57 protein-coding genes and 2 pseudogenes (1 of these 59 running past the window's edge) are annotated in these 54,769 nt (G+C 62.6%); 31 read left to right on the plus strand and 28 right to left on the minus strand.

Annotated features, from left to right (window positions below; all coding sequences use genetic code 11):
- The first annotated feature begins 161 nt into the window (after positions 1-161).
- The 3 genes from ACZ2GY_RS07870 (at position 162) to ACZ2GY_RS07880 (ending at position 2,324) form a co-directional block, all read left to right on the plus strand.
- Positions 162-569, plus strand: a complete 408-nt coding sequence (locus ACZ2GY_RS07870) for a hypothetical protein (protein WP_471673442.1) — start codon at positions 162-164, stop codon at positions 567-569.
- Entirely contained in the window at positions 562-1,098 is a 537-nt protein-coding gene (locus tag ACZ2GY_RS07875) for a GIY-YIG nuclease family protein (protein ID WP_471673443.1), read from the plus strand. The genes ACZ2GY_RS07870 and ACZ2GY_RS07875 overlap by 8 nt, the downstream gene beginning before the upstream one ends.
- A gap of 458 nt (positions 1,099-1,556) precedes the next feature.
- The gene (locus tag ACZ2GY_RS07880) at positions 1,557-2,324 is read left to right on the plus strand and encodes a PDDEXK family nuclease (protein WP_471673444.1); all 768 of its coding nucleotides are present in this window, start codon (positions 1,557-1,559) and stop codon (positions 2,322-2,324) included.
- A gap of 431 nt (positions 2,325-2,755) precedes the next feature.
- On the opposite strand, the gene ACZ2GY_RS07885 is transcribed toward ACZ2GY_RS07880, so the two are convergent.
- From ACZ2GY_RS07885 to ACZ2GY_RS07895, 3 genes are all read right to left on the minus strand, one after another.
- Positions 2,756-3,277, minus strand: a complete 522-nt coding sequence (locus ACZ2GY_RS07885; protein WP_471673445.1) for a hypothetical protein — start codon at positions 3,275-3,277, stop codon at positions 2,756-2,758.
- A gap of 39 nt (positions 3,278-3,316) precedes the next feature.
- Positions 3,317-3,733, minus strand: coding sequence for a GNAT family acetyltransferase (locus ACZ2GY_RS07890; protein ID WP_471673446.1), 417 nt, complete (start codon positions 3,731-3,733; stop codon positions 3,317-3,319).
- Positions 3,734-3,832: 99 nt separating this feature from the next.
- Positions 3,833-4,426, minus strand: a complete 594-nt coding sequence (locus ACZ2GY_RS07895) for a recombinase family protein (protein WP_471673447.1) — start codon at positions 4,424-4,426, stop codon at positions 3,833-3,835.
- Between the two features lie 258 nt (positions 4,427-4,684).
- Between ACZ2GY_RS07895 and ACZ2GY_RS07900 the strand changes: the two genes are divergently transcribed.
- Positions 4,685-5,110 carry a VOC family protein gene (locus tag ACZ2GY_RS07900; protein WP_471673448.1) on the plus strand — a complete coding sequence of 142 codons (426 nt, stop codon included), beginning with the start codon at positions 4,685-4,687 and terminating at the stop codon, positions 5,108-5,110.
- 88 nt (positions 5,111-5,198) lie between these two features.
- Here the strand turns inward: ACZ2GY_RS07900 and ACZ2GY_RS07905 are convergent, their stop codons facing one another.
- Complete coding sequence (locus tag ACZ2GY_RS07905; RefSeq protein WP_471673449.1) at positions 5,199-5,606, minus strand: SRPBCC domain-containing protein; 408 nt, start codon at positions 5,604-5,606, stop codon at positions 5,199-5,201.
- 267 nt (positions 5,607-5,873) lie between these two features.
- Here ACZ2GY_RS07905 and ACZ2GY_RS07910 point away from each other — a divergent pair, with 267 nt between their 5' ends.
- Positions 5,874-6,848 (plus strand): NAD-dependent epimerase/dehydratase family protein, encoded by a 975-nt coding sequence (locus ACZ2GY_RS07910; protein ID WP_471673450.1) that lies wholly within the window; start codon positions 5,874-5,876, stop codon positions 6,846-6,848.
- Positions 6,849-6,876: 28 nt separating this feature from the next.
- Here the strand turns inward: ACZ2GY_RS07910 and ACZ2GY_RS07915 are convergent, their stop codons facing one another.
- From ACZ2GY_RS07915 to ACZ2GY_RS07930, 4 genes and pseudogenes are all read right to left on the minus strand, one after another.
- Positions 6,877-7,260: a DUF6262 family protein gene (locus ACZ2GY_RS07915; protein ID WP_277359620.1), complete on the minus strand. Its 384-nt coding sequence runs from the start codon at positions 7,258-7,260 to the stop codon at positions 6,877-6,879.
- Positions 7,247-8,746, minus strand: coding sequence for a tyrosine-type recombinase/integrase (locus tag ACZ2GY_RS07920; protein WP_471673451.1), 1,500 nt, complete (start codon positions 8,744-8,746; stop codon positions 7,247-7,249). Before ACZ2GY_RS07920 ends, ACZ2GY_RS07915 begins: the two co-directional genes overlap by 14 nt.
- Positions 8,743-9,846, minus strand: a complete 1,104-nt coding sequence (locus ACZ2GY_RS07925; protein WP_471673452.1) for a tyrosine-type recombinase/integrase — start codon at positions 9,844-9,846, stop codon at positions 8,743-8,745. The genes ACZ2GY_RS07920 and ACZ2GY_RS07925 overlap by 4 nt, the downstream gene beginning before the upstream one ends.
- 206 nt (positions 9,847-10,052) lie before the next feature.
- Positions 10,053-10,442: pseudogene (locus ACZ2GY_RS07930) on the minus strand (TniB family NTP-binding protein); the annotation flags it as partial.
- 82 nt (positions 10,443-10,524) lie between these two features.
- Here ACZ2GY_RS07930 and ACZ2GY_RS07935 point away from each other — a divergent pair.
- Positions 10,525-10,823, plus strand: a pseudogene (locus ACZ2GY_RS07935) (transposase); the annotation flags it as partial.
- Between the two features lie 111 nt (positions 10,824-10,934).
- On the opposite strand, the gene ACZ2GY_RS07940 reads toward ACZ2GY_RS07935, so the two are convergent.
- On the minus strand, positions 10,935-11,864 hold the full coding sequence (locus tag ACZ2GY_RS07940; RefSeq protein ID WP_471673453.1) for a 5'-3' exonuclease: 930 nt from the start codon (positions 11,862-11,864) through the stop codon (positions 10,935-10,937).
- A 381-nt stretch (positions 11,865-12,245) separates the two neighbouring features.
- Here ACZ2GY_RS07940 and ACZ2GY_RS07945 point away from each other — a divergent pair, with 381 nt between their 5' ends.
- Positions 12,246-13,376: an App1 family protein gene (locus ACZ2GY_RS07945; protein ID WP_404800733.1), complete on the plus strand. Its 1,131-nt coding sequence runs from the start codon at positions 12,246-12,248 to the stop codon at positions 13,374-13,376.
- Here the strand turns inward: ACZ2GY_RS07945 and ACZ2GY_RS07950 are convergent.
- Positions 13,373-14,488, minus strand: a complete 1,116-nt coding sequence (locus ACZ2GY_RS07950; RefSeq protein ID WP_471673454.1) for an FUSC family protein — start codon at positions 14,486-14,488, stop codon at positions 13,373-13,375. The two genes, ACZ2GY_RS07945 and ACZ2GY_RS07950, sit on opposite strands and share 4 nt — an antisense overlap.
- 337 nt (positions 14,489-14,825) lie before the next feature.
- On the opposite strand from ACZ2GY_RS07950, the gene ACZ2GY_RS07955 reads away from it, so the two are divergent.
- Both ACZ2GY_RS07955 and metE read left to right on the plus strand, forming a co-directional pair.
- A complete protein-coding gene (locus ACZ2GY_RS07955; protein WP_277358880.1) occupies positions 14,826-15,770 on the plus strand; it encodes a methylenetetrahydrofolate reductase in 945 nt (314 codons plus the stop codon).
- A gap of 35 nt (positions 15,771-15,805) precedes the next feature.
- Positions 15,806-18,133 carry a 5-methyltetrahydropteroyltriglutamate--homocysteine S-methyltransferase gene (gene metE / locus ACZ2GY_RS07960; RefSeq protein ID WP_471673455.1) on the plus strand — a complete coding sequence of 776 codons (2,328 nt, stop codon included), beginning with the start codon at positions 15,806-15,808 and terminating at the stop codon, positions 18,131-18,133.
- Positions 18,134-18,232: 99 nt separating this feature from the next.
- Here the strand turns inward: metE and ACZ2GY_RS07965 are convergent, their stop codons facing one another.
- Complete coding sequence (locus ACZ2GY_RS07965) at positions 18,233-19,168, minus strand: LysR family transcriptional regulator (protein ID WP_471673456.1); 936 nt, start codon at positions 19,166-19,168, stop codon at positions 18,233-18,235.
- A 357-nt stretch (positions 19,169-19,525) separates the two neighbouring features.
- On the opposite strand from ACZ2GY_RS07965, the gene nrdH reads away from it, so the two are divergent.
- From nrdH to ACZ2GY_RS07990, 5 genes are all read left to right on the plus strand, one after another.
- Positions 19,526-19,771 (plus strand): glutaredoxin-like protein NrdH, encoded by a 246-nt coding sequence (nrdH, locus tag ACZ2GY_RS07970; RefSeq protein WP_056547337.1) that lies wholly within the window; start codon positions 19,526-19,528, stop codon positions 19,769-19,771.
- 42 nt (positions 19,772-19,813) lie between these two features.
- On the plus strand, positions 19,814-20,272 hold the full coding sequence (nrdI, locus tag ACZ2GY_RS07975; RefSeq protein WP_277358878.1) for a class Ib ribonucleoside-diphosphate reductase assembly flavoprotein NrdI: 459 nt from the start codon (positions 19,814-19,816) through the stop codon (positions 20,270-20,272).
- Positions 20,269-22,419, plus strand: a complete 2,151-nt coding sequence (nrdE, locus tag ACZ2GY_RS07980) for a class 1b ribonucleoside-diphosphate reductase subunit alpha (RefSeq protein ID WP_471673457.1) — start codon at positions 20,269-20,271, stop codon at positions 22,417-22,419. The genes nrdI and nrdE overlap by 4 nt, the downstream gene beginning before the upstream one ends.
- A gap of 134 nt (positions 22,420-22,553) precedes the next feature.
- Positions 22,554-23,528: a class 1b ribonucleoside-diphosphate reductase subunit beta gene (nrdF, locus tag ACZ2GY_RS07985; protein WP_056547799.1), complete on the plus strand. Its 975-nt coding sequence runs from the start codon at positions 22,554-22,556 to the stop codon at positions 23,526-23,528.
- 118 nt (positions 23,529-23,646) lie between these two features.
- Positions 23,647-23,901, plus strand: a complete 255-nt coding sequence (locus ACZ2GY_RS07990) for a hypothetical protein (RefSeq protein ID WP_471673458.1) — start codon at positions 23,647-23,649, stop codon at positions 23,899-23,901.
- 242 nt (positions 23,902-24,143) lie between these two features.
- On the opposite strand, the gene ACZ2GY_RS07995 is transcribed toward ACZ2GY_RS07990, so the two are convergent.
- Positions 24,144-25,892, minus strand: a complete 1,749-nt coding sequence (locus ACZ2GY_RS07995; RefSeq protein ID WP_471673459.1) for an FAD-binding protein — start codon at positions 25,890-25,892, stop codon at positions 24,144-24,146.
- 71 nt (positions 25,893-25,963) lie between these two features.
- On the opposite strand from ACZ2GY_RS07995, the gene ACZ2GY_RS08000 reads away from it, so the two are divergent.
- Positions 25,964-26,914: a LysR family transcriptional regulator gene (locus ACZ2GY_RS08000; RefSeq protein ID WP_471673571.1), complete on the plus strand. Its 951-nt coding sequence runs from the start codon at positions 25,964-25,966 to the stop codon at positions 26,912-26,914.
- Between the two features lie 147 nt (positions 26,915-27,061).
- On the opposite strand, the gene ACZ2GY_RS08005 is transcribed toward ACZ2GY_RS08000, so the two are convergent.
- The 6 genes from ACZ2GY_RS08005 to ACZ2GY_RS08030 form a co-directional block, all read right to left on the minus strand.
- Positions 27,062-27,403: a hypothetical protein gene (locus tag ACZ2GY_RS08005; RefSeq protein ID WP_471673460.1), complete on the minus strand. Its 342-nt coding sequence runs from the start codon at positions 27,401-27,403 to the stop codon at positions 27,062-27,064.
- 110 nt (positions 27,404-27,513) lie between these two features.
- A complete protein-coding gene (locus ACZ2GY_RS08010) occupies positions 27,514-28,245 on the minus strand; it encodes a DinB family protein (RefSeq protein WP_471673461.1) in 732 nt (243 codons plus the stop codon).
- A 76-nt stretch (positions 28,246-28,321) separates the two neighbouring features.
- Entirely contained in the window at positions 28,322-29,089 is a 768-nt protein-coding gene (locus tag ACZ2GY_RS08015; RefSeq protein WP_471673462.1) for an SCO1664 family protein, read from the minus strand.
- Positions 29,089-29,640 carry a DUF3090 domain-containing protein gene (locus ACZ2GY_RS08020; RefSeq protein ID WP_277358406.1) on the minus strand — a complete coding sequence of 184 codons (552 nt, stop codon included), beginning with the start codon at positions 29,638-29,640 and terminating at the stop codon, positions 29,089-29,091. The genes ACZ2GY_RS08015 and ACZ2GY_RS08020 overlap by 1 nt, the downstream gene beginning before the upstream one ends.
- A gap of 15 nt (positions 29,641-29,655) precedes the next feature.
- Positions 29,656-30,369, minus strand: coding sequence for a histidine phosphatase family protein (locus tag ACZ2GY_RS08025; protein ID WP_471673463.1), 714 nt, complete (start codon positions 30,367-30,369; stop codon positions 29,656-29,658).
- 79 nt (positions 30,370-30,448) lie between these two features.
- On the minus strand, positions 30,449-30,658 hold the full coding sequence (locus tag ACZ2GY_RS08030; protein WP_277358404.1) for a hypothetical protein: 210 nt from the start codon (positions 30,656-30,658) through the stop codon (positions 30,449-30,451).
- A gap of 106 nt (positions 30,659-30,764) precedes the next feature.
- On the opposite strand from ACZ2GY_RS08030, the gene ACZ2GY_RS08035 reads away from it, so the two are divergent.
- Positions 30,765-31,028, plus strand: a complete 264-nt coding sequence (locus tag ACZ2GY_RS08035) for a hypothetical protein (RefSeq protein WP_471673464.1) — start codon at positions 30,765-30,767, stop codon at positions 31,026-31,028.
- 18 nt (positions 31,029-31,046) lie between these two features.
- Here the strand turns inward: ACZ2GY_RS08035 and ACZ2GY_RS08040 are convergent, their stop codons facing one another.
- Entirely contained in the window at positions 31,047-31,247 is a 201-nt protein-coding gene (locus ACZ2GY_RS08040) for a hypothetical protein (RefSeq protein WP_277358402.1), read from the minus strand.
- A gap of 154 nt (positions 31,248-31,401) precedes the next feature.
- On the opposite strand from ACZ2GY_RS08040, the gene ACZ2GY_RS08045 reads away from it, so the two are divergent.
- Positions 31,402-32,856, plus strand: a complete 1,455-nt coding sequence (locus ACZ2GY_RS08045; RefSeq protein WP_471673465.1) for a protein adenylyltransferase SelO — start codon at positions 31,402-31,404, stop codon at positions 32,854-32,856.
- 9 nt (positions 32,857-32,865) lie between these two features.
- On the opposite strand, the gene ypfJ is transcribed toward ACZ2GY_RS08045, so the two are convergent.
- The 3 genes from ypfJ to ACZ2GY_RS08060 all read right to left on the minus strand — a co-directional run bounded on the left by ypfJ (position 32,866) and on the right by ACZ2GY_RS08060 (position 35,437).
- Positions 32,866-33,771: a KPN_02809 family neutral zinc metallopeptidase gene (gene ypfJ / locus ACZ2GY_RS08050; protein WP_056547372.1), complete on the minus strand. Its 906-nt coding sequence runs from the start codon at positions 33,769-33,771 to the stop codon at positions 32,866-32,868.
- 66 nt (positions 33,772-33,837) lie between these two features.
- A complete protein-coding gene (locus ACZ2GY_RS08055) occupies positions 33,838-34,227 on the minus strand; it encodes an ArsR/SmtB family transcription factor (RefSeq protein ID WP_056547375.1) in 390 nt (129 codons plus the stop codon).
- A complete protein-coding gene (locus ACZ2GY_RS08060; protein WP_471673572.1) occupies positions 34,142-35,437 on the minus strand; it encodes an MFS transporter in 1,296 nt (431 codons plus the stop codon). The genes ACZ2GY_RS08055 and ACZ2GY_RS08060 overlap by 86 nt, the downstream gene beginning before the upstream one ends.
- Positions 35,438-35,585: 148 nt before the next feature.
- On the opposite strand from ACZ2GY_RS08060, the gene ACZ2GY_RS08065 reads away from it, so the two are divergent.
- The 6 genes from ACZ2GY_RS08065 to ACZ2GY_RS08090 all read left to right on the plus strand — a co-directional run bounded on the left by ACZ2GY_RS08065 (position 35,586) and on the right by ACZ2GY_RS08090 (position 41,873).
- Positions 35,586-36,971, plus strand: coding sequence for an FAD-dependent oxidoreductase (locus ACZ2GY_RS08065; RefSeq protein WP_471673466.1), 1,386 nt, complete (start codon positions 35,586-35,588; stop codon positions 36,969-36,971).
- Positions 36,972-36,979: 8 nt separating this feature from the next.
- Entirely contained in the window at positions 36,980-38,881 is a 1,902-nt protein-coding gene (locus ACZ2GY_RS08070; protein ID WP_471673467.1) for a glycoside hydrolase family 15 protein, read from the plus strand.
- Positions 38,882-38,914: 33 nt separating this feature from the next.
- Positions 38,915-39,691, plus strand: a complete 777-nt coding sequence (locus tag ACZ2GY_RS08075; protein WP_471673468.1) for a thioesterase family protein — start codon at positions 38,915-38,917, stop codon at positions 39,689-39,691.
- Between the two features lie 102 nt (positions 39,692-39,793).
- Complete coding sequence (locus ACZ2GY_RS08080; protein ID WP_471673469.1) at positions 39,794-40,078, plus strand: DUF427 domain-containing protein; 285 nt, start codon at positions 39,794-39,796, stop codon at positions 40,076-40,078.
- Positions 40,079-40,116: 38 nt separating this feature from the next.
- Positions 40,117-41,145: an aldo/keto reductase gene (locus tag ACZ2GY_RS08085; RefSeq protein WP_471673470.1), complete on the plus strand. Its 1,029-nt coding sequence runs from the start codon at positions 40,117-40,119 to the stop codon at positions 41,143-41,145.
- A gap of 14 nt (positions 41,146-41,159) precedes the next feature.
- Positions 41,160-41,873 carry a lipoate--protein ligase family protein gene (locus ACZ2GY_RS08090; RefSeq protein WP_471673471.1) on the plus strand — a complete coding sequence of 238 codons (714 nt, stop codon included), beginning with the start codon at positions 41,160-41,162 and terminating at the stop codon, positions 41,871-41,873.
- A 73-nt stretch (positions 41,874-41,946) separates the two neighbouring features.
- On the opposite strand, the gene ACZ2GY_RS08095 is transcribed toward ACZ2GY_RS08090, so the two are convergent.
- From ACZ2GY_RS08095 to ACZ2GY_RS08105, 3 genes are all read right to left on the minus strand, one after another.
- Positions 41,947-42,576, minus strand: coding sequence for an MBL fold metallo-hydrolase (locus ACZ2GY_RS08095; RefSeq protein ID WP_277358393.1), 630 nt, complete (start codon positions 42,574-42,576; stop codon positions 41,947-41,949).
- Positions 42,576-43,661 (minus strand): S-(hydroxymethyl)mycothiol dehydrogenase, encoded by a 1,086-nt coding sequence (locus ACZ2GY_RS08100; RefSeq protein WP_471673472.1) that lies wholly within the window; start codon positions 43,659-43,661, stop codon positions 42,576-42,578. The genes ACZ2GY_RS08095 and ACZ2GY_RS08100 overlap by 1 nt, the downstream gene beginning before the upstream one ends.
- Before the next feature lie 118 nt (positions 43,662-43,779).
- A complete protein-coding gene (locus ACZ2GY_RS08105) occupies positions 43,780-44,037 on the minus strand; it encodes a mycoredoxin (RefSeq protein ID WP_056547398.1) in 258 nt (85 codons plus the stop codon).
- 149 nt (positions 44,038-44,186) lie between these two features.
- On the opposite strand from ACZ2GY_RS08105, the gene ACZ2GY_RS08110 reads away from it, so the two are divergent.
- From ACZ2GY_RS08110 to ACZ2GY_RS08140, 7 genes are all read left to right on the plus strand, one after another.
- The gene (locus ACZ2GY_RS08110) at positions 44,187-44,510 is read left to right on the plus strand and encodes a chorismate mutase (protein ID WP_082565998.1); all 324 of its coding nucleotides are present in this window, start codon (positions 44,187-44,189) and stop codon (positions 44,508-44,510) included.
- 183 nt (positions 44,511-44,693) lie between these two features.
- Positions 44,694-46,709 (plus strand): threonine--tRNA ligase, encoded by a 2,016-nt coding sequence (thrS, locus tag ACZ2GY_RS08115; protein ID WP_277358391.1) that lies wholly within the window; start codon positions 44,694-44,696, stop codon positions 46,707-46,709.
- A 6-nt stretch (positions 46,710-46,715) separates the two neighbouring features.
- Complete coding sequence (locus ACZ2GY_RS08120; RefSeq protein WP_277358390.1) at positions 46,716-47,336, plus strand: HIT family protein; 621 nt, start codon at positions 46,716-46,718, stop codon at positions 47,334-47,336.
- Entirely contained in the window at positions 47,326-47,934 is a 609-nt protein-coding gene (gene pgsA, locus ACZ2GY_RS08125) for a phosphatidylinositol phosphate synthase (RefSeq protein ID WP_471673473.1), read from the plus strand. Before ACZ2GY_RS08120 ends, pgsA begins: the two co-directional genes overlap by 11 nt.
- Positions 47,935-48,070: 136 nt before the next feature.
- The gene (locus ACZ2GY_RS08130) at positions 48,071-48,916 is read left to right on the plus strand and encodes a hypothetical protein (protein ID WP_471673474.1); all 846 of its coding nucleotides are present in this window, start codon (positions 48,071-48,073) and stop codon (positions 48,914-48,916) included.
- Between the two features lie 254 nt (positions 48,917-49,170).
- Positions 49,171-50,019 (plus strand): pyridoxal 5'-phosphate synthase lyase subunit PdxS, encoded by an 849-nt coding sequence (gene pdxS, locus ACZ2GY_RS08135; protein WP_471673573.1) that lies wholly within the window; start codon positions 49,171-49,173, stop codon positions 50,017-50,019.
- A gap of 189 nt (positions 50,020-50,208) precedes the next feature.
- Positions 50,209-51,384: a CapA family protein gene (locus ACZ2GY_RS08140; protein ID WP_471673475.1), complete on the plus strand. Its 1,176-nt coding sequence runs from the start codon at positions 50,209-50,211 to the stop codon at positions 51,382-51,384.
- A 12-nt stretch (positions 51,385-51,396) separates the two neighbouring features.
- On the opposite strand, the gene ACZ2GY_RS08145 is transcribed toward ACZ2GY_RS08140, so the two are convergent.
- The 3 genes from ACZ2GY_RS08145 to ACZ2GY_RS08155 form a co-directional block, all read right to left on the minus strand.
- Entirely contained in the window at positions 51,397-52,110 is a 714-nt protein-coding gene (locus tag ACZ2GY_RS08145) for a GNAT family N-acetyltransferase (protein WP_471673476.1), read from the minus strand.
- Positions 52,107-54,125, minus strand: coding sequence for a M3 family metallopeptidase (locus ACZ2GY_RS08150; protein WP_471673477.1), 2,019 nt, complete (start codon positions 54,123-54,125; stop codon positions 52,107-52,109). Before ACZ2GY_RS08150 ends, ACZ2GY_RS08145 begins: the two co-directional genes overlap by 4 nt.
- A gap of 109 nt (positions 54,126-54,234) precedes the next feature.
- Positions 54,235-54,528 (minus strand): hypothetical protein, encoded by a 294-nt coding sequence (locus ACZ2GY_RS08155; protein WP_346028314.1) that lies wholly within the window; start codon positions 54,526-54,528, stop codon positions 54,235-54,237.
- On the opposite strand from ACZ2GY_RS08155, the gene ACZ2GY_RS08160 reads away from it, so the two are divergent.
- Positions 54,527-54,769, plus strand: the start of a protein-coding gene (locus ACZ2GY_RS08160) for a CapA family protein (RefSeq protein WP_471673478.1). 771 nt of this gene lie beyond the right edge of the window; 243 of the gene's 1,014 nt are visible here — the first part of the coding sequence; it begins with the start codon at positions 54,527-54,529; its stop codon lies off the right edge, out of view. The two genes, ACZ2GY_RS08155 and ACZ2GY_RS08160, sit on opposite strands and share 2 nt — an antisense overlap.

Here is a 54,769-nt window from a genome sequence, read left to right on the forward strand (position 1 = left end):
TGACCGATGCAGCCACAGAAATAACGTATCCGACGGGCCACTCGACGCCGGCGTCAGAACCTACGTCAGGTTCTGACGCTTGGCGGCACCGAAGGTAGGTAGAGTCATCCAGACGGTCGGAGCCGATAGCTAGAGCAGCGGAGCAATAAGGGGGAACTGCGATGGAAAGCTCTCAGTCAATCGATTCTGTGCTTGCTGAAGCGGTCTACACCTTCGGCGAAGTATGTAAAGTCCGAAACTATATTCGCGAGCCTGTCCTCTTCGTTGATCTTGCCGAACTTCCCGGCCTATACAAAGGCATGGCGGGGCTGGGCTGGGACTTTCGCCTCCAAGCCACCAACAAACTGATGGCAGTCACGGAGGACGGCCGTTTGTACTGGGCTACTCGGACGTGGCGACTGCGCGGTCAACCCTACTGGCTGTCCCAGGTGGTTGGCGATTACTACCTGGTGGCGCAGAGGGAAGTCGACTCCGACGAGAGCCGACTTCTTGGCGAAGACATCATGAAAGCACTCCTACAGGCGCTGTCGCTCAGAGAAGACAGTGCAGGAAGACGACCTCATGGATAGCACGTCACTTCCTGCTCGGTGGTCCCGCCCGACCGACTGCGAAGATGCGTGGGCAGCGACCCCCAACAGGCCTGGTCTGTACAAATGGTTTCTCGATGGCCCGCTTCCTGAACCGTTCGACTGGCCCGAGCACCTTCGGCCCCTCAGAGTGGGGGACCTTGTCTATGCGGGGAAGGCGACCAACCTTCGCAAGCGAGCCAAACACCATAAGCTGCAAACCCCCAACTCTGCCCTGCGTCGTACGCGGGCGTCGTTGATGGGCCTTCCCGGTATTTGGAAGAGTTCATCAGCCCATCCGGGTATTCCGGCGGAACACCACGCGTTACTGAAGGAATGGATGACGAACAACCTTCTGATGAGCTTCAGAGAGCTCAACGAGGGCGAGGATCTGAGCAAGGCTGAGATACGTCTGCGTGATGAAGAAAAACCACCGCTGAATAAAGACTTCAATTCTCCGGAGCAAGAGCATGTGTCAGCTGTAGGCGAGCTATGGCGGGCACGTGCTGCCGATGGCCGGGAGATCGGTTAGTGCAGCAGGAGTACAGCCTCACAGCAACGACACGCAAAGCATCGCATCGTGTGCCGAAGTTCGACTTTGACTCGGAGCGACCGGATATGAACCGGTTGCAAAAATCGTTTCACCAACGAGTATTTCTGCCCTCGCTACTCGCCGGGTAACCAGTGGACGTGCATGGGCAGTCCGGATACGGGGAGGTGTTGCTGCGCGAGCTCCTAAATGAGCGACGGGGGAATCCGATCTATGCCAAACAAACGCTAGAGGCTCTGGTGAGCGCCTATTCCAAGGGCGACTGTCCCACTCACGCAAAGCAAACGCTGGCCGACTTCTACTTCCTGGAAGGAGACTTCGCTTCTGGATACTCTGCGCTGGGGTGGAGGATCACTCCGTCACACCACTTGACCCTAGCGGAGTATCTTGATCATCCTCGGCTGTCCGCGATGGACATACTTAGGTGGTCCATCGGAGGAATGACTAAGCAAGGTATACGCCACCACCTCACCGCGAGCATGGATGCACTCCAGGATCGGCTCGATGACTTCCACACGCTTCATGGCGTGAGTATCGTGGAGGACCTTTGGCAGAGAGTTACTGCCGACCGATCAGTCAAGGAAGTCGCCGCCAGCATCGAAAGTGAAGTTGCGCTGCGGTTCACACAAGCGGATGTGCTTGTACTCATCGAAGATGCGCGAACGAATCCGCAACCGGCTGAGTTGAATTCGGCGTTCTTTGTCTGGCCGGGTTACGAGGAGCCGATTGACTGGCCCAGTCCGTGGATCTCGTGGCATGGCCACGGGGCACTCCTGTTTGCACTATTCCGAACTCTCATGCGGGAGGCTGAGAACGCCGCTCGAGACTTAGCCGCAACGCCCCGAGTGGGCGAAGGGTGGGTATCTGAGATGACGCTCCTGCGGCAGGTGCGGGAATCCTTTCCCGAGGAAAGGGTTTTGCATCAGGCACGTCCCAGTTGGCTCGCTCCGCAGAGCGTCGATATTTATTTTCCAAATCGGAACGTGGCAATCGAGTATCAAGGTATTCAACATTCGGCTCCGGTCGAGCACTTCGGTGGGAATCAAGCGTTTGAGCTCCAGCAGGAACGGGACGCACGAAAAGCAGCGCTTTGTAAGCAAAACGGGTGTGTACTGATCGAAGTTCATCCGGGATACCAGTCGGCACAAGTTATGTCGCAAGTGCGGATGGCTATCGAGCAAAGTCAGATGAAGTCGAGGGGTTCCTAATCGCGGCCTAGGAGCGGATCTCGGCGTCTGAGCGTCGTGGGTCTGGCTTTCAGCTATCGGGACCCCTCCTTCATACTGCTTTCGGCGAAAGCTTGAGTGCCATCCATCGCTTCGTCTTGTTTCACGCCGTTCTCGAGTCCGAGCTTCTTCAGTTCCTCGGCGGCGCGCGAGCTCGTTCATACGTCGCACGCACCGCTTCTCAGGTACCTGGATGCACTATTCGAAGGTCCTGAGGCATGGGTCAAAAACGGTCGATATCTTTAGTCCGTCTCCCTATCTGCCTTCACGGCGCGGCGTATCCGAGGTGGAAAGTGTCCACGACGCATCTTTGGTCGGCTCATGTCTCCAGAAGATCAGACTAAAATCGTGATGCATTCGAGATGCGCATGAACAAGCTACCTAAGGTCGAATCCCTACCATCTGGTTGTGCTTCAAGCGGGCGGCGGAAGCTGAAAGATGAATTGGTCATTGGGTGACCAGGTGTGCTCGTTGTCGCATCGGTAGCCACGTAGCCACGCTTGACCGTTCACTACGCGAAGGTAGAAGCCCTTTGGATATTCGTCGTCGTGGTTCGGCGGCTCGGCGGCCACTGTGAGGGCACCGTCGGGTGCGCGCCCTGAAGACATTGCTGCGTCGCGAGATGTCATCTGCTCGTTCAAAGCCATGCGTAAATAGGGTCCAGTATCCGCCGGGCACATTAATAACCCATGTGACTGGGCAGCCTCGAAAATCTGAGGAAGTGTCGCCCCACTGGTTAGCCCTAGTTCGGCAACCGTACGCTCGGTGACCACCACTCGATGAGAGGCGAGGTCGTCAAGCACGACGTCCTTGAGTAGGGTTTCCGCGTGGTCGTTGAGAAGGATTCCGCGCGACCTCAGGATGCTCATCAGTTGGCTCCGGGTGAGCCCTCCAACGCGTATTTCAAGTCGTTCGACGCAAGGTGTGTCTGGCATGTATCTCCTTGAGGCGAGTGAGTCTGCTGCATGCGGGACTCAGTCGTTGAATCGGCGGCCCAGAACCGTTACGTCCGAGGCCTCGTACCCCAATGCGTTGTAGAAGTCGATGACTGCTTGGTTGTCGGTGCGCACCATCAGTTGGATCTTGGGTATGTGCCGCTCGAGCACCCATTGCTCGCACGCCTGCATAATCTGCCGGGCGTACCCCTCTCGCTGTCGGTGTGGTGCGACGGCGAGGTAGTAGACCCATCCTCGGTGGCCGTCATGGCCCACCATGGCTGTGGCAATGAGCCCTCCTCGTGAGTCATACCCTCCCAGGACTGTCGACTCGGGCCCTTGCATGGCTCGTACCAGGTCGGCTCGCGCGTCATTCCACGGCCGAGTTAGGCCTACGGCTTCCCAGAGCGCGACGGCCGGTTCGTAGTCGGGAGTGCCGAGAGAACTGATGTGCATCTGTCCCACTTTAGGAGAGTCGCTCGCGGTCGATCGACCACGACGTCCGACAACGACAGAAGTATCAACCTGGTTGGTGTGCCCCTGAGCAAAGCGAATTCAGGTCGTGAGGTCGCTGATCGATAGGGTTTGTTGGTGCCGATAGAGCGTCGCGCGGCTCCAGCCGACGAGGCGAGCCGCCTCTCCGGCTGTCCGTCCTTTGGCCCGGGCATCGGCTACAACAGCCAGTTTGTCGGCAATCACCTGCGGGTCCGAGAGTGGGCGACCGAAGCGTGTCCCGTTTTTCCTAGCGGCTGTGATGCCGGCATTGACGCGTTCGACAATGAGTTCCCGCTCATACTCGGCCAGGGTTGCCAGCATGTTCAGCATCAACCGGCCCGTGGACGTAGCCGGGTCGATCCCATCCGAGAGAGACCGAACCAGGACGCCTCGCTCGCGGAGCAGGTTCACCGTGTTAAGGACGTCGATCAGGGAGCGGCCGAGCCGGTCCACTCGCCACACAACGACAGTGTCGCCCTCGGAGGCGTAGTCGAGGAGCTTCTTCATTCCGGGACGCTCGACCGCGGCCCTACTGCCGGAGGTGACGTCAGCGAAGATGTCGCGTTTCTGCACTCCAGCCGCGATGAGTGCGTCGAGCTGCAACTGCGCGTCCTGAGTGGATGTGCTGACGCGGGTGTATCCGAGATGCCTCATTTGCTCAGTTTGCCCCATAAAGTCCTAGCGGCAGTGCTGCTGAGACATTTTACGGCGAGACGAATTTTCGAGACACTCAACTTAGCGGTATTCCGGTGGACTGCTGGAGTTCAGAGCAGGATGATCTGGTGTCTTGGAAAACTGTTGTTTTTCGAGACGCGCGAGAGGCGAGTAGGCGCAAGGTTCTCCAGAGACTGGAGATAGGGTCACGGTGAATGTTCGGACTTTCGGAACATTTGGCACACGTAAACTGTCCGGATGTCGAGCCCCGCGTTCTTCCTCTACACCCGCAGTAACAATATCGCCGCATCCCGCCGGTTCTACTCGGACCTGTTGGGGCTTGACCAGATCTGGGACGAGGAAGGTGACATCGCCTACCTGGTCGGAGACGCTGTTCAGTTCTCCGTCGGTTACGACCCCGACGCGACGGGTGACGACGAGTGGGCTTTCCAGCCCGGCTGGGTGTTCGGGTTAGGCATCGACCCCAATCCAAGGCATGCCCGCGCGTCGTGGAGCATTCCGCTATCACCCCCGTCGTTTCGGGGCACTGTTGCTCGGCTGCAGGAAGCAGGAATCGCCGCCCTTCGCCCTGAACCCTTCTGGGTCGGTTACTGGAGCTACGTGGTCAAGGACCCAATGGGCCAGACCGTCGAGCTGACGGATCCCGTTAGCCCTGGCCACTAAGCGCGGCGTTCCCGCCTTGCCTCAAGAGACCAATATGGCGATTCAGCCTTACGCGACCGTTGCTGAGATGGCTCTCGGTGCGGAAGGCTCACGACTGGGCCAATGACTCATACGTGGACCAGAACTCGTCCATCGGACGGGGCTGCTCGAGGAGCAGCGCTTCTAGGTATAGAAGGTGCGTGTGCCAACCGGGCAGGTAATTGACCGCCTCGTGCCCCAGCCCTCCGTGCTCCAGCTGCAAGGAGGTCGCATCGCCAGTTGGAGTGAGCACAATTCGTAGGTGTGAGCCCGCTTCGTCCGGGAACTTCCACGTCATGCTCAAGAGCTGCCCTGGGATGCACTCCTGAATGCGGCTAGTGCAGGAGTAGTTTTCGGCGTGCTCAATGGTTACGACGTTGCCGGCGGCGAGCCGGCCGGAGGTCAATCTCCCCAACCAGTGGGGCAAAGCGTCAGGATCAGTGAGACCCCACCACAGGCGCGCTGCGGGCACGGCCATAGACCAGCTGTGCAACACCCGTCCGGCAGCAGTATCGATGGAAGAACTTACGAGGGGCATAACCGGAGCCTAACGCGCTTCTGGGTCTTCCAATGCGACGTCGGGTGGCACATCAACTGAACGCTTCTCGATGGAAAAGCCTCTCTTGATCAAGCAAAGGTTGAAGTACCGGCCCATAGTTGGGCGAAGAGTTTCCGAGAGCACCTGACTTCTAAGCTGGCAGATGAACTGCTTGATCCTTTATTGCCTTCTGGTTTGACTGGCCAGATGCGGAACGTACTGGTGCTAGGGGGAACTGCTTGGCTTGGGTTCGAGATTGCCAAGCAATTGGTAGCGAGCGGCGACGCGGTGACCTGCTTGGCGCGTGGCGAGTCCGGCCAAGCACCTACGGGTGCAATCTTCGTCGAGGCCGATCGGCAATCTGCTGATGGTTACGCTGCAGTAGCCAGTCAGTCGTGGGATGAAGTTATCGAGGTTTCCTATGAGCCTGCACTGGTGCATGGCGCTCTCGATGCGCTTGCTGACAGTGCCAAGCACTGGACCTTGGTTTCGTCAGTCTCCGTATATGCCACGAACACCGATGCCGGTGCTGATGAGTCCGCACCTCTGCTCGAGGCGGTAGACCTAGGAGATTACGCGCAGGCGAAAGTCGCTGCTGAGCAGGTGTCAGAGGAGGCACTGGGTGATCGGCTTCTCATAGTTCGGCCAGGATTGATTGCTGGGCCGGGAGATGGCAGCGACAGATTCAGCTACTGGGTCGGGCGCTTCGCTTTGGCAGGTGACGGGCTCGTGCTATCACCTGAAAGCGACGGGCGGGTGGTGCAGGTGATCGATGTCGAGGATCTCGCTGTCTTCATTGCGAATGTCGGCAAGAAGGGCATCGCTGGTGTCATTAACGCCACCGGTGATCAGCGTTCTCTCGCGGATGTGCTCGCGATTAGCGCTGACGTAGCTGGCTTCGCTGGCGACATAGTGAAAGCTCCCGATGAATGGCTCATTGAACACGATGTGCGATTTTGGGCTGGTCCTCGATCACTGCCCCTGTGGCTACCAGAAGCCGATGTCGCCTTTGCGCAGCGGGACAACACCTCTTTCCATGCTGCGGGCGGCGAATTGAAGGATCTCCGTCAAACCGTGCAACGGATCTTGGACGACGAGCGGAACCTCGGTCTTGACCGTGAACGTAGATCCGGTCTGAGCCGATCAGAAGAACTTGAATTGTTGAACCGACTTCCCCGGTAACCGTTCCCTCATTTGGTCTAGCGTTCGTCTATGGGCCGGCGGTGTTCCGTCGCCGTGAGTGTCCCAAGGCGAGGGCCAGCTGGTGTCTGAGGTGTTCTATTTCTTTGGAGAGCTCGCGGTTCCGTTCCAAAGATGCCTTGAGCCGGATACGCAGAGACTCGGTGCTGGCGCTGCTTCGGTTTGCTCTGCGTTGTTGTGGGCGGTCTCCGCGCAGCCCGACGATGTCTGCGCGTAGATCGGTCTGGGTGTAGAGCCAGGACCTCGATACCCCGGCGGCCGCGGCTACCGCTTCGAAGGTGACGGCACAGCCCTGGTTCTGTAGCTCACGCAGTGCGGCCACAGCTTTGGAGCGAGTAAGTTCGTGCCGACGCTCCGCGGCCTGCCGAATGTGGTGGCTGTTATCTGCCCGCACGGTCGTCCTCCTTCTGGTTGCGGTTCGGGGCTGCAGACGCTTCGTTGTCGAGTGTCTCAATGATCCGGTCCAGGTTGTCGAGCACACGGGTGTTCATTTCAGCGAGCCGCTGCTGGCCACGGGCTTCAGCGGCGGAGATGATCTGTACGACTTGGACCCGATGTTCGCGGTGTTGCGGGAGGAAATCGGCCGTGGTGATGAACATCGGACAGGTCAAGCAGGCATTGGCATGCGGGCAGGTTTTCTGCACGGGCAGACCGCAGTACCCGTTGGGGAGCGCTTGGGTTGCCCTGCCGAGCCGCTGTTTCGCCCAGGCAGCTTCGGCCAGTGGTCCGTCTGGATCAAGTTCAACGACACTGCCGGATGCGTTGACTTTCCGTGCGGCTTCCCAATGCCTACGGATAGTGGTGTCGCTGAGTCTGGCGTAGTGGGCTGTCATCTGGTGGGAGTCGTGGTCCAGGATCCGGCGTACGACCTCCTGCGGGACATCGAGGTTGATCAGCCTGGTTCCCAGAGTGTGGCGAAACCGGTGCGGGCTCACCATGGCTGGAGCGCCATTCTCGTCGGTGACGTTACAGCTCCGGACCCATCGCCGGAGAGCGGCGCTGTAGGAGCTTCCGCTGATGTGCCCGGCACCGTAAACGTCCACGCGGTCATGGGCGAAGAGCAGTCGTTTTCCGGTGTTGCCGGTGCTGTTGACGTAGCTGATTTGCTCTGCGATGGCCCGTTCGAGTTCCTCGTCGATAGGAACGAGGGCTTCGCGTTTCATCTTGTGGTTTAGATACCGCAGGTATGCGGCACCGTCTTTGTCCCGGGTGATGCAGTCCTGGGTCAAGGCGACAGTGTCGCTGATCCGTAGCCCGCACCGGATCAGAATCAGTGTGATCAGCCGGTGATGAGGACTGGGCATCTTGGCGAGATTTTCCGGGTTTTCCAGCTGCGCCATGACGTGTTCGCTCAGTGCCCGGGGCTGCCGGGCGGTCTCTTTGGGATAGTCCTCGGTGTAGATCTGGGCGGTACTGGGCAGATTTGTCACCCAGCCGTGGCGGCGCATCGTGAGCAGGAAGGTGTTGAACTGGCCGATGCGGGTACGGTGCGATGTTGCTCCGGCGCTGTGGGTGTGCAGGTATGCCAGGAACCCTTCGATTACCTCCCGATCTATATCGGCGGTGCCATGGACCGGCATCTTCGTTGAGTCCAAAAACGCGTTGAAGCTTTCCACGGCTTTGGTCCCCAGTACCGCGGATTCAACGGTCAGCCCGGTCGTCAGACGCCAGCGGGCCCATCGTTTGGCTAACTGTTTCAACCAGGGCCGGGTGATGTTCTCGAAATGTACGGTGACCTGGCTGCGGGCAGCGATACCGAGTGCCCTCGCGTGCCAGACATCTTTCGGAAACTCGGCCTCCCACGGCGTCGTATTCCGTCCGACTTTTCCGGTGGGAGCCGTCCAGTCGTCTCGTACAGGCACTGAATTCAGGGTGGTCATATCGTCACCGTTCTGGAGGCAAACCAGCCCGCATCGGCCAGCGCGCGGCGGGCATCATCGCTGGAGACATGGGCGTAGGTCTTGATCGTCGTGGTCAGGCTCGCATGGCCCAACAGTTTGGAGACCACCTCAACCGGCACGTTTTCCCGCAGCAGCCGGGTGGCATAAGTGTGCCGGAGCCAGTGCGGGTCGAACGCGATGCCCGTCGACCGCCGGAGCCGCTGCACCAAGTCATGGACGGCGGCATATGTCATAGCCTTCCCATAGGGGCGTCCCCACAGGTTGACGAAGACGTAGTCAGAATCGAGGTCACCGTATTCGACATCCAGGTAATCGGCGTACAGCCGGATCAATTCGGCAGTGACCGGGATCGTGCGGGAATGTGGCGATTTCGCACGTGCGCCGTTGGTGTTGTCGCGCCGGCAGACGGTGATTTCCCGTTCGGCGACGGCGATGTCCTCATGCCGGAGACCCAACGCTTCACCGATCCGGATACCGGAGTCATGGAGCAGCGCGAAGAGCAGCCGATCCCTGAGGCGCCCGCACGAATCCAAAATGCTCTGGACCTCAACGGGGGTCAGCAGACGCGGAATCTTCGTCGTGGACGGTAGCTTCACCATCTTCCGCTGTTTGGCGGTTCCCTTGCTGATGTGGTGCAGGAAGGGCTTCCATCCTCTTTGGCGGGCGGACGGGTCCCAGCAGGTGATCAGCTCTCCCAAGTCAAGGCCATGGCGGGCGGCATGCTGATAGAAAATCGACACCGTGGAAAGCTTGCGGTTCACCGTTGCCTCGCCGCAATGATGCCCGATCGTCGGAAGCACCGAAAGAACCTCTCCCCGCACGTCCGGCGGACGCCGCAGCCACCGTATGAATGCCCCCACGTCCTCCAGCTTCACTGACTGCCAGTCGAGTCCGTAACCGTTCAGGAAAACAAACCAGTCCTTCAAATCGTGAGCATGTGCCTTGATCGTGTTCGGTGACCGCTCGGTCTCGGCCAGATAGCGTAGGTAACGCTCCGCTGGTCCCACTACACCTGTCTCGCCTATCAGCGTGAACGACACCGCGTTGCTAGCCGGATCCAGCACCTTCGATACCCGCATCGCGCTCCTGTCGCCTGCCTCATGGACGGACAAGACGCTAACCCATCCACGACGAAGCGCCCACAATCCTAAACCTTCGTGAGCTACATGACAGACGGCATGGGGAGGACTAGAGATATCGACCCTTTCTGACTTCGTTCCCTTCCTAACCCAACCGTGTGATTGTTAGTCAGAAATGGCGGTTAATTGCTGTCTGGTATGGCGGATCAGCTGACCCCGATGACGAGGGTGGAGCGTGCGGCTTCGACGACGTCGTCGGTGATGGTGTTTAGGTCGTTAATTTTCATGATGCGTTCGATTTGGGTGAAGAGCCGGTCGACCAGTCGGAAGTTGCCGCGGGTGATGCGGGCGATTGCCGCAATGGCTTGGGCGTCGGTGAAATCGTCTGGGTCCAGTGTGTGGCCGAGGTTGCGCCAGCGTCTTTGGAGCACGAAGCGTAGTTCTTCGTGTGCGAGTGGGCGGTATTCGTGGGCGAAGCCGACTCTGCTGTAGAGCTGGGGGTAGCGGCTGAATTGTTTTTCGATGCCTGGCATGCCGATCAGGATGAGCGCGATGTTGGTTCTGTCGTAGCGGTCGCGCAGGAGTTCTATGGCGGTAGTGGTTGGGTCCCCGGGTAGGAGTCCGGTGACTGTGTGAGTTTCGCATCCGATAATGGGTGCAGGAGGAAATTCACAGATTATGGCACGTAGGCATACCCCGGATCAGGTCGTCGCGAAGGTCCGGCAGGGGCAGAAGATGCTCAATGACGGCAAGCCGATGATCGAGGTCATCAAGGAGCTGCAGGTCACCGAGGCAACCTGGTATCGGTGGCTGCAGCAGTACGGTTCCGAGCAGAACGCAGCCCAAACCAAAGCGGTCAAGGACTTGGAGAAGGAAAACGCCCGGCTGAAGCGGTTGCTGGCCGAGAAGGAACTGGCCATCGACATCCTGAACGAGGTGGCTAAGGGAAAATTCTGAGCCCCGAACTCAGGGCACGTCTTCGGAAGCGGCGGAGCGGGTCACGCGCGCATCAACTACGCCACCCACCCGGACATCCTCACCGAAGCCGTCCAGCGCATGGGCCGCGCGCTCCGGGAACGGCCGGCCAACTAGCCGCGGGCGGCGTACGCCTTCAGCACGCGGTCCGCCGCTCCGCCGAGATTCCACTGTTCGGCCAGTTTCTTCAACTTTTGTTCGTGATCGGTATCGAGCGGTCTGATCCGTGACTCGAATGTTCCGAGGCCGAGGTCCCTGACCACATTCACCACGGTTGGGGCGACAGCGAGGTAATCTGCTGCAGCTGTGAGCTTCCGGCGTATCGACGCAGACATCGAGCTGGAGGGGTTCGAGGCCGCTTCCATGATGCCGTCCAGGTCAACAAACTCCTTGAGCAGGCTGGCCGCTGTCTTATCTCCGATGCCGGAAACTCCGGGCAGCCCGTCCGAAGCATCGCCCCGCAAGGCAGCGAAGTCGGCGTACTGGCCGGGGAGCACTGCGTACTTGCTTACCACCGTCACATCGGTCACTGCTTCAAGTTTGCTCATGCCGCGAGCGGTGTACAGGACGCGGACGCCGGTGGCGTCGTCGATAAGCTGGAAAAGATCGCGGTCACCGGTGACGATATCCACCGGCGCGGCTGCCTGGCTGGCAAGGCTGCCGATGACATCGTCTGCTTCGTGGTCAGCCGCGCCGATGATCGGGAGGTCGAGCGAAGCCAGGACTTCGCGGATCAGGGGCAGCTGGGCAACCAGTCCCTCCGGCGTCTCCTCGACATCAGGACCGTCGGACACATTCCTGGCGACCCGGTGCTCCTTATAACTCGGGATCAGCTCCACGCGCCATTTCGGCCGCCAGTCATCATCCCAGCACGCGACGAGGTGCGTGGGTTCGTAATCGGTCACCAGCCGGGAAATCATGTCGAGCAGCCCGCGCACGGCGTTGACGGGCATCCCGTCGGCTGCTTTGAGACTGTCCGGCAGCCCGTAGAAGGCGCGGAAGTATAGGGACGGAGTATCCAGGAGCATCAGTCGTTCGGCCACACATCGATACTGCCACGGTCAGGCAGAAGATTGACGACGCCGGTGCGCCGTCCGGCTATGAACGACAGCTGGCCAGATAAATCCATTTGGTTGACGAAACCTCTTGAAGGTTGGAGTGATGAAGTTCACACTGGAAACGGCAACTCAAAGCACGAACGAAGCATGGGGCGATCATGAGCGGACTAATGCGATGCCGCCAGTGTCAGAGGACCTGGCTTGTCGAAAGCAAGACTGCTGAAACAGTCACTTCCCAGAATCACGCCTTCCTCAATCCGGGGCATAGAACGGTCACGGTCTGGAAACGGGTGGAGCAGCATGCCGAAGTGAGCGCCTGAGGGATTCCTCCTGTAGGGACGCCTCTGACCGTGCAAGACTGGTCGCATGGCATCCGACAAGGCATCACCCGAGCCTCCCGCGCCCGCGCTCCCTCCGCATGAGGACGAGGTGCGGGAGCGAACCCACCTCGGTTTGATGATCGGCGACACCTGGCATGCGCTGCAGACCCGCATCGCGGAGCAACGGGGCCGCGTGGAGACGATCATCCCGTACACCGGTTACGGCACCACAAGCTGGGTCCGCATTCTGGCACGCGTTGTGCTCTCCAATCCCCGCGATCTCCAGCCGCTCGAAGGCAAGGAGATGATGAAACCCATCAAGGAGGGGCTGCGGGGGTGGCGCAACTTCGTCAGTGCCCCGGTGCGCTACGCCGAAGTGACACTCGAAATCGACGGAACCAGCGCCGTCGTGCATGCGGACCGCGGCGGAGTCATCGACGTTCACGTAGAAGCCTCACTGACACCGGGGTGGCATACCGTCCGGATCAAGTCGGGTGACTCAGTTGTCGCAGACGCTCCAGTCCGTGTTGTTGAAGACGACGTGACGTTCGGCGTTGTCTCCGATATCGACGACACCGTGATGGTGACTGCGCTGCCACGGCCGTTCCTGGCGGCCTGGAACACATTTGTTCTCGACGAGCATGCCCGCACGCCGACTCCCGGAATGTCGGTGCTCATGGAAAGGATCGTGCGGCAGAATCCCGCAGCGCCGGTCCTGTACCTCTCCACGGGCGCCTGGAACGTGGCTCCGGCGCTGACCCGTTTTCTGTCGAGAAACCTCTATCCGGCCGGGCCCAAACTGCTGACGGACTGGGGCCCCACCCGGGATCGCTGGTTCCGGAGCGGCCAGGAACACAAGCGATCCTCGCTCGAGCGGCTCGCGGAGGAGTTTCCGTCAGTGAAGTGGCTCCTGGTCGGCGATGACGGTCAACACGACGAGGCGATCTACGCCGAATTTGCCCGGAATCATCCGGGGAACGTCCGGGCGATTGCCATCCGCCAACTCTCACCAAGCGAGGCGGTACTGGCCGGCGGCCGGTCGAAGAAGAGCCCGGCCGGATCCACCCCCGGGATTCCGTGGGTTTACGCCAGGGACGGCGCGGGCATGTCCGAGCAGCTGAGCAAGCTGGGGATTGTCGAAGGCGCTGTGCGCATTGATCCCGAGGACGAAGCCTAGCTCTGGCTCTGCTCGGAATCCGGCACGGCTTCCTCATACGGCGACGTTGATTCTGCACGCACTGTCAGCAGAATGCGCCGCAAATCCATGCCTAGCGCAGCCGTTGCCTGGATTCGCTGTTCCGCTGCTGCGCCGGAGGCGATCTCCTGCATCAAGCGTTCTACAGCGGCCTCCGCCTCTGTCATGGTGGGTCCATCCGGATCCCAGGCATTCAACGCCTCCGCCGTGCGCACAATTGCATCACGAAGGGGGTCGACAAGCGCCGGCGGCAGGGGAGTGGATTCCGGGGTGTGCCAGATAACCCCCGCCAGCACCTCCGTCATGTCCTGGACGTGGAACGCGATCCGTTCCATCGCCTGCAGGCGCTGGTAATCAGCACTCAGATCCCGCTTGTGGCGCAACCGCCGCGGGTTTCCGCGCCGGCTGCTATCCGCCAGCTGGACCGCGGAACGCACCTCCTGGCCCAGGTTCGACATGCTGCTCTCGCGCTCCGCCCACTCCTCGTGCTCAGGCGGCCAGGACTCGCCCAGGGCCGCAGCCATGTCCGAGAGCTGCTGCGCAAGCAGTTCCCGGAAATTCCGGAGCCCACGGAGCGCGCCTTCCAGGTGAAGCGGCGGAAACACCAGCATGTTCACCGACAAGCCCACGACCACGCCTACCAGCATCTGAATGAGGTATCCGAAGGAATACTCCTCCGGGCTATCGCCACCGACGAGGAGGACAAACAGCGAGGCGATCGGAATCCAGTCACGCCCTGCGCCCAATTTCGGCAGCCCGGCGGCAAGGACGCCCACGCCGACGACGATGGCGACGGATACCACCGAGACGTCACCGATGAGGATGATCGGAAACGCCAGAGCAAAGCCGACGGTCAAACCGATGAGGGTCTGTAAGCCCTGACGGGCCGAGCCGGCGACCGTCGGGTACATGCAGGCCACCGCGCCGAGCGGGGCGTAGTACGGGTATTGGGCAGCTACACCGGGCACCCGCAGCGCGATCCACCAGGCGATGGCGGCAGCGAGGGCTGTCTTGATTGCCAGAAGCACCCTCTCATGGGTGATCAGCTTTCTCGCGCGGGTTCCGGCCGGCGAACCGGTAAGTGAGCTTAGCATTTCTCAAGTATGACAACCGATTATGAGAGTCCAATGAGCGCACGCTTACCGCGGCCGGAAAGAAATGTTTCGCGGGTCTGCAACATTCTTGAAGGCGTGCCTGCCGGTGCCGTAACGTTCAGGTCAAGTTACTTCCGTAACGGGTCAGCGACTCCCCATCGAGGGAGTGTGGGTGCCCCCATGTGGGCCTGACATTTGTTTCGCAGGAGTTCCCTTCAGCGCGGCCGCGCTGTTGTGTGGACTTTCTCCTGCTTCCTTTCCCTTATTTCATTTCGGTCTCATCCGCGCTCAAGCTTTGAGCAGCGGTAACCGGATGTCCTAACGACCGAGGATACGAATGTCACCACCGTCCAAGTCCGCCTATTCCGTAGGTCCCCCGGCTTCGCAGCCTTACCCCGCCCTGTCCTATGAGCTTTATCCTCCCCGCAGTACCGCTGCGGCTGAAACCCTCTGGCGCACCATCCGTGAACTGGAGCAGACCAGTCCGGATTACGTGTCGGTGACCTACGGCGCCTCCGGTTCAAACCGGGATACGGCCGTCGAGTTGCTCTCCCGACTCCTGTCGGATTCATCACTTCGCCCACTGGCCCACCTGACCTGCGTAGGCAATTCCCGAGAGTATCTGCTGGACCTCGTGGATGAACTCATCACCCTGGGCGTCCGGGGTATCCTCGCCCTCCGCGGCGACACCCCGAAAGACCCCAGTGTGGGCGCGGGGGACCTGCCCTATGCCAGCGACCTGGTGAAACTCGTCCGCGAGGCCGAGCGACGCCGAACCGCCCACCTCTGCGCGGGCAGACTGGCCGTCGGCGTAGCGGCGTACGCCACCAGACATCCGGAGTCGCCCAGTTTCGGCCACGACATTGAGGCCTTGCTTGCCAAGCAGACGGCAGGCGCCGATTTCGCAATTACTCAGGTGTTTTTCTTCCCCGACCACTATCAGCGGCTGGTGTCCGCTGCCCGTCGTGCCGGCGTCGACATCCCGATCATCCCCGGCGTCATGCCCCTCACGAGCGTGCGCCGGCTTGATCGACTGGCCGAGCTCGCGGGCATTGAGATGGATCACCAACTGCGGAACCGGCTGGCGGCAGCCACCGACGACGCCGCCCGACGCCGCATCGGCGTTCAGGCAACGGTGAACCTCGCCAATGCTGCTCTCGACGCCGGCGCACCGGGAATTCACCTCTACACCTTCAACGAGCACGCCGCAGCGCTGGACGTGCTCGAAAACCTTCAGCTTCGCCGTCCTCCCGTTCCGGGTGGACTCAGCCGATCCGCTTAGCAAACGTCAAGAAACGTTAGACAAAGGACATATCCATGAGCACCGCATTTCCGAAAGCCACCATCATTGGTTACCCGCGCATTGGCCGCCGCCGCGAGCTGAAGAAGGCGGTTGAAGCCTATTGGGCCGGCCGCACCTCAGCGGCTGAGCTCGAGACAACCGCGGCCGAGTTGCGGGTTGCGTCCTACGCCCGCCTGACCGAGCTGGGCCTGGAGACAGGCAATTACTCCATTCCGGCGTCGTTCTCCCTGTATGACCAGGTGCTGGACACCGCGGTCACCTTTGGTGCCGTGTCAAACCGTTTCAAGGACCTGTACGACGCCGACGGTTCGCTTGGTCTCGACGCTTACTTCACGCTTGCCCGCGGTGACAAGGAGCGCCAGCCGCTCGAAATGACCAAGTGGTTCGACACCAACTATCACTACCTGGTCCCCGAGATCGGTCCCGACACTGTTTTCTCCCTGGCGAATGACTGGATCCTGCGGGACGTCGCGGAAGCCGCTGCGGCAGGGTATTCGGTACGGCCGACGCTTATCGGCCCTGTCACGTTCCTGTTGCTCAGCAAGGCCGCGGACGAGGCTCCCGCAGGGTTCAATCCGCTGAGCCGCCTGGATGACCTGCTTCCGCTGTACGTGGAGCTGCTCGGCAAGCTTGCGGATGCCGGCGTTGAGTGGGTCCAGCTCGAGGAGCCGTCCCTGGTGGCGGACCAGGCAATTCCCGAGCGTGAGGTGGCGGCCGCCGTGGAGCGTGCCTACGCAGCGTTGGCCACAAACGCGGCGAAGCGCCCGGCCATCCTGGTTACCAGCCAGTACGGGTCGCTCGGTTCGTTGCTTCCGGTAATTGCCGGAACCGACATCGACGCGCTGCACATCGACGTCTTCAAGGGCGCCGTGCCCGCGGGGGAGGATCTTGCCAAGTTCGTATCGACCACGCTTGTCGCCGGCCTGGTGGACGGACACAACATCTGGAAGGCCGACCTCGGCGCCGCTGCCTACAAGCTGGCCGAGCTGGAAGCCTCAGTGCCCGCGCTGGCCGTGTCCACCTCCACGTCGCTGCAGCACGTACCGCACGACGTCGGCGATGAGCAGCAGCTTGACGCCCAGTTGCGGAGCTGGCTGGCTTTCGCGGACCAGAAGGTCACCGAAGTTGTCACCCTCGCGCGGGCGATCGGTAACCCGGGAGCCATTGACGCTGAAATCGCTGCAACGGACGAGGTTCTGGCATCCCGTGCCGGAGCCGCCGGCGTGAACCGCGCCGAAGTGCGGAACCGCGCTGCCGCCCTGACGCCGTCGGACTTCTCCCGTGGGGACTATGCGGTGAGGCTCGCCGCCCAGGAGGACGCGCTGAACCTGCCCGCCCTCCCGACCACCACCATTGGATCCTTCCCGCAGACCTCGGAGGTCCGGTCCGCCCGCGCACGTGCCAACAAGGGCGACCTGACTGCGGAGCAGTACGAGCAGCTCATGAAGGACGAGATCAACCGCGTCATCGACCTGCAGGAAGAGCTCGGCTTCGATGTCCTGGTGCATGGCGAGCCGGAGCGCAACGACATGGTGCAATACTTCGCTGAGAACCTCGACGGCTTCGACGTGACGGTCCATGGCTGGGTTCAGTCGTATGGTTCGCGCTGCACCCGGCCGTCGATCCTGTGGGGCGACGTCAGCCGGCCGGCGCCGATCACCGTTCCCTGGACGGAGTACGCCCAGTCGCTGACCGACAAGCCGGTCAAGGGCATGCTGACCGGTCCCGTGACGATCCTCGCGTGGTCCTTCGTCCGCGACGACCAGCCGCTGGGCGACACCGCAAACCAGGTGGCGCTGGCGCTCCGTGATGAGGTGACTGATCTGGAGGCCGCCGGCATCAAGGTGATCCAGGTGGATGAACCGGCGCTGCGCGAACTCCTGCCGCTGCGCACGGAGGATCAGTCCGGCTATCTCGAATGGTCGGTCAACTCCTTCAAGCTCTCTACGGCGTCCGCTGCTCCCGCAACGCAGATCCACACGCATCTGTGCTACTCCGAGTTCGGAGCGATCATTGACGCGATTGACGGGTTGGATGCCGACGTCACCTCGATCGAGGCGGCGCGGTCCCGCATGGAGGTGGTGCATGACCTGGAGGCGCACGGCTTCCAGCGCGGCGTCGGGCCCGGTGTCTACGACATCCACTCCCCGCGCGTGCCGGGTCAGGAGGAGGTCGCCGAGTTGCTGGAAAAGGCTGTGCAGCACGTGCCGGCGCGCCAGCTCTGGGTCAACCCGGACTGCGGTTTGAAGACCCGCGGCTACACCGAGACCGAGGAATCCCTGCGGAACCTCGTCAACGCCACGGTTGCCGTTCGTTCCCAGCTTGAGGCTTCGGTCTCCTAGACGCCCTCACACACGCTGAGTGCGCGGATGACCACGTTGTGCCGCAAGGTATTCGTGTTCATCCGCGCACTCAGCGGCGTTTAACGCCTGAATCCATACCTAAGCCGGGCGGCTGCTCGTCCGCGGGGCGATCCGCCGGTCCTTCAGGACGTCGGCGAGCTGGTCCATGAAGAGACGTACCTGCGTGGTCTGCTTCCCGGCGATCTGGAGCGCGAAGATGCTGCGGGCGAGGCGAATCTCGGGAACATCGAGAGCGACGATACCTTCCGGGGCGCGCAGCATTGCCAGCTCAGGAACCAGTGCAGCACCCATACCCGCCGCGGCCATGGCGAGGCTGGCATTGAAGTCGTCGCAGTAGGCCGCGATATGCGGGTGCAGGTTGCAGCTGGCGAACAACCTTTCAATGACCGTGGCGTCCGAGGTTCCGGGGTGGTGCATGATCCATGGCATGTCCGCCAGCTGCCCTGCGGACACGGCAGACCCTTCCGCGATTCCCCACGCCGCCGGCAGGACCACGCGGAAATTATCATCTCCGATCCACTGCCTGCTCACCGAGGACGGCCAGGCCAACCCGCCCTGCCCCACCTGGAAGACCAGTGCGAGATCCAGTTCGCCACCGTTCCGCAGACCGTGGATGGTCTGCGATGGCTCGCCCACGAAAACCTTCAAATTGATGCCCAGCTGTTTCCACTGCGGTGTGTGGACGAGGCGGGGGAGTGCAAAGGTGGCAAGACTGGGAAAGATCCCGAGCCGCAGTTCCTGCGTCACCGCAGCTCCGGCCTTTGCAGTGGACGCCATGAGGGTGTCGATGTCGGTCAGCACTTTGGTAGCGTGGCGCGCCATGACGACGGCGGCTTCCGTGGGAACCGCGCTCCGCGCGGACCGAGTGAACAGGGTGACGCCGGTATCCCGTTCAAGGGCGGACATCTGCTGCGACACTGCCGAGGCGGTGTAACCGAGGCGGGTTGCGGCGGACGCAAAGGAACCATGCCGGATGACCTCCAGCAGCGTCCGCAGGTGAACTGGGTTGACCACGTCGTCATCTTCTCACGGTCGGCCGACACGCCGAGCCGACACGACACGCACATGACTTTGCCTGTGTGGACAGCAGTCCACAGGCTGTGGACCGACGGAGGAGAAACCGTGCGTTTGAGCCGTTTCCTGGACCCTCCGCATGTGGATTCCCTGTGGACTAATCGGACAGCAAATGACATACTTGTAATACATCATCTTGGGGTCGGCGCCACTGCGTTGCACTAGATGTAGTATCTAGATATCGAATTACCTGCTGGCGTGGCACGTTCCGTATCAACCGTTTGGGCGGTCTGAAGAGCGGCATGAAGCCCACCAACATTGGCCGAATAACAGCACTTCACAAGGGGAGTCAGGGACATGACCGTCACGGTTTACACCAAGCCAGCATGCGTACAGTGCAACGCCACGTATCGGGCCCTGGACAAGAAGGGCATCGCTTACCAGAGCGTTGACATCTCTCAGGATCCGGCGGCGCTGGAGCGGGTTCGTTCGCTCGGTTACATGCAGGCGCCTGTTGTCATCACCGAGAAGGACCACTGGTCCGGGTTCCGTCCGGACAAGATCAATGAACTCGCCCTGGGATCGGTCACTTCCGTAGCCTAGGCCTTTCGTTTCACCCACTCGCGAGGGGCGGATGTAGTCGGGATGACAACACCAACCATCAGTCGAAGTGCCCGTGGACGGGCAGTTGGGGAACCGTTGGAAACTGACGCGCCGCTCATCTACTTTTCGTCGGCGTCGGATAATACCCACCGGTTCGTCACCAAGTTGCCAGTTCGTTCGGCGCGGATTCCGCTCCTCACCAAAGACGACACGCTGCACGCGCTGAGTCCGTTCGTGCTGGTCCTTCCGACCTACGGCGGAATCAGCGGTCAAGGGGCAGTGCCCCGGCAGGTGATCAAGTTCCTCAATGTCGAGGACAACCGCCTGCTGCTTCGCGGCGTGATCGGCGCGGGCAATACCAACTTCGGGGACACGTACTGCCTGGCGGCGGATATTGTCGCGGCCAAGTGCAGCGTTCCCGTTTTATATCGATTTGAACTAATGGGCACGTCCGAGGACGTTGACCGGGTAACCCAAGGATTGGATGAGTTTTGGACATGACAGTCGCTGAAACAGAAGCACCCGCACTTCCGGAGCGCTTCAAGGGCCTGGGCTATCACGAGCTCAACGCCATGCTGAACCTTTACGGCCCGAACGGCGAGATCCAGTTCGAGGCTGACCGGGAGGCCGCGCACCAGTATTTCCTTCAGCACGTCAACAACAACACCGTCTTCTTTCATGACCTCGAGGAGAAGCTCGACTACCTCGTGAAGAATGAGTACTACGAGCGGGAAACCCTCGATCAGTACACAATGAACTTCATCCGTGACCTGTACAAGCGGGCCTACGAGAAGAAGTTCCGGTTCGAAACCTTCCTTGGCGCGTTCAAGTTCTACACCTCGTACACACTGAAGACTTTCGACGGCAAGCGCTACCTGGAGCGGTACGAGGATCGGGTCTGCATGGTTGCCATGCACCTCGCGCGGGGCAATGAAGACCTCGCTAACCGCATGGTTGATGAAATCATCGAGGGCAGGTTCCAGCCGGCAACACCGACCTTCCTCAACGCCGGCAAGCGGCAGCGCGGTGAGCTGGTGTCCTGCTTCCTGCTGCGCATCGAAGACAACATGGAATCAATCGGCCGCTCGATCAACTCGGCACTCCAGCTGTCCAAGCGCGGCGGCGGCGTCGCTTTCGCGCTCACCAACATCCGCGAGGTCGGCGCGCCGATCAAGCAGATCGAGAACCAGTCCTCCGGTGTCATCCCCGTGATGAAGCTTCTCGAAGACAGCTTCTCCTACGCCAACCAGCTGGGCGCACGTCAGGGCGCCGGCGCCGTGTACCTGCATGCGCACCACCCGGACATCAACCGCTTCCTCGACACCAAGCGTGAGAACGCCGATGAGAAGATCCGCATCAAGACTCTCTCGCTGGGTGTTGTCGTTCCGGACATCACTTTCGAGCTGGCGAAGAAGGACGAGGACATGTACCTGTTCTCGCCCTATGATGTCGAGCGCGTCTACGGCATGCCGTTCTCCGATATCTCGGTCACCGAGAAGTACTACGAGATGGTTGATGACTCGCGGATCAAGAAGACCAAGATCAAGGCCCGCGAGTTCTTCCAGACCCTCGCGGAAATCCAGTTCGAGTCCGGCTACCCGTACATCATGTTCGAGGACACCGTGAACCGGGCCAACCCGATCGACGGCAAGATCATCATGTCCAACCTGTGCTCGGAAATCCTGCAGGTTTCACAGCCCACCACGTACAACGACGACCTCTCCTACGCTGACACCGGCAAGGACATCTCGTGCAACCTGGGTTCGCTGAACATCGCAAAGACGATGGATTCCCCTGACTTCGGCAGCACCATCGAGACGTCCATCCGTGCACTCTCGGCTGTCTCGGACATGTCTAACATCACCTCCGTTCCATCGATTGCTCGCGGTAACGATTCCTCGCATGCCATTGGGCTCGGGCAGATGAACCTCCATGGCTACCTGGCACGCGAGCGGGTGCACTACGGCTCTGAAGAGGGCCTCGACTTCACCAATATCTACTTCTACTCGGTTGTCTACCACGCTGTGCGGGCTTCGAACCTGCTGGCGATTGAGACCGGGCAGACCTTCGGCGACTTCGAGAAGTCCAAGTACGCGTCCGGAGAGTTTTTTGACAAGTACACCGATCAGGAATGGGCCCCACAGACCGCGCGGGTCAAGGAACTGTTCGCCAGGGTGCATATCCCCACGCAGGAGGATTGGCGTGCGCTTAAGGCCTCGGTCATGGAGCACGGCATCTACAACCAGAACCTGCAGGCCGTGCCGCCGACCGGCTCGATCAGCTACATCAACAACTCAACCTCCTCCATCCACCCTGTGGCGTCGAAGGTCGAGATCCGCAAAGAGGGCAAGCTGGGACGCGTGTACTACCCGGCGCCGTACCTGACCAACGACAACCTGGAGTACTACCAGGACGCGTATGAGATCGGCTACGAAAAGGTCATCGACACGTACGCCGCTGCCACGCAGCACGTGGACCAGGGCCTGTCGCTGACGCTGTTTTTCAAGGACACCGCGACCACGCGTGACATCAACAAGGCGCAGATTTATGCCTGGAAAAAGGGCATCAAGACGGTCTACTACATCCGTCTCCGCCAGCTGGCGCTGGAGGGCACTGAGGTGGAGGGTTGCGTCAGCTGCATGCTGTAGTCGACAAGGGCAACTAAAGCAAACGACGACGCCGGTGGGCCGGCAGCAGAAGCCGGCCCGCCGCCGTCGTACATTTATTAGAGGAAATTCACCGCCCTAGCGGGCAGTTCAAGCGAATGGGACAAGGGGTCACGATGACCGAAAAGGTTAAGTTGCTGTCGCACGTTGAAGCGATCAACTGGAACCGTATCCAGGACGACAAAGACGTCGATGTCTGGAACCGCCTGGTCAACAACTTTTGGCTGCCCGAGAAGGTACCCCTGTCCAACGACGTCCAGTCGTGGAACACGTTGACGCCGGCGGAGCAACAGCTCACCATGCGGGTGTTTACCGGCCTGACGCTCCTGGATACCATCCAGGGCACCGTTGGCGCCGTCTCGCTGATCCCCGATGCGATCACTCCGCATGAGGAAGCCGTGTACACGAACATCGCGTTCATGGAATCGGTGCATGCCAAGAGCTACTCCTCCATCTTCTCCACGCTGGCTTCCACGAAGGAGATTGACGAGGCATTCCGGTGGTCCACCGAGAACGTCAACCTTCAGAAGAAGGCCAGCATCGTCATGGATTACTACCAGGGTGACGATCCGCTGAAGCGCAAGGTGGCCTCCACGCTGCTGGAGAGCTTCCTGTTCTACTCGGGCTTCTACCTGCCCATGTACTGGTCTTCGCGCGCCAAGCTGACGAACACTGCCGACCTGATCCGCCTGATCATCCGCGATGAGGCCGTTCACGGGTACTACATCGGGTACAAATTCCAGAAGGGCCTGGAGAAGGTTTCCGAGGAGAAGCGCCAGGAGATCAAGGACTACACGTTCGAGCTGCTTTTCGAGCTGTACGAGAATGAGGTTCAGTACACGCATGATCTGTACGACGGCGTTGGCCTCGCTGAGGACGTCAAGAAGTTCCTGCACTACAACGCCAACAAAGCTCTGATGAACCTGGGCTACGAGGCGATGTTCCCGTCCTCGGTCACGGATGTGAATCCGGCGATCCTGTCGGCGCTGTCACCGAATGCGGATGAGAACCACGACTTTTTCTCCGGGTCGGGTTCGTCTTACGTGATCGGCAAGGCGGTCAACACCGAAGACGAGGACTGGGACTTCTAGCGTCGTCTGCGGCCACACGGCGTTGCTCGCTGCCGTCTGAATCTGGTTTTTCGACCATGTCTTCGGAGCTGAGGGTGGTGCTACACGTATTGTCAGCCCATAGACGAAATGAGAAACGATGCTTAAGGGGCGGCTAGTCGTTGGAATAACGGCGCTCTTGTTCACCATGACAGGTTGTAGCAGTGAATCGCTCATCGGCGCGCAGCCGGACGCACCTCTAACCCACGCGGACCTCGATGTCCTACAGACAACGGCCGGTCAAGAGGACACGATTTCGGCGGAAGCGGACGTTTCCTACCTCGATGAGAACTCTTCACGTTTCCTCGCCGAGCAGGACGGTTTGCTTTTCTACGCGGGGGGTGGAGACGTCTAACGCGGGTTCCAACACCTGTCTCGTCGTCGTGTCGCAGGGTCCCGGCCAAACGACCGGTGGGTGCGATCTAAACATTGGCGAGGAAGTCGGCGCATCGTATATCGCCTTTGGCGTTGAGGCTCGGCTCGTAACCGACGACGCAAACCTTCAGGACTATGTGGACAACGGATGGAGCACTCCTCATCCGAACCTGATCACGAGAAACAGCTGGAGCTGAATGTCCGCAGCTGGAGATTCAGTATTCACTCCAAAAGCTTGCCGGCGACGGAATCGTCCGCGGTGGATTCAGCGAGAGCCCGGAATGAACCGGGAGCCGGGGGCAGCGCTTCGAAGCTGACTCCCTCTGCCGGCGACCAGATGAAGTTCCCTTTAAAGGAGGAATCCATCGCAGGGAAGTCCGCACGGTTATGGGCCCCACGAGTTTCGCGCCGCTCGCGCGCGCACTCCAGGGTGGCCCGAGCGGACAGCAGCGAGCCAAGCAGGTCGTAGGCATGGGCCAGGTCATCGAAGCCGGCGATGTCCGGATGGGCGGTGACGTTCTGAGCATGCTCCTCCAGCACCGCTAGCTTGTCCAGCCCTTCCTGGAGCCCCTGCTCGGTACGCACCACACCGGCATGCGCGGTCATCAGGTTGCGCAACTCGCGCTGTAGGCGCCGTACTGACTCGGTCCCGTTCTCGCGCAACAGAGACTGCATCTCGGTGCGGGCCAGTCCGACGGCGGCCGGATCCCTGCTTATCTCGGTGCGGGAGCCCACGTACGCAGCGACATGCTCCCCGGTGATGCGCCCGTAGACAAGTAGCTCAATCAGTGAATTGCCACCTAACCGGTTGGCCCCATGCAGACCCGAGGAAGCCTCGCCGATTGCAAACAGCCCGTTCACTCCGGTGCTATGGTCCTCCGGTGCTACCCACACCCCGCCCATCGAGTAATGGGCGGTGGGGGCGATTTCCATTTTGGTGGTGGTGATGTCCACCATCTGCAGGTCGATCAGGGTGCGGTAGACCCGCGGCAGCTTCTCCAGGATGGTCTCGCGCGGCAGGTGTGAGACGTCCAGATAGACGCCTCCTTTCTCGGTCCCGCGGCCCTCGGCAACCTCGGTGAATGCGGCAAGGGCCACCCGGTCCCGGGTGGAGAGTTCCATACGCGCGGGATCATAGCGTTCCATGAAACGTTCACCGAGAGCGTTCGTGAGGATACCGCCCTCTCCACGCGCGGCTTCGGAGACGAGGGTGCCGGCGGCGTCGTCGGGCTCCAGGAGGCCCGACGGGTGGAACTGAACAAGTTCCGCGTCGCGAATCCGGGCACCGGCCAGCGCTGCCAACCTGAAGGAGTCACCGGTGTTCTCGTCGCGGCGGGAGGAGGTATGCCGCCAAATTCGGGTGTGCCCACCTGCGGCCAGGATGACCGCGTCGGCGTGGATCTGTACGGGGGTGCCGTCCACGATGTAGAAGCCGTAGGCGCCGAAGATCGTGCCGTCGGCGACGAGCAGGCGGGTGATGTAGACCGTGTCGATAATCGGCACGTTCAGCTCTGCCGCCCGGCGCATCAGGGTGCGCTGGATTTCAAGACCGGTGTAGTCCCCGGCGTAGGCGGTACGGCGGTACTTGTGGGCACCGAAGAAGCGCTGCGAGATCCGTCCGTCTTCCTCCCGGGCGAACGGCATCCCCCACTGTTCGAGGTCCGCAATGCCGCGGGCCGCATTACGCGCTACGGTCTCTACGATGCTCGGGTCGGCCAGGAAGTAAGACTCGCGCAGGGTATCGGCGGCGTGCTGCTGCCAGCTGTCCTCGGGGTCCATAGTGCCCAGAGCGGCGTTGATCCCGCCAGCCGCCAGAGTGGTGTGCGCATCATGCTTGCGGCGCTTGCCCACCGCCAGCACCTGCACCCCACGCTGAGCGAGTTCGATCGACGCGCGCAACCCGGCGCCTCCGGTACCGATCACCAGCACGGACGTGGACAGGAGGCGTTCGGAAGTGTGGTGGAGATTCATATCTACAACGGTAGGTTTGTGCGCTCCATGATTCCAATGAATTATGTGACTCACGATGATGCGTTTAGGCTATACAGGTGAAGCTAGACCAATTGCGCTCTTTTGAAGCGGTAGCTCGAGTGGGGCATTTCACACGCGCGGCCGACGAGTTGTATCTCGCCCAGCCGTCCCTGAGCCGTCAGATCGCCGCGCTTGAGGCCGATCTTGGTGCTGAACTGTTCCACCGGGGCTCCTCAGGAGCAACGCTGACGAACGCGGGCGAGCTGTTGCTGCCCATCGCTCGGCGCATGCTCGGCGACGCGCAGACCGCTCGCGAGAAGATGGACGAACTGTCAGGATTACACCGCGGTCGAGTTCGGCTGGGCGCTCCACCGACTCTGTGCGTCTCGCTGGTCGCCGATGTGCTGACCGCCTTCCGCAGTGCGCATCCCGGGGTGGAACTGCACATCACGGAGGGCGGCTCGCGTTTCCTGGTGGAGGCCCTCAACGAAGGTGCACTGGATCTGGCCCTGGTGGTCACCCGCGCAGTGAACCCGACGGTTCCGGGCACCGAATTAGTTCCACTGCTCGCAGAAGAGCTTGTGGTCGTCTCCTCCGCCGGATCGGCGATGCCGGAAGAGCTCACATTGAAAGAGCTGGCTCACATCCCTCAGGTGGCGTTCAACCGCAGTTACGACCTGCGGGTCGCCACCGATGCTGCGTTCTCCGCCGCTGGTCTGGAAACGGTGGTGGCCGTGGAGGGCGCCGAAATGGACGCAGTGCTGCGGTTTGTTGAAAGAGGGCTCGGCGTGGCCGTGGTGCCGGCGATGGTGGTCCATGACCGCCCCGGACTGCGGAGCGCTCGCTTGGTGAGTCCTTCGCTGACGCGGACCGTCAACTTGGCCCGGCGCAACGACGTCGGGCCCTCGGCCGCCGCTGCCGCCATGCAGCAGTTCGTCTTTGACATCGTGGATCGACTTGCGGCGCCGGGCACCGACCTGGCGCGTCTGGTTACGGCAGCTCCACGGGACTCAGAGAATTAGATCACCCCACGACTGCTGGACATGCCCGGTGTTTGCTCACTCGGATATCGGGGCCCGTTGTCTGTTGCCTACGGCTTCGATTGCTGCGGCGATGCCAAGCAAGACGGCTGTACCGAAAGTAGTACCGAAGGCTACAAGCGCCTGTCGTCAGTTCTGCAAGGCTGAGTAATTGGCGGCTCGGATCGAAATGCAAGCGACAATCACGCTACAGAGCGCCGCACCGATGGCAGCCAGCGAGAAGTAATGCGCGAATGCGAGCAACGTGTAGGACGCGTACGCGAATAGCGCCACCGCGATGAGACCGACCACTGATGCGAGTGCCATCACGGTACGCCGTCGGGGTGCAGGTTTAGCACCCTCGACCTGCTCGGATGAGTTCCTGAGGACAGCAGTAGCGATCTGTATGCCGAACGCTACGGTGACCAGTGTTATCAGGAGCGCCATCCATGCGGATGGAGAAGTCTGCGAGAAGTATCCGACGATAAGCATCAGAACAAGGCTTCCTATCAGCGGTTCTGTCCTGACATTCCTGACTCGTCCCATGAGCCCATGCTAACGAGTCCCCCAGGCGGACCCGGCCCGGCTGGTTTTCTCGGGCCCTAACCAATACGAGCGAGATCCCGTCTGACGTAGCGGAGGTGTGCCCACTCCTCCTCGAGGATCACGCGAATGCAGTCGCCGACGCTTGGATGCCAGTCGCCGCCGCCCCAGGCGTTCTCGCGTTCCTCTGCGAGAAGATCCGGCGTTGCCGTGGCCAGAAAATCGGTGACCTGCTGTTGGCGCTCTGCCCGAACAGCGAGAATCTCCTCGTACGCCGGCAGCTCCACCCGGAAGATCGACATGTCGAAACCCATCTCGCCGGCGCCGGTGAAAATCAGTCCGATCTCGTGGAACGGCTGCTCCTTCCGCAGGATCCCGCTGCCGAGCCAGGCGTCGGTCGCCAGAATGAGGTGCCTCAGGGTTTGAGCCAGAGACCATTCGTCCGCTACCTGCCTGTCCACCAAGTTCGTTGGCGTGCCATCCACAGTCTCCTGCCACGCGGACTGCACCGCGAGCCACCCCTCCCGCAGGCCTTCGGGCATCTGCGCCTTCTGCAGTTCGCGGCCCGGGAACTGCCGGTTGAGTTCGGCATCCACAAGCGGCACCACGTCGACCCCGTTGACGAGAAAACTGCCGAAGAACAGGTCGTGGCTGTCGATGTCGAGTCCGTCCACGTCGACGCCGCGCATCGACACGCCGCTGACATCGGAGAATCGCAGGGTGGCGCCTTTGAAACTTGCCCTGACGAAGGTTGCGCCCTCGAATTCCTTCGTGCTGGTGTAGGTCCTCATGGCCCTCATTCTCCGGTGAAGGCGCGCTGAAAGCTACGGTAGAGGACGATTCTTCACGGAAGGATTGCGTCCGTTCCTAGAACAATGGCCAGGGCACCGCGGGCATTTCACCGCTCGGAGCTGGGAACCGCCCGGATGAGCGCATCCGGGTGCAACGCGCCGCGAGCGCAGCGATTTCGTCCGCGGACAAAAGGTCCGCCAGTTCATGGCCCAGCTCACCGTGCAGGGCTTCGCTGAGGCGATCGACGCCGTCGAGCTCTTCGCTCGTGAGTGGGTCACCGAGCCATCCCCACAGCACCGTGCGCAGTTTGTGGTCGCTGTGGAAGGTCAGCCCATGGTCCACACCGTGCCGATGCCCGTCCTCCATTGCAAGAATGTGGTCGCCCTTGCGGTCGGCGTTGTTGACCAGTACGTCAAACACCGCCATACGTCTCAGCGCGGGGGAGTCCTCGTGGATGAGAGCTACCATCGAGCCGTTCTCGTCCTGACCTTCGAGGACCTGCTTCCAGCCGGTCTTCGGCACCTCGCCCGTCGCAACCAGATTCACCGCGTTCTGGGCTAGATCCGTCTCCTGCCAGAGCTGCACCATCCCTTCACCCAGTGGACCGTCGCGTAGCCAGGTGCGAGGAACGACATTCCAGCCCAGTATCTCCGAGACGAGGTAGGCGGCCATCTCCCGGTGCGCAAGAACACCGTCGGGGAAATCCCAGAGCGGACGCTCGCCTGCTACTGGCTTATAGATGACTGCTGCATCGCCAATGCTGCCCAGGAAGGTCGCGTTCGACGCCGTCGTGATGCGGCCGGTGAGCGTCAGCTCGGCGGTCAACAGGTCCGGCGTCGGCATCAGGCTTCGGGCAGGGCGCAGATGTGCCCATCAGCGTCGATTGGCTGACCGCACAGCACGCAGATCGGACGCCCGGCGCCTACAACCTCGCGGGTGCGCTTGGCGAAGGCGCGGGCGGTACCAACAGGCATGCTGACCCGCAGCACTTCGGACGCATCGGCGTCGTCATCATCGGGGAAGGTTTCGTCTTCGCTCTCAGCGTCGCTGAGCGGGTACGCCTCGACGACGATCTGCGCCGTGGTCGGGTCCCACCCCAAACTCATGACGCCGGTGCGGAACTGTTCCTCTACCGCCTCAAGCTGGTCATTGTCGACGAGTTCGATGGGAGTGCTCGTGGGCACGCTGAAGGGGTTGCCCTCGAGGTTGATGAGCTGATCGAGGATCTCATCGATTTTTTCGGCGAGTTGCGCCGACTGCTGCTTCTCGAGGGCGATGCTGACTATCTGCTTTCCTGCACGTACCTGCAGGTAGAACGTGCGGGCCCCCGGAAGCCCGATGGTGCCGACGACGACGCGGTCAGGCCAGACAAACTCGTGAACAGTTGTGGGCATGTTGCTATTTTAGGCTCATCGCGCTGATGGCGCCGTGTGTCCTGCGCCACCGCCCACCGGTGCGTCGTCGGAAGTGACGCTGGTGGACAGCCAAGACAGATCGCCGGCGTCGGTATTGGTTGCATGAACGGTCGGCCGATTGGCTCCGTAACGCACGATCGACACGGAGGCCGGTCCCACGTTGATGCGTTGGAATAGGTCGAGGTGCATGCCGAGGGCGTCGGCGAGGATCGACTTGATGATGTCACCGTGGCTCACTGCCACCCACACTGCTCCCGGCCCGTGGAGGGATTCGAAGGAGGCGTCGTGGCGTCGAATCGCCGCCACCGACCGGGCCTGCATCGCGGCCATGGATTCGCCGCCGGGAAAAGTGACGGCGGACGGTTGCGATTGCACTGCCGACCACAGGTCCTCGGTGGCGAGATCACTGAGCGTGCGGCCCTGCCACTGGCCGTAATCGCATTCAGTCAGACAGGCATCGAGATTCATATCGACGGCTGCACGCGAGTCGCCGGCCTGGCGATCGTGGATGAATTGGGCGGTCTGCTGACACCGCTCGAGCGGGCTCGACACGACTCCGGCAACCTGGACGGCTGCAAGCCGGTCAGCGGTCAGGGCCGCCTGCTCCCGGCCGACCTGGTCCAGGCTGACGCCGTCGGCCCTGCCAGCCAGAAGCCCTGAAGCATTCGCTGTGGTGCGGCCGTGCCGCACGAGAAGAACTGTCGCCATTCACCCAGCGTAACCATCCGCGCGACGGTGAACCCTCAGGGGACTGGTGTCCATGGTTCACCTGCGCCGAGGCGGACTGTCACATCAGCCCGCCTCCACCGCGTCCGCGGTGATGGCGCTGTCCCTCGTCGTCAGCCCTGAGCTTCACGTGTTTTTCCCGGAGATGGCGCAGGGCAAGAGCGATCAGCAGCGACAGCGCCACTACCGCGAACGCGTCCAGAACCGTTATCCCGGATAGGACCCAGACCGCGAGGGCAATCAGCGTGGCAGAAATGGCGACTGTAGTCACGAGAACTTTCAACGTATTCCCCATAAGGGCATCCTGTCATGAAGAGTTGTCACCAGGCTGCGGTTCATTGGCTGCCTCGGAACTTCCGTCAGACCGAAAGGACACCATGGAACTCAACGAACTACTTGACGCGCTGAAGGCCGGCCACACCATCACGGGGGACTCCCCACTGCACGAAGTGATGCATCGGACCAGCCAACAGGCCCTGCGCATCACCGGCGAGCTGAACGGTCTCTACCAGGAACCTGCGCGGGTGCGGGAGTTGTTAGCCCAGTTGACGGGCAAGCCGGTCGCTGAATCCGTCACAGTCTTCCCGCCCTTCTACTCCGATTTCGGCAGGAACATCACCCTGGGTGAGCGGGTCATGTAGCGAACGCTCTGGGCCCCGTCACCCCGGGAACGGCATGAACGGAACGTCCGGTTTGCCGTCACCGTCCTTGTCGCCATACGCCCTCATGGCGAGGTCGTTAGCCTTTTCCTCGTTCCCATGGATGTGGACGTACCCCTCGCGGAAGTCCTTTTGATGGGCAGATGCAGCGGCGGCCTTCTTGCGCTCGAAGGCGGCGCCCTTTCGTCGGAAGCTAAACATGTCCGGCTCCTTTCCCGTGCCGCATAGCTACGGCGCCGGGCGGACGGCCCATTGCCGACATACCTCCAACATACGCCCGGCCCTCAGGGAAAGCGATAACGAAAGGGGGCCGTTCGCGGGGAACAACCCGAACGCCACGTCTGTTGACATATACGTGAGTGTTTCTACGGCGCCGACCGTCACCCTCGACAACCACTTCGCCCGCCACCTGCCGGAAATGGGCACGCCCTGGCAAGCAGCAGAGCCGGCCGAACCGCACCTGCTGGTGCTCAACGAGCAGCTCGCGGCCGAGCTCGGGCTTGATCCGGCCTTCCTGCGCGCTCCCGACGGCGTCCGTCTCCTCACCGGCGCACGCGTACCCGAAGGTGCAACCCCGGTTGCGCAGGCCTACGCCGGCCACCAGTTCGGCGGGTACAGCCCCCGCCTCGGTGATGGACGCGCGCTGTTGCTCGGAGAGGTTGCAAACCCGGACGGCACCCTGCGGGATATCCACCTCAAGGGCTCCGGCCGCACGCCTTTCGCACGGGGCGGCGACGGACTCGCCGCCATTGGCCCCATGCTGCGTGAATACATCGTCAGCGAAGCGATGAACGCACTTCGCATCCCTACCACCCGTTCGCTCGCCGTCGTGGCCACGGGACGTGCCGTGCAGCGCGAGGAACTGCTGCCGGGCGCCCTGCTGACCAGGGTCGCCGCCAGCCACCTGCGCGTCGGTACCTTCCAGTACGCCCGTGCCACCGGTGACATCGAACTGCTCCGCCGCGTAGCGGATTACGCCATCACCCGCCACTATCCCGAGGCAGCACAGGCACCCAACCCCTACCTCGCCTTGCTTGAATCGGTCATCCGTGCCCAGGCGGAGCTTGTCGCGCAGTGGATGCTGGTGGGCTTCGTCCATGGCGTCATGAACACGGACAACATGACCATTTCCGGTGAGACCATCGACTACGGTCCGTGCGCCTTTCTGGACGCCTTCAACCCCTCAGCGGTCTACAGTTCAATCGACACCATGGGCCGCTATGCCTATGCGAACCAGCCGGCCGCCGCCCACTGGAACCTCACCCGCTTCGCCGAAACGCTGCTGCCCCTGCTCGATGAAAACCAGGACGACGCCGTGAAGCTGGCAGAGCAAGCGCTGGCAGAATTCCCCGCTTTCTACAGCGGTGCCTGGTCCGCGGGAATGCGCATCAAGCTGGGCCTGCCGGACGGCGTCGATGCGGCAGACATCGCAGGAAAGCTCCTGACGCTGTTGGAGGAGGACCATGTGGACTACACGTCCTTCCTGCGGAGCCTGAGCGCTGCCGCACGCGGGAACGTTGAAGTGTCCCGCAGCTACTTCGCTGACCCGGCACGTTTTGATGCCTGGTTGGCGCAGTGGCTCACCCTGAACCCGTCAGCAGACGCCATGGACAGGGTTAACCCCGTGTACATCCCGCGGAATCACCGCGTGGAAGAAGCTCTCGCTGCTGCCGTTGAGGATGACCTCGAACCGCTGGGCACGCTGCTCGCTGCTGTGACGGCGCCGTTTCAGGAGCGTGACGGCTTCGAGCGCTATGCCGCTGGAGCGCCTGAGGACTTTGGCTCGTACCGGACCTTCTGCGGGACCTGAGAAAGCGGGCTAGGGATTGTCGAGATCCTCAGCGGCGAAGGTGTCGCACGCTTCGATGTCTCCCGTTTCTAGTCCCCGCAGGAACCACGCCTGACGCTGCTCACTGGAACCGTGGGTCCACGCCTCGGGGTTGACCTGACCGGTGGTCGATTCCTGGATGCGGTCGTCGCCGACCGCCGACGCCGCTGATAGCGCGTCCTGCAGGTCGGTTCGAGTGAACTCGCGCAGGAAGGGAACCCCGGATTCCGGATCAGGGACCGTTGTGGCATGCGCCGCCCACATGCCGGCGTAGCAGTCGGCCTGCAACTCCACCCGGACTGCTCCGGACTCTGCACCGCGGGGGTCCTGCTGGGATGCGCTCAGTGCGCCCGTCAGGTTCTGGATGTGGTGCCCGAACTCATGGGCAATTACGTACTCCTGAGCCAGCGGCCCAGCGGACGCACCGAAGCGGGTCACCAGATCGTTGAAGAAGGCGGTGTCATAGTACGTCTGCTCGTCCGCCGGGCAATAGAAGGGCCCGACGGCGCTGCTCGCCGCGCCGCAGCCCGTGTTGGTCTGGCCGCTGAACAGGACCACCCCGGGCGGCGTGTACTGGATGCCGAAGGGCTCCAGGTAAGGGGACCAGAAGCTATCCAGGCTTTCAGCGGTGCCAAGGATGCGGCAGTCGAGCCGCTCGTTGGCGTCCGCGCCGGTCTGGCACGCGTTGATGGCGGGATCAGAGTCCGCACCGATACCGGTATCCGTGTCGGTGCCGCCGTCAAGTCCTAACTGGTCCACCACACCCGGGCCGAAGAACAGTGACAGCAGCAGGATCAGGCCGCCGCCGAGGCCGCCGCCGATAGCGACGCCGCGGCCGCGGCCGCGCCGGTCACTCACCCGGGAGGGATCGAACTGGGCATTGTCATTGAAGCTCATGCCAGAACTCTAAACTAGGAAGCCTGCTGTGTATTCGGTAGGCGCCGGTTCCGAGGAGCAGGAGGATCAGTCGTGTGCAGGCTCCCCGGTAACGCGGTGGTCGGCGTGGTTCAGGCCCTCCCGTACCAGGCGTGCGAGGTGCCCGTCCGCAATGCTGTAGATGACATTGCGGCCGCTTTTCCGCGTGGTTACCAATCCCGAGAAACGGAGCTTGGCCAGATGCTGGCTGACTGATGTGCGGGTTGCTCCCGTGCGTTCCACCAGGGAACTGACGTCGCCGGATTCCTCGGAGAGCAGCCACAGAATGTGCAGCCGCGTAGGGTCGGCGAGCATCCTGAACAGGGATGCGCCGACGTCGAGGCGTGCTTCATCAGGATCGTTCGGATGATTCAGGCTGGGCCGCGAGCCGACCGGTTCTTCGCTCAACAGTCCACTCCTTGCTGACAGGTGACTCATCTGCCCCGGTAGCCGGAGGCTCGGCCGTCCAAAGCCGCAATGCTGCCACAGCGCCCAGTGTAGCGAGCGTTGCAAGGATGAACGCGGCCGCAGGCTGCCCGGCGCCGGCTCCAGCCCATCCCGCAATCGGGTAACTGAGAATGAAGCAGGCGTGCGAGAGGGAGAACTGCGCCGTGAACAGGTAGGACCGCGTTGCATCCGTGGCCGCGCGGCGCAGCAGGCGCGCAGACGGCGTATTGATCATCGAAGTACCGGCACCCAGCAGCGCCCACAGCAGGAGCATCAGTACCCAGGTGGGCTGCAGTAACGCGATGACGCCGGCCGCACCCACGCCCGCTGCGATCACCGCGCTTCCACTCACCATGAAGGCCCGGTCCGGAAAGCGCTCCAGCAGTGCCGGCGTCGTCAGTGCCACAGCCATTGATCCGGCGCCGTAGCAGGCGAGGGCGATTGCCACCTCAGCGTTGGTTCCGCCATAGAGATCTCGGACATACACGACGGTATTCACCAGGACGAGCGCGGTACCGCAGGCCACCACCAGGTTCAGTGCGAGGAGTCCACGAAGAGACGGCACCTGCAGGAAGATCCGGGCCCCCAGGGTGGTGCGGTGCAGGAGGGAACCCCGGCGCGCGGGCGGCGGGGGAGCGGGCAACCGGGTGGTTCCGACGAGCAGAGCGGAAATCAGGAACCCAATGACGGTGCCGACAAAGAGACTGGAATAGCTCATAATCACCAGCAGCGCGGCTGCGATGACGGGGCTCAGGAGCGACTCAAGATCGTAGGCAAGCCGCGAGAGGGATAGCGCCTTCGTGTAGTCGCGCTCCCGCGGCAGAATCACAGGAATCACCGACTGGAACGCCGGGGTGAAGGTAGCCGAGGCCGACTGCAGCACGAATACCAGAACGTAGACCTGCCACACCTGATCCACGAACGGCAGCATTAGGGCAACGGCCGCGCGGACGAGGTCAGCTGCAATCAGGACGGCTTTCCTGGGAAGGTGTTCCACCAGTGCCGCCATCAGGGGAGCCACGAAGACGTAGGCCAGCATCTTGATGGTGAGGGCAGTACCGAGGACGGCTCCTGCTCGGCCCGCCGCAAGATCGAACGCGAGGAGACCCAGTGCCACGGTGAGCAGGCCTGTACCAAGCAGCGCAATCACCTGCGCAGAGAAGAGTTTGCGATACGCAACATTGCGGAGGACTGTCAGCACACTGCTCAACATAGTACATACGTGCGCATTTGTGCACTCATTCCCCCAGGTTGCTCGAACATTGACATTTATCGATAGCTCTCAGATACTCATATCGACGAATATCAATGTAACTAGACCAGTGGGCCATAGAACGGAAGGAACAGCGATGCCGGAACAGCGTCACTTGCCCGTCGCCATCATCGGGGCCGGCCCGATCGGCCTCGCAGCCGCCGCCCATCTCCTCGAACGAGGGCTGACACCCTTGATTCTCGAGAAGGGCGACGCCGTCGGGGCTGCCATCCGCCAATGGGGCCACATCCGCCTGTTCTCTCCCTGGCAGTACAACATCGACGACGCCGCCCGCCGGCTTTTGAAGCCGACCGGTTGGCAGGCGCCGCGCGGCTCAGCGCTTCCCTTCGGTAATGAACTGGTTGAGGCCTACCTTGAACCGCTCGCGGCGCTACCCGGCATCGCAGCAGCCCTGCACCTCAACACCGAGGTGCTCGCAGTGACGCGGCAGGGGATGGACAAGACGAGGACCCTGCATCGCGAGGACCAGCCGTTCCTTGTCCGTGTGCTCGGCCCGCGAGGACTTGAGGATCACCTGGTGCAGGCCGTTCTCGATGCATCCGGCACCTGGAGCCAGCCCAATCCGCTGGGCCAGGCCGGGCTGCCTGCCCCGGGAGAGAGCGCTGTGCACCCCTTCATCACGCAGCCCCTTCCCGATGCTGCAGGCAAGGACCGCGCCCGCTTCGCCGGCAAGCGCGTGATGGTAGTCGGCGCAGGGCACTCCGCAGCGAACACCCTGCTAAGTCTCGGACAGGTTGCCAAAGCTGAGCCGGGAACCCGCCTGATCTGGGGTGTGCGCGGATCCGGATCAGCACAGCGGCTCTACGGCGGCGGAGACCTCGACGGGTTGCCGGCCCGCGGAGCGCTCGGAAGCCGCCTGCGCTCGCTGGTGGAGGACGGCGTGGTGGAGCTCCTGACCTCATTCACCATCACTGAACTGGAGGCCGGCGACGGCGCGCTCCTCGTTCATGCCTCGAGCCCGGAGGGCGCACGTGAGGTCGAAGTGGATGTGCTCGTTCCGGCCACGGGGTTCCGTCCGGACCTGCGGATGCTCCGCGAACTGCGGCTCGAGCTCGATCCCGCTGTTGAAGCGCCGCGCGCGTTGGGGCCACTGATCGACCCTGAATTCCACTCCTGCGGGACCGTCCCGGCGCACGGGGCAGCTGTCCTGGCGCACCCGGACAAGGACTTCTACCTCGTAGGTATGAAGAGCTACGGCCGCGCCCCCACCTTCCTGCTGGCCACCGGATATGAGCAGGTGCGGTCAGTCGTCGCCGCCGTTGCCGGCGATGACGACGCCGCTGCGTCAGTTCACCTCGATCTCCCCGAAACGGGGGTCTGCAGCACCGACCTCGGGGGAAGCTGCGACACTGCATCCTCCGGTGGCGAGATGGTTTCGCAGTCCGGTTGCTGTGGTCAACCGGAACCGGTCAGCCTCGGCGTTCCCACCGGGCTCCTGCACGGCAGGATGCTTGCTGATTGAATGGGAGGATGACAGCTGAGCATGCAGAGCACGCGTCCACGCCGCTGGAGGACTACGCCCTCCTGTCTGATCTGAGTACGGGGCCACTGGTATCCCGGGACGGCAGTATCGACTGGCTTTGCTTTCCGCGCTTCGATTCTCCCTCCGTCTTCGCGGCCCTGCTGGGGTCCCCGGAAGACGGACGATGGAAAGTTTCCGCCTCTGACGGCGAGGTGGTTTCCCGGCGGTATCTTCCACGAACGTTCGTCCTGGAAACGACCTGGAGCACGCCCAACGGAAAGATGGTGGTCACCGACTTCCTGCCGCCTGGCGACGCGCAGTCGGATCTGGTGCGCCGGGTGGAGTGCGTCGAGGGAACCGTTGAAGTGGAGCACGACCTGCGCATCCGGTTCGACTATGCCCGGGCGAAGCCCTGGACGCGGCGGGTCGACCTCGAGAAAGTCGGCTCGTGCGGACTGCTGTCGGTTGCAGGTCCGGATGCGCTGCTGCTGACCGGACCGTTGCTGCACCCTCACGAGTCCCAGCGGGCAGAACCACAGACCGGCATGGAAGACCGCCACGAAGCCTCCGCCGAGGGCCATGCGGACGATTACCAGGGCGCTGTCTCGAAGCGGCTGAGCGGTGCCTTTCCGCTTGTAGCCGGCGAATCCGAAAGCTGGGTACTTACCTGGCACCAGTCTCACGAGGGGCTTCCAACTGCAGCAGACCCGGACAGAGCCCTGGAAGCGACTATCGCCTACTGGACTCAGTGGTCCTCCCGGGTGGAGGTTCATGATCGACACGATGAGGCCGTATTGCGATCGCTGATGGTGCTCCGTGCCCTTACCCATGGCAGAACCGGCGGCATCGTGGCCGCAGCCACCACGTCGTTGCCGGAGGAGTTCGGCGGCTCTCGCAACTGGGACTACCGCTACACCTGGCTGCGCGACGCCGCACTCACCATCGAGGCGCTCATTGCGCATGACTTCACCGAAGGTGCGCTGCACTGGCGCAACTGGCTGTTGCGTGCGGTAGCCGGGGATCCGGATCAGGTGCAGATCATGTACGGCATCGCCGGCGAACGCCAGCTCCCCGAAAGCGAGCTGGACCACCTGGCCGGCTACGAGAATTCAAAGCCGGTAAGAATCGGTAACGGGGCTGTGGGCCAATACCAGGCCGACGTCGTCGGGGAAGTCATGCTCGCCCTCGCGGCGCTGAGGGATACAGGGGCAGCCGAGGGCGAGTACTCCTGGGGGCTGCAAAAGAACCTCCTTCGGTTCTGTGAGCAGAACCTGGACCGGAAGGGTCACGGCATCTGGGAAATGCGCGGGGAAGCAGAGTTCTTCGTTCATGGACGAGTGATGATGTGGGCTGCCTTCGATCAGGGGGTCCGGGCAGTGCGTGAGCACGGGCTGGAAGGGCCGGCCGATCGATGGGAGGAGATCCGGGACCGGCTCCGGGAGGAGATCATGGAGCGCGGATTCAACGCCGAGCTCAACTCGTTCACGCAGACATACTCGAACGATGAAGTCGATGCGTCCCTGCTGCAACTGCCCCACACAGGCTTTGTGGCCAGCGATGACCCGAAGATGCTTGGCACCGTGGCCCGCATTGAGGAGCAATTGCAGGATGCCCATGGGCTCCTGCACCGTTACCGCACAGCATCCGGCCTCGATGGTTTGGAGGGCCACGAATACCCATTCCTGATCTGCACGTTCTGGCTTGTGGAACAGTATGCAAACAGCCGCCGCACCGACGATGCCACGGCGTTGCTTGACCGGCTCACCGGTTACGCGAATGACCTCGGACTGTACGCGGAAGAGTACGATCCGGTGAGCGGCCGGCTGGCAGGCAACTTCCCGCAGGCCTTCAGTCACCTAGGCTTTATTCGTGCCTCGGACGCCGTCAACAGGGCACGAGTCCAGCCTTAACCGAGCTTTCCCTCAGGAGCGTGTTTTCCCACCATGGCAGATTCCTACTACCGTCCGGCGGGCGGGGGCCGGTTCGAGGCCACAATTCATGCACAGGGTGCCTGGAACGCACACGAGCAGCACATGGCGCCCGCATCCGGTCTGCTCGCACATTGCCTTGAACAGTTCCAGCCACGCGCAGAGCTGCAGATGGCGCGCATCTCGTTCGAGATCCTGGGCCTCATACCGCTGGAGACCGTCGAGGTGACCACCCGGATGGTGCGCCCAGGGAGGACCATCGAGTTGCTGGAAGCGGAGATGAACCATGGCGGGCGGACAGCTATCCGCGCCCGCGCCTGGCGGTTGGCTTCGAGCGATACCTCGTCCGTCGCGGCGCTTGAGGACGAGTCCATGCCGGGACCGGATGAGGGTGAGGAGCACGACGCCGTGGCGGAGTGGCCCGGCGGCTACATCCAGTCGATTGATGTCCGCAAGATCGAAGGCCACAGGCCCGGCCGGGGCAGGGTCTGGTTGCGGACGCCCCACCCGCTGGTGGAGGGTGAAGCGTCGTCAGACTCGGCCCGGCTGATCGGGCTCATCGACACCGCAAACGGAATCGCCACGCGGGTTCCTCCCGGACCCGGCAGCTGGGCGTTTCCCAACGTCGACCTGCAGGTGCACCTTCACCGCCAGTCCTCGGGCCAGTGGCTCGGCCTCGATACCCGAGTGAGTTTCGGGCGGGAAGGAATCGGGCTGACCTCGTCCGTCCTGCACGACCTCGACGGGCCGTTCGGCCGGAGTGAGCAGATCCTTACGCTGCGCAAGCTCTAACTCCAGGCGGGGGAATGCAGCGAGCAGCGTCGTCGTTGGCAGATTGTGTAATCGCGCTCACAGCGCAACCGGCGCTGAGCCGTTCAGAGGATTGAGGACATCATGGCCAAGGCAGTCTGGAACAACCAGGTCATTGCGGAGTCTGACTCCACCGAGATGGTCGAGGGGAACCACTACTTCCCGAAGGAAAGCGTCAAGCAGGAGTTCCTCCGATCGAGTGACATGCACACCACATGTCCCTGGAAGGGTGACGCCAGCTACTTCAGCCTGGAGGTGGACGGTGAGAGCAATCCGGACGCCGCATGGACCTACCCGGAGCCGAAGGAAGCCGCCGCGAACATCAAGGACCACGTGGCGTTCTGGCGCGGCGTGATCGTGACCGACTGAAGAGCAGTGCACGCACTATCACCTACCCAGGAGAGTTGATGGAATACAGGAACCTCGGAAGCAGCGGCGCATCGGTTTCGGCTTATGCGTTAGGCACCATGACGTTTGGTGCCGAAGCCGATGAAGCGACGTCACATGCGATTCTCGATGACTATGCCGACGCCGGTGGCAACCTCATCGACACCGCTGATGTCTACACCGCGGGAGCGTCCGAGGAGATCATTGGGCGCTGGCTGGCGAAGAGCCCGTCCGCTTCCGGCATGATCCTGGCGACGAAGGGTCGGTTCCCGATGGGTAAGGGCCCCAATGATCTGGGCCTCTCCCGGCGGCACCTTCGGCTGGCGCTCGATGCCTCGCTGAAGCGGCTCAACGTCGACCACATCGACCTGTACCAGATGCACTCCTGGGACCCGCTCACTCCTCTGGAGGAGACGCTCGGCTTCCTCCACGACGCCGTGAGCGCCGGCAAGATCAGCTACTACGGCTTCTCGAACTACACCGGATGGCAGCTGACCAAGGCCGCCGGCATTGCGAAGGCGCGAGGGTGGGACCTGCCGGTCACCCTCCAGCCGCAGTACAGCCTTCTGGTGCGGGGGATCGAGGCAGAAATTGTGCCTGCAGCGCTCGACGCCGGTATGGGCTTACTGCCGTGGTCACCGCTTGGCGGGGGGTGGCTCACCGGAAAGTACAAGCGGGATACTGCGCCCAAGGGCGCAACCCGTCTCGGCGAGAATCCGGAACGCGGAATGGAAGCGTGGGAAAAGCGCAACGCGCAGGAGCGGACCTGGGCGATCATTGACGTCGTCCTCGGTATTGCTGAGGCGCGCGGAGTCAGCGCGTCCCAGGTAGCGCTGGCATGGGTTGCGCAGCAGCCAGCTGTCACGTCGGTCATTCTCGGTGCCCGTACTCGCGAGCAGCTTGAAGACAACCTTGGGGCAGCTGCCCTGACGCTGAGCAGCGATGAGGTTGAACGGCTGTCCCAGGCCAGCGCGCCGGGCTTGGCTGATTATCCTTACGGAACCCCGGGCGTCGAGCAGCGGAGCCGATCTATTGACGGCGGCCGCTGAGGAGCCTGTGACACATGATTCCTCGTGCCTGGTCTGAAGGGCGCCTGCAGGTCCTACACGAATTGTCCTCGGGTGCGGCAGCGGACATGGAGCGCGGGCTTACCCTTTTACGCGCAGCGGCAGCTGGGGACCTCGGGCCCACGCTACGGCTCTACCGCCCCCAGCCCACTGTTGCCTTCGGGCAGCGGGACACCCGTCTGCCCGGTTTCGGGACGGCTTCGGACGCCGCCCGGACGCATGGGTTCGAGCCACTGGTCCGAAAGGCGGGCGGACGGGCTGCGGCCTACCACCACGGGTGTCTGATCGTGGACCACATCGAGCCCCACCATGACGCGGTCGCCGGATCGCATGCCCGGTTCCGACTGCTCGGTGAGATCCTTGCAAAATCGCTGTGGCGGGTCGGCGTTGATGCCCGGATGGGACAGATTCCCGGTGAATACTGCCCGGGCGAGTTCAGCGTGCACGGCGTGGACGGCACCCAGGCCGTGAAGCTGGTCGGCACCGCGCAGCGAGTCATCTCCGGTGCATGGCTTTTTTCCTCGGTGATCGTGGTGGAGGACTCTGCATCGATTCGGTCAGTCCTTGAAGCGACGTACTCGGCGCTGGAACTTCCGTGGCAGCCGTCGACGGCGGGGGCCGCGGAAGACCTCGTGCCCGGTCTCACCGTGGACGCGGTGGCAAGCGCCGTCGTCGCCGCTTACGAGGATGTCGCGGCCCCGGTGCCGTAGCTGCTCAGGCTGGTCCTTCTGAGGCCTGCTGCCGGCCGGTCGTTCTGAAGATCGAGCCGGCCGGCAGTCGGGTTCAGTGCCCGCGGGCGATCCACTCGTCGAGGTTCGGTGCTTCTTCGCCGATGCTGGTCGAGTCGCCGTGCCCGGTTCTCACCACGGTGTCCGCGGGGAGGGTGAACAGCCTGGTGCGGATGGATTCGATGATCGTGGGGAAATCGCTGTAGGACCGTCCGGTTGCTCCCGGCCCGCCCCGGAACAGGGTGTCGCCGCTGAACAGGGTGCCGGCGTCGGGCAGGTAAAAGCAGACCGAGCCGGGGGAGTGGCCGGGCGTGTGAATCGCGTGGAGGGTGACTCCGGCGACGCTGAAGGTATCGCCGTCGGCAATGGTGGCTCCCGGAACGGTATCCGGGTATACCGCGTCCCACAGCATGCGGTCTTCGGCGTGAAGGTGGATTGGCGCTCGTACTGTGTCGAAGAGCTCCCCGACAGCGCGAATGTGATCGTCATGGCCGTGGGTCAGCAGGATCGCGCGGACTTGGCGCCCGTTGATCTGGTCCACGATCGCGCCGGCGTCGTGCGGGGCGTCGATGACAATACATTCGGAGTCGTCGCCGATGATCCAGACATTGTTGTCCACCTCCCACGTGCCGCCGTCCAGGGAGAACGTGCCGGAGGTGACCAGGTGGTCGATACGCGCGCCCATCAGAGCTCCACCACCGAACGCAGCACTACGCCGTCGTGCATTTTGGTGAAGGCATCCTCGACCTGGTCAAGCGCTATGCGCTCGGTGACGAACGCGTCGAGGTCCAGATTGCCCTGCCGGTAATGGTCCACGAGCATCGGGAAGTCACGTGACGGGAGGCAATCGCCGTACCAGGAGGATTTCAGCGCACCTCCCCGGCCGAAGACGTCCAGCAGGGGGAGGTCGAGCTTCATATCCGGCGTCGGTACCCCGACGAGCACCACTGTGCCGGCGAGGTCGCGGGCGTAGAACGCCTGCTTGTAGGTCTCAGGACGGCCGACGGCGTCGATCACCACGTTGGCTCCGTTGCCGCCGGTCAACCTGCGGATTTCGTCGACCGGATCGGTTTCCTTGGAGTTCACCAGATCGGTGGCGCCCAGTCCCTTGGCGAGTTCCAGTTTGCGGTTGTCGATGTCCACCGCGATGATCCGGGTTGCGCCGGCCAGTTTTGATCCGGCGATGGCAGCTATACCCACTCCGCCGCAGCCGATCACGGCTACGGAGTCTCCGCGCCGGACATTGCCGGTGTTGATCGCTGCACCGATGCCCGCCATGATTCCGCAACCCAGAAGGCCGACGGCGGCTGCATCCGCATCGGGATCGACCTTGGTGCACTGCCCGGACGCTACGAGGGTCTTCTCGGCGAAGGCTCCGATACCGAGGGCGGGCGACAGTTCCGTGCCGTCTTCGAGGGTCATCTTCTGCGCCGCGTTGTGGGTGTTGAAACAGTACTGCGGCTCTCCGCGCAGGCACGCACGGCATTGCCCGCAGACAGCCCGCCAATTGAGGATGACGCGGTCGCCGGGCTGGACGTTGGTCACGTCAGACCCGACGGCGCTCACAACGCCGGTTGCCTCGTGGCCGAGCAGGAAGGGGTAATCATCGCTGATGCCTCCCTGCTTGTAGTGAAGGTCCGTATGGCACACGCCGCAGGTCAGGATGTCGACAAGCGCCTCACCCGGTCCCGGGTCGGGAACCTTGATGGTGACGACGGTAGCGGGCGCATCCTTCTCCATAACGACGACGCCCTTGACGCTGTGTGCCATTGAGACAGTCCTTTTCCTCGAGGGTGGGGGAACGTCTCCAGCTTATCGACATTGAAAAGCAGGACACGCCCGTTATCCGGGCGGATGAAGGGCGTGTCCTGCGAAATTACGAGGGTGCCTAGGCGGCGACGCGCGCTTTCACCTCGGCTGCGGAGGGGTTGGTGGCCGTGCTGCCGTCGGGGAAGATGACCGTAGGCACGGTCTGGTTTCCGCCGTTGAGCGAGGCGACGAGTTCCGCAGTGCCTTCCACTTCCTCAATGTTGATCTCCTGGTAGCCGATACCCTGCGCGTCGAGCTGCGACTTGAGCCTGCGGCAGTAGCCGCACCAGGTGGTGCTGAACATGGTGATGGTGCCGGCAGCGGGTGTGTAATCCACGGTGCTCCTCTGGAGAAATAGCGGACTCGTCGAGTCCGCGGATTATTGCGGTTTCTGTCAGCAAATGTAACGTCTGCGCTGCGCGGACCATTCCCGGTATGCGCGTCATCAACCGTGGCGCTCAGTGGCACCTCGCGTAGTGTCGCCGTATGCCAAACCCCCTAACGCCCGAGCGTCCGAAGCCCGGTTCGGTCCAGGCCGAACAGCTGAAGGCCGTCCGTATCGCGATCAACGAGGTCGATGAGCAGATGGTCGGGTTGATCTCCCGACGTGAGCGGCTGGTGCGGAGGGCGGGTTCACTCAAGGACGACGACGAGTCCGTGCGCGCGCCGGCGCGGGTCGAACAGGTCATTTCGAACGTTCGAGGTTACGCCGAAAAGCTCGACGTGGATCCCGCTGTGGTCGAACGGACATACCGGGCCATGATCGAGGCCTTCATCGAGTTTGAACTGAAGGTCCGGCGCACGTCCTGAGCCCGGATCACCCCAGAGCGCACCCGGCAATCGCATAGGTACGCGCTGGTTGGTTGGCCGCGCACGCAACGGATACCATCGAAATACCGCCGCAGGAGTGTTGGGCCTGGGTTGGCCAACATCCGCGGGTACGGTTGATCGATCAGTATCCGTGCACTTCACCCTTATCAAGAGGAGACCTCAGTGTCAGCGCCCCCATCAATCACCCTCATCGTCAACGGCGAAGAGCAGCGGGTGACCACCGGGACTACGGGAGCGGACCTCTTCAGGGAGCAGCGCGACGTCGTCGTCGTCCGTGTAAATGGCGAGCTGTGGGACCTGAGCCGCGCGCTGGAGGACGGCTCGCAGGTGGAACCGGTTACCGTTGATTCTGCGGATGGGCTGAACGTTCTTCGCCACTCCGCCGCGCACGTGATGGCGCAGGCCGTCCAGCAGTTGCGGCCTGATGCGAAACTCGGCATAGGCCCTTACATCACCGACGGCTTCTACTTCGACTTCGATGTCAACGAGCCCTTCACTCCCGAAGACCTGAAGCAGGTCGAAAAGATGATGCTGAAGATCGTCAACGCGAACCAGTTCTTCCAGCGCCGCGTCGCGAGTGAAGACGAAGCCCGCGAAGCGATGAAGGACGAGCCCTACAAGCTCGAACTGATCGGTTTGAAGGGCGGCAACGGCGATATTACTGACGACGACGGCGCTTCCGTTGAGGTCGGTGCCGGCGAGCTGACCATCTACGACAACGTGGACCGCAAATCCGGTGACGTGGTCTGGAAGGACCTCTGCCGGGGCCCGCATCTGCCGAACACCAAACTGATTTCCAACGCGTATGCGCTGACGCGTTCGGCCGCGGCGTACTGGCGCGGCAGTGAGAAGAACAAGCAGCTGCAGCGCATCTATGGCACTGCCTGGCCCACCAAGGAAGACCTCAAGGCCTACCAGGAGCGCCTGGCCGAAGCCGAGCGCCGCGACCACCGCAAGCTCGGCACTGAACTGGACCTGTTCTCCTTCCCGGACGAGCTGGGTTCAGGCCTGCCGGTGTTCCACCCCCGTGGCGGCATCATCCGCAAGGCGATGGAGGATTACTCACGGCAGCGGCACGTCGAGGCCGGCTACGAGTTTGTCTACACACCGCACATCACCAAGGGCCACCTGTACGAGGTTTCCGGGCACCTGGACTGGTACCGCGACGGCATGTTCCCTCCCATGCACGTGGACGCGGAGCTCGACGCCGACGGCAAGGTCCGCAAGCCTGGCCAGGACTACTACCTGAAGCCGATGAACTGCCCGATGCACAACCTGATCTTCCGCTCCCGCGGGCGGTCCTACCGTGAACTGCCGTTGCGGCTCTTCGAGTTTGGGTCGGTTTACCGGTACGAGAAGTCGGGCGTGGTGCACGGACTGACCCGCGTGCGCGGCATGACCCAGGATGATGCGCACATCTACTGCACCCGCGAGCAGATGAAGGATGAGCTCACCGGTACGCTCAACTTCGTCCTCGGACTGCTGAAGGATTACGGCCTCAACGACTTCTACCTGGAACTGTCCACCAAGGACCCCGAGAAGTACGTCGGCGAGGACGAGGCTTGGGAGGAAGCAACTCGGACTCTCGCCGAGGTCGCAGAGGCATCGGGCCTGGAATTGGTTCCCGATCCGGGCGGAGCTGCGTTCTATGGGCCGAAGATCTCAGTGCAGGCGCGGGACGCGATCGGCCGCACGTGGCAGATGTCAACCATCCAGCTGGATTTCAACCTGCCCGAGCGCTTCGAGCTTGAGTACCAGGCGGCGGATGGAACGCGCCAGCGGCCCGTCATGATCCACCGGGCGCTGTTCGGCTCCATTGAGCGGTTCCTCGGTGTGCTGACCGAGCACTACGCGGGTGCCTTCCCAGCCTGGCTGGCTCCCGTCCAGGTCCTCGCCATCCCCGTTGCCGACGCCTTCAACGACTACCTGTTTGACGTCGTCGACAAGCTCAAGGCCGAGGGGATCCGTGCCGAAGTCGACATCAGCTCTGACCGCTTCCCGAAGAAGATTCGTACCGCGAGCAAGGAGAAGGTGCCCTTCGTCCTGATCGCCGGTGGGGACGACGCCGACGCCGGTGCCGTTTCCTTCAGGTTCCGGGACGGAAGCCAGGAGAACCAGGTGCCGGTCGACCAGGCCGTGAAGCGGATCGTGGAAGCCGTCCGCAACCGGGAACAGTAGCGGCATATGCACCACGAGTCGGGCGTTGACGGTCAGATCCACGAGGACACGAACGTAACGGACAGCTTTGAGCTGCCCGGTGTCCCCGACGCCTTCCAGCGCCTGTGGACTCCACACCGCCTCGCATACATCAAGGGCGGGCAGGGGCAGTTCAACAAGCAGGAGGACTGCCCTTTCTGCGCCGCTCCTGCACGGTCCGATCAGGAATCGCTGATTGTCCACCGCGGCACAAGCGCATACGTCGTCCTGAACCTGTTCCCCTACAACCCAGGCCACCTGCTGGTGTGCCCGTACCGACACGTACCCGACTACACCGACATCACCGCCGAGGAGACAGTCGAAATAGCGCAGCTGACGCAGACCGCCATGCATGCGCTGCGCAGCGTAGCCCGGCCCACGGGTTTCAACCTCGGCATGAACCAGGGAGTCACCGGGGGTGCCGGCATCGCATCCCACCTGCACCAGCATGTTGTTCCCCGGTGGAGCGGCGACGGCAATTTCTTCCCGATCATCGCGCAGACCAAGGCAATCACGCAGACCCTCGACGAGGTGAGGGCGCAACTCGCCGCAGCATGGGAAGAAGCCTCCGCCACCCCCACCGATGCCGGAGCGGGCGATGCTGAATAAATACGCGCGGTCATTCTTCACCTCGCTGTTTACACCGCTGGCTACCCTGCTCCTCAAGTGGAAAATATCGCCGGACACGGTCACCGTGGTGGGCACACTCGGTGTGGCAGGAGGAGCGCTCGTCTTCTACCCCCTGGGGGAGCTGTTCTGGGGCACCGTCTTCATCACCCTGTTCGTCTTTTCGGACGTCGTCGACGGAATCATGGCGCGCATGCAGGGCCGCAGCGGCTCCTGGGGCAGTTTTCTCGATTCCACCCTCGACCGCATCGCGGACGGTGCACTGTTTGCCGGCGTCGCGGTCTGGTTTTTCCTCGGCGGCAGTAACAGCGCGATCGCCGTCGCTGCTCTCGCCTGCCTGGTGCTCGGCATGATTGTCTCCTACGCGCGTGCCAAAGCCGAGTCACTCGGGTTCACTGCGAACGTTGGTATCGCGGAGCGCGCCGAGCGTCTGGTGTCGGTGCTGGTCGTGACAGGTCTGACCGGACTCGGGCTTCCTGAGGTAGTTCTGCTGGCAGTCCTGATCCTGCTGGCACTGGCAAGCATCGTCACCATCGTGCAGCGCATTCTGACGGTGCGGGTCCAGGCTGCAGCTTCCTGAGCGCGATGCATCTGCAGAAGGCGCCGGATGCTGGTCGTGCTTTTCCTTAGGCCTGAGGATAAGCTTCGCAAAGATCGCAGGACCGCACGGAGCAATCAAGTCTAGCGCCAAAGCGGCTACTCAGAGAGGATCGCTTATGGGTTTTGACCAGCAGCATCAGCCGATGAACGCGTCGCCGGTTTTCGGCGTTGTCGCGACAGTAGTCGCGGGCGGTTTGTCTCTCATTGACGCGTCCAAACTGGATGCACCGCAGCGCCGCGCCGTGCATGCCGTAACAGCAGTCCTGACCGGTTTCTACGTCGCCGCTACAATCGCCGGCAGCAAGAGGGGGTTGGTTCCGCTGAAGACGACGGCCGGGATCGCCGCAACCGGTATCGCCCTTCGCTTCGCCGACGCCGGCGACACGATCGACCTGCGCTTTCAGGAGAAGCTGCGCGAGGCCGGGGCGAAACATCCACGCCGCTGGATGGCTGTGGCGGCGGCAGGAACGACGTTCGCCGGCTACCTGAGTGACCGAACCGCCGCCCGGAAGAGCCGGTTCGAGGCGGTGCTCGGCCACCCACCTGAGCATGAGAGGGTGCTGGACCCTGGAGTTCGAACCATCGCCGAAGGCATCCTGCGTGCCCGGGACATCTCGGGGGCGCCGGAGCTTCTGGCGCAACTCGCCTCAGCTCGGGAGGTCTACTGGGACGAGGAGTTTACCTCCACCGCGCACTTTCGGGTTCCAGATGAATTTCCCCGCGCCGTGCCCCACAACCAGGTGTTCCCGGTTCGTGCGCAGTTCACCGGTCCGGACGGCACCCTGCTGCAGATCCTGCTGCATATCTACGACGGCGAGCTTGACATGTTGACTGTTGATTCAGCGGACCCGGATGACAGCGGTTACGTCGACGGAATTCTCCAGAGTTGGCCGGAACCATCCGAGGTCACACACGTTATCGAAGATCCGGACGGACTGTGCCGAGCAACGAGTAACGGCTAACGTGGCCGCGATGCGTGGAAACCGACGTGAAGATGCTCGGTCAAACTACTAACCATCTTCATTACCGATGGTGCGCTGTTCGCGTGCACAACAAATCCGCCGTTACGTACAGTTGCTGACCGGCGATTCGGAGCAGCCGCCGGGCGTATCATGGATTGTCATCTTTTCTCTACCCGAGGGGCCATACTGTGTCCACTGTTGAAGAAGCTTCCACCACTGCGCCCGTGACCGGCAGCAGCCGCGTCAAGCGCGGAATGGCGGAGATGCTCAAGGGCGGCGTCATCATGGATGTCGTCACCGCAGAGCAGGCCCGTATCGCCGAGGACGCCGGTGCCGTTGCCGTCATGGCGCTCGAGCGCGTACCCGCCGACATCCGTGCCCAGGGCGGGGTGTCGCGCATGTCGGACCCTGACATGATCGACAGCATCGTCGAGGCCGTCTCCATCCCGGTCATGGCAAAAGCCCGCATCGGTCATTTCGTCGAGGCGCAGGTGCTGCAGTCCCTCGGTGTGGACTACATCGACGAGTCCGAGGTGCTGACTCCTGCGGACTTCACCAACCACATCGACAAGTGGAAGTTCACCATTCCCTTCGTCTGCGGTGCAACCAACCTCGGTGAGGCTTTGCGCCGCCTCAACGAAGGTGCGGCCATGATCCGCTCCAAGGGCGAGGCCGGCACCGGGGACGTCTCCAACGCCACCATGCATATGCGCAAGATCCGCTCGGAAATTGCCCGCCTCACTTCCATGGCCGACGACGAGCTATACGTTGCAGCCAAGGAACTCCAGGCACCGTACGAGCTCGTCAAGGAAGTTGCCGCGGCAGGCAAGCTTCCGGTCGTCCTGTTCACCGCCGGCGGCATTGCCACACCGGCCGATGCCGCCATGATGATGCAGCTCGGTGCTGACGGCGTCTTCGTAGGCTCCGGCATCTTCAAGTCCGGCAACCCGGCCGAGCGCGCCGCCGCCATCGTCAAGGCAACCACCTTCCACGACGATCCGGACATGATCGCCAAGGTCTCCCGCGGCCTCGGTGAAGCAATGGTCGGCATCAACGTGGACGAGATCCCGCAGCCGCACCGCCTCGCCGAGCGCGGCTGGTAGGACTGCAGACAGCATTGAATAGCGCGAAGGGCCGGACACTATGTCCGGCCCTTTGCCGTTGGGATCCTGGCGCTCACTCGGGGCTACGCTGTCGGTGTGAACCGTAGCAGCACATCAATCGTTCGAGCAGCAGCGCTGTCCGTGCTGCTGCTGCTACCCGGGTGCTCCGGATCCGGGAGCGTGTCTCCTATGGGACCCCCGGACATAGCGGACACAACCTCACCTCCGCCGGGCGCTCCATCGCCTGGAACGTCCGCTACGGCGCGGCCTAAGCCTGAATCACCGAGCCCGACGCCGCTTCGCACGACCGCCGCCAAGACCGCTACCTGCCCGGGCGGGGAATGCCTCACCGTGGTGCTCACCGGTGACCTGCTGCTACACGAAGGTCTGTGGGAACAGGCAGCAGTCGACGGCGGCGGTCAGTTGGACTTCGGACCGATGCTTGCGGCGCAGGAGGAGTACATCGCGCCGGCTGACTTCGCTATCTGTCACCAGGAAACTCCGCTGGCTGAGCCGGGCGGCCCATATTCCGGCTTTCCAGCCTTCAACGTCCCTCCCCAGATTGCAGACGCCGTCGCGAATTTGGGTTACGACGCCTGCACAACAGCCAGCAACCATACCCTCGACGCCGGCACTGCGGGACTGAACCGCACCCTGGACACGCTGGATACGGCAGGGCTCGAACACACCGGCTCCTACCGCACAGCCGCGGAGGCAGCTGAGCCGCTCATCGTGGATACCGGCGAAGCGCGAATCGCCGTAATCACCGGAACCTATGCGCTCAACGGGATCGTGCCTGAGTTCGGCTGGCAGGTGGATCAGCTGGATCCGGCAGTGATGATCGCCAAGGCGGACGAAGCGCGCGAGGCGGGCGCCGACGTCGTACTTGCAGCGGTGCACGCCGGCGACGAATATGCCGACTATGCCAACGCTCAGCAGCAGGAAGTAGCGCACGCACTCGTGGACAGCGGCCGCTTCGACCTGGTTTACGGCCACCACAGCCATTCGGTGCTGCCCATCGAGAAGTACAACGGCGTCTGGATCGTCTATGGACTCGGGAACACCATCGCCGCACACCTCACGCCGGACATCCGCAACACCGAGGGACTGCTGGTGGAAGTTTCCTTCGAGCAGGACGACGACGGCGGCTGGCAGGGTGCAGGAATCCGCTGGCTTCCGGCCACCTGGAACGGGCCGGCCCACCGCTGGTGCCCGGTGGCCGCCGTCAATCTCGAGGAGATGGCCGCGTTGGGTACGTCTTGCGTCTCCACCGAGGCGGACGCGGCGAGCAGGCAGCGCAGCAAGGTAACCGTCGAGTCGATGGGGGCGGCAGATGCCGGTGCCGTCGAGTGGCAGGGGCAGTAAATCCACCAAGCTTCAACGGAGGTGCAGCCACCACGTTTGTCCGCGGCCAATGAGTTCGAATCCGCGGCGGGAATATAGCTCATACCCCTCAGGCGTGGCGTTCAACGCCAGTTCCTGCGCCCCCGCAGCCGTAGCCTCCTGCGCCACCGCTGAAAGGAGCGCCGTGCCGAGGCCGCTGCGACGGAACTGGGGGAGCACCTCCATGTTGAAGATCCCACCGACGGCTCTGGCGTCAGCGGCCGCTCCGTCATAGAAGGAATAGGCGGCGCCGACGGGCATCTCACCCACACGCGCGAGCGCATGCCAGGCCTTCGCCGGTTCGGCGCGGGTAATGGCCAGTTCCGCAGCGAGCGGACCGGAGTACTCGGGCACGCGCGTGGTGATCGCGGCTCCTGCCGGGTCAAGGCCGGCGAGCGCCTCGACCGGCGCGCTCATCCACCAAGGCTGCCAGCCGGATTCAAACCCGAAGTCGGCTAGCTCCTTGCCCCGAACTGCGCCGTTGAGCCACACGCCCACTGTGAGGGCACCCAACCGGACGCCCTCAGCCAGCCCCGGCCGCAACCCTGCCGGGGACAACGTGGTGGGAAACATCAGCATGAGCTCACGCCTAGCAGGCAGCCAGATCCAGTCGCATTCGTGCGTGGAGAAGGTGCGGCCGCCGGTTGCCTGCGCCATGGCAGCGAACCAGGCGCGCTGCAGGCGCTGGCAACCGGCGATGGTGGTCATGACTGCTCAGCCAGCCCTCGACGCTCGAGGAGGGGATCGATGCTGGCTGCGCGGCCACGGAAGGCAGCGAAGGCATCCAGCGGGTCAACGCTGTATCCGCGTGAAAGCAGTTCCCTGCGGAAATGTTCTCCGTTCTCCCGCGTCAGCCCGCCCGATTCCTTGAACCACTCGACGCTGTCCGCGTCCAGAACCTCGCTCCAGATGTAGGCGTAGTAAGCCGCTGAGTAGCCGCCCGCGAAAATGTGTTTGAAGTATCCGGTGCGGTACCGCGGCGGGACGGGCGCATAGTCCACGCCGGCGTCGTGCAGTGCCTGCTTCTCAAAAGCAAGCGGGTCCTCCACCGTGGTGCCCGGCGGCAGCTCATGCCACGCGAGGTCGAGAAGAGCAGCACCCAGGTATTCGGTGGTGGCGAAACCCTCACCCCATTTCCTGGCGGCTACGGGCTTGTCGATCATCTCCTGAGGGAGCGCCTCACCGGTCTGATGGTGGCGCGCATAGTTGCTGACCACTTCCGGCCAGAGCATCCACATTTCGTTGACCTGTGAAGGATATTCCACGAAGTCCCGCGGAACGCTCGTTCCGGAAAACAACGGGTACGTGACATCCGAGAAGAGCCCATGCAGTGCGTGACCGAACTCGTGGAACGTGGTCCGCACCTCGTCGAAGGTCAGCAGTGTGGGTTCACCCGCGGGTGGCCTGGACACGTTCAGGTTGTTCACCACGACGGCCCGGGTTCCGCCAAGGCGCGACTGCTCCACGAAGGAGTTCATCCACGCGCCGCCGTTCTTGGTGTCCCGTGTGTAGTAGTCGCCGAGGAAGAGCCCCAACTCGGAGCCGTCCTCTTCCCGGACCTCCCAGATCCGTACCTCGGGGTGGTACCCCTGAAGATCTTCCCGTTCATGGAAAGTGAGCCCGTAGAGCCTATTCGCCGCGAAGAAAACGCCGTCATTCAGTACCCGGTCGAGCTCGAAGTAGGGGCGCAGTGCGGCGAGGTCCACGTCGTACCGCTCGGAGCGGACCTTCTCGGAGTAGAACGACCAGTCCCAGGCCTCGACCGGGTGACCTGCCACGTCCTCGAGCTGCTCAGCTTCCGCGCGTGCATTCCGGACAGCCGGCTGTGCAAGGCGTTCGAGCATTTCGTGGATAGCATCCAGTGACGGCGCAGTCTGGTCATCAGTGGCCAGCTCGGCGTGATTGGTGAAACCCAGCAGGGACGCCCGCTCAGCCCGCAGCGCCGCCATTTCCGCGGCGACGCGGATGGTGTTGTCCGCGTTGTCGCGGGACCCGCGATTGACGGACGCTTCATGCAGGCGGCGGCGGGTTTCCCGGTTGGTCAGGGACTCCAGTGCAGGCTGGGAGGTCGGCAGGATCAGCGTCAGGAGATACTGGCCCGGGTGGCCGGCGGCACCGGCGGCGTCTGCTGCAGAGGCGATGTCGTCCGCGGACAATCCGTCGAGTTCTGAAGCGTCGTCGACAAGCAGGGCAGACGCATTCGTGTCACGGAGCAGCCGCTGCCCGAACTCGGTGCTGAGCCGGGAGAGCTCGCCATTCAGTTCGCGCAGGCGGTGCTGCGCGGCGTCGTCGAGCTGGGCGCCGGCGCGAACGAAGCGCTGCCGGTACTCGTCGGCCAGACGTGCGGACTCAGCGTCGAGCCCGGATGTCTCAACTGCATTCACGCGCGCGAAGAGCGCAGCGTTGAGGTAGATGTTGTCCTCATGCGCGGCAAGGCGCGGGGCGATCTCCGTCTCCACCGCCTGGATTCCCTCAGTGGAGTGAGCGGATGAGTTATTGAAGAACACCAGCGCGACGCGGCGAAGCGCTTGCCCGGCGCGCTCCATTGCCACGATCGTGTTGTCGAAGGATGCGGGCTCAGGCTCGGCGATGATCGCCTCGATCTCAGCGAGGTGCTCCCGGATACCGGTTTCAAACGCCGGCAGGAAGTCTTCCTCGCGGATCTGCGCGAAGGGAGGCAACTGGAACGGCAGGGTGCTCGGATTCTGAAAAGGGTTGCTCATGGTAACCAACCTTGGCATAACGAGCGGCACCGCTCCAGCAGGCAAGCCCGTTTGCATCCCGTGTTCGCTTCGGTGGGTTCATCCTCAGGTTCCCCTCCGGTCGCACCTATCATTGGAAGTCATCATCAAGGGAGGTCGTTGTGTCTGGACGGACGCGAAATCGGAGCACGTGGGGAGCGCTGGGATTGGCCCTCACGCTTGCCTGCTCGGGCTGCATGGGAGTAGGTGAGGGGCGCACAACCCAGGGCTCAGAACCAACGACGACGACGGCGCCCGCCTCCTCTGCGCCCGCCGCCTCCTCTGCGCCGGCCACCTCAAATTCCTCCGAGGCTCCGGAACCTACCCCCGAGCCGACGCCCGGGAAGGGGCCGGACTGCCCGACGGACCGCTGCTTCTCCTTCATGGCCTCCGGCGATCTTCTGGTGCACCCTCAACTGTGGGACCAGGCAGCCGTCGATGCGCGGCAAACCGGCAAGGGCACTCTCGATTTCGAGCCGCTTCTGGCTGGACAGCGTCCCTACATCGAGGCGAGTGATCTCGCCATGTGCCATCTGGAAACGCCGGTAGCGACGCCTGAAGGTCCCTTCAGCGGCTACCCCCAGTTCAACGTCCCACCGCAGATCCTCGACGCCGCGAAGGCCGTT

This window comes from Arthrobacter sp. KKT183 (genome assembly GCF_055657625.1).

Excerpts from the sequence above, each read along its gene's own strand:
- ACZ2GY_RS07900 (WP_471673448.1), top strand. The coding sequence starts at position 4,685 with ATGTCGAGCCCCGCGTTCTTCCTCTACACCCGCAGTAACAATATCGCC.
- ACZ2GY_RS08140 (WP_471673475.1), top strand. The coding sequence starts at position 50,209 with ATGGGACCCCCGGACATAGCGGACACAACCTCACCTCCGCCGGGCGCT.
- ACZ2GY_RS07885 (WP_471673445.1), bottom strand. The coding sequence starts at position 3,277 with ATGCCAGACACACCTTGCGTCGAACGACTTGAAATACGCGTTGGAGGG.
- ACZ2GY_RS08095 (WP_277358393.1), bottom strand. The coding sequence starts at position 42,576 with ATGGGCGCGCGTATCGACCACCTGGTCACCTCCGGCACGTTCTCCCTG.
- pdxS (WP_471673573.1), top strand. The coding sequence starts at position 49,171 with ATGGCGGAGATGCTCAAGGGCGGCGTCATCATGGATGTCGTCACCGCA.
- ACZ2GY_RS08090 (WP_471673471.1), top strand. The coding sequence starts at position 41,160 with ATGATTCCTCGTGCCTGGTCTGAAGGGCGCCTGCAGGTCCTACACGAA.
- ACZ2GY_RS08150 (WP_471673477.1), bottom strand. The coding sequence starts at position 54,125 with ATGAGCAACCCTTTTCAGAATCCGAGCACCCTGCCGTTCCAGTTGCCT.
- ACZ2GY_RS07995 (WP_471673459.1), bottom strand. The coding sequence starts at position 25,892 with ATGAATCTCCACCACACTTCCGAACGCCTCCTGTCCACGTCCGTGCTG.
- ACZ2GY_RS07875 (WP_471673443.1), top strand. The coding sequence starts at position 562 with ATGGATAGCACGTCACTTCCTGCTCGGTGGTCCCGCCCGACCGACTGC.
- ACZ2GY_RS08100 (WP_471673472.1), bottom strand. The coding sequence starts at position 43,661 with ATGGCACACAGCGTCAAGGGCGTCGTCGTTATGGAGAAGGATGCGCCC.
- ACZ2GY_RS07880 (WP_471673444.1), top strand. The coding sequence starts at position 1,557 with ATGACTAAGCAAGGTATACGCCACCACCTCACCGCGAGCATGGATGCA.
- nrdI (WP_277358878.1), top strand. The coding sequence starts at position 19,814 with ATGACAACACCAACCATCAGTCGAAGTGCCCGTGGACGGGCAGTTGGG.
- ACZ2GY_RS07955 (WP_277358880.1), top strand. The coding sequence starts at position 14,826 with ATGTCACCACCGTCCAAGTCCGCCTATTCCGTAGGTCCCCCGGCTTCG.
- ACZ2GY_RS08130 (WP_471673474.1), top strand. The coding sequence starts at position 48,071 with ATGGGTTTTGACCAGCAGCATCAGCCGATGAACGCGTCGCCGGTTTTC.
- ACZ2GY_RS08070 (WP_471673467.1), top strand. The coding sequence starts at position 36,980 with ATGACAGCTGAGCATGCAGAGCACGCGTCCACGCCGCTGGAGGACTAC.
- ACZ2GY_RS08085 (WP_471673470.1), top strand. The coding sequence starts at position 40,117 with ATGGAATACAGGAACCTCGGAAGCAGCGGCGCATCGGTTTCGGCTTAT.
- ACZ2GY_RS08080 (WP_471673469.1), top strand. The coding sequence starts at position 39,794 with ATGGCCAAGGCAGTCTGGAACAACCAGGTCATTGCGGAGTCTGACTCC.
- ypfJ (WP_056547372.1), bottom strand. The coding sequence starts at position 33,771 with ATGAGCTTCAATGACAATGCCCAGTTCGATCCCTCCCGGGTGAGTGAC.
- ACZ2GY_RS08025 (WP_471673463.1), bottom strand. The coding sequence starts at position 30,369 with ATGGCGACAGTTCTTCTCGTGCGGCACGGCCGCACCACAGCGAATGCT.
- ACZ2GY_RS07890 (WP_471673446.1), bottom strand. The coding sequence starts at position 3,733 with ATGCACATCAGTTCTCTCGGCACTCCCGACTACGAACCGGCCGTCGCG.
- ACZ2GY_RS08065 (WP_471673466.1), top strand. The coding sequence starts at position 35,586 with ATGCCGGAACAGCGTCACTTGCCCGTCGCCATCATCGGGGCCGGCCCG.
- ACZ2GY_RS07925 (WP_471673452.1), bottom strand. The coding sequence starts at position 9,846 with ATGCGGGTATCGAAGGTGCTGGATCCGGCTAGCAACGCGGTGTCGTTC.
- ACZ2GY_RS08005 (WP_471673460.1), bottom strand. The coding sequence starts at position 27,403 with ATGCTTATCGTCGGATACTTCTCGCAGACTTCTCCATCCGCATGGATG.
- metE (WP_471673455.1), top strand. The coding sequence starts at position 15,806 with ATGAGCACCGCATTTCCGAAAGCCACCATCATTGGTTACCCGCGCATT.
- ACZ2GY_RS08040 (WP_277358402.1), bottom strand. The coding sequence starts at position 31,247 with ATGTTTAGCTTCCGACGAAAGGGCGCCGCCTTCGAGCGCAAGAAGGCC.
- nrdF (WP_056547799.1), top strand. The coding sequence starts at position 22,554 with ATGACCGAAAAGGTTAAGTTGCTGTCGCACGTTGAAGCGATCAACTGG.
- ACZ2GY_RS08155 (WP_346028314.1), bottom strand. The coding sequence starts at position 54,528 with ATGAAGGAGAAGCAGCGGTCCGTCGGGCAGTCCGGCCCCTTCCCGGGC.
- nrdH (WP_056547337.1), top strand. The coding sequence starts at position 19,526 with ATGACCGTCACGGTTTACACCAAGCCAGCATGCGTACAGTGCAACGCC.
- ACZ2GY_RS07990 (WP_471673458.1), top strand. The coding sequence starts at position 23,647 with ATGCTTAAGGGGCGGCTAGTCGTTGGAATAACGGCGCTCTTGTTCACC.
- ACZ2GY_RS08015 (WP_471673462.1), bottom strand. The coding sequence starts at position 29,089 with ATGCCGACGCCGGACCTGTTGACCGCCGAGCTGACGCTCACCGGCCGC.
- ACZ2GY_RS08110 (WP_082565998.1), top strand. The coding sequence starts at position 44,187 with ATGCCAAACCCCCTAACGCCCGAGCGTCCGAAGCCCGGTTCGGTCCAG.
- ACZ2GY_RS07920 (WP_471673451.1), bottom strand. The coding sequence starts at position 8,746 with ATGACCACCCTGAATTCAGTGCCTGTACGAGACGACTGGACGGCTCCC.
- ACZ2GY_RS07905 (WP_471673449.1), bottom strand. The coding sequence starts at position 5,606 with ATGGCCGTGCCCGCAGCGCGCCTGTGGTGGGGTCTCACTGATCCTGAC.
- ACZ2GY_RS07950 (WP_471673454.1), bottom strand. The coding sequence starts at position 14,488 with ATGCTAAGCTCACTTACCGGTTCGCCGGCCGGAACCCGCGCGAGAAAG.
- ACZ2GY_RS07945 (WP_404800733.1), top strand. The coding sequence starts at position 12,246 with ATGGCATCCGACAAGGCATCACCCGAGCCTCCCGCGCCCGCGCTCCCT.
- ACZ2GY_RS08120 (WP_277358390.1), top strand. The coding sequence starts at position 46,716 with ATGCACCACGAGTCGGGCGTTGACGGTCAGATCCACGAGGACACGAAC.
- ACZ2GY_RS07870 (WP_471673442.1), top strand. The coding sequence starts at position 162 with ATGGAAAGCTCTCAGTCAATCGATTCTGTGCTTGCTGAAGCGGTCTAC.
- ACZ2GY_RS08055 (WP_056547375.1), bottom strand. The coding sequence starts at position 34,227 with ATGAGTCACCTGTCAGCAAGGAGTGGACTGTTGAGCGAAGAACCGGTC.
- ACZ2GY_RS08075 (WP_471673468.1), top strand. The coding sequence starts at position 38,915 with ATGGCAGATTCCTACTACCGTCCGGCGGGCGGGGGCCGGTTCGAGGCC.
- ACZ2GY_RS08035 (WP_471673464.1), top strand. The coding sequence starts at position 30,765 with ATGGAACTCAACGAACTACTTGACGCGCTGAAGGCCGGCCACACCATC.
- ACZ2GY_RS08010 (WP_471673461.1), bottom strand. The coding sequence starts at position 28,245 with ATGAGGACCTACACCAGCACGAAGGAATTCGAGGGCGCAACCTTCGTC.
- pgsA (WP_471673473.1), top strand. The coding sequence starts at position 47,326 with ATGCTGAATAAATACGCGCGGTCATTCTTCACCTCGCTGTTTACACCG.
- ACZ2GY_RS08145 (WP_471673476.1), bottom strand. The coding sequence starts at position 52,110 with ATGACCACCATCGCCGGTTGCCAGCGCCTGCAGCGCGCCTGGTTCGCT.
- ACZ2GY_RS07895 (WP_471673447.1), bottom strand. The coding sequence starts at position 4,426 with ATGAGGCATCTCGGATACACCCGCGTCAGCACATCCACTCAGGACGCG.
- nrdE (WP_471673457.1), top strand. The coding sequence starts at position 20,269 with ATGACAGTCGCTGAAACAGAAGCACCCGCACTTCCGGAGCGCTTCAAG.
- ACZ2GY_RS08020 (WP_277358406.1), bottom strand. The coding sequence starts at position 29,640 with ATGCCCACAACTGTTCACGAGTTTGTCTGGCCTGACCGCGTCGTCGTC.
- ACZ2GY_RS07910 (WP_471673450.1), top strand. The coding sequence starts at position 5,874 with ATGCGGAACGTACTGGTGCTAGGGGGAACTGCTTGGCTTGGGTTCGAG.